Annotated in this window: 51 protein-coding genes, 5 tRNA genes, 1 pseudogene and 1 riboswitch (1 of these 58 cut by a window edge); of the genes and pseudogenes, 22 read left to right on the top strand and 35 right to left on the bottom strand. The window is 61.0% G+C overall.

The window, feature by feature from the left end:
- Positions 1-304 precede the first annotated feature (304 nt).
- Positions 305-381, bottom strand: a tRNA-Arg gene (locus ACZYR5_RS15355).
- A gap of 125 nt (positions 382-506) precedes the next feature.
- Positions 507-1109, bottom strand: a complete 603-nt coding sequence (phnN, locus tag ACZYR5_RS15360) for a phosphonate metabolism protein/1,5-bisphosphokinase (PRPP-forming) PhnN (protein WP_489089981.1) — start codon at positions 1107-1109, stop codon at positions 507-509.
- 324 nt (positions 1110-1433) lie between these two features.
- Between phnN and ACZYR5_RS15365 the strand changes: the two genes are divergently transcribed.
- Entirely contained in the window at positions 1434-1760 is a 327-nt protein-coding gene (locus ACZYR5_RS15365) for an Arc family DNA-binding protein (protein ID WP_105755798.1), read from the top strand.
- Between the two features lie 110 nt (positions 1761-1870).
- Here the strand turns inward: ACZYR5_RS15365 and mgtE are convergent, their stop codons facing one another.
- From mgtE to ltaE, 8 genes are all read right to left on the bottom strand, one after another.
- Positions 1871-3313, bottom strand: coding sequence for a magnesium transporter (mgtE, locus tag ACZYR5_RS15370; protein ID WP_489089982.1), 1443 nt, complete (start codon positions 3311-3313; stop codon positions 1871-1873).
- Between the two features lie 378 nt (positions 3314-3691).
- Positions 3692-3768, bottom strand: a tRNA-Arg gene (locus ACZYR5_RS15375).
- 72 nt (positions 3769-3840) lie between these two features.
- Positions 3841-3917 (bottom strand) — tRNA-Arg (locus ACZYR5_RS15380).
- Positions 3918-4024: 107 nt separating this feature from the next.
- Positions 4025-4115, bottom strand: a tRNA-Ser gene (locus ACZYR5_RS15385).
- A 62-nt stretch (positions 4116-4177) separates the two neighbouring features.
- Entirely contained in the window at positions 4178-4366 is a 189-nt protein-coding gene (gene csrA, locus ACZYR5_RS15390; RefSeq protein WP_002554426.1) for a carbon storage regulator CsrA, read from the bottom strand.
- 185 nt (positions 4367-4551) lie between these two features.
- A complete protein-coding gene (locus ACZYR5_RS15395; RefSeq protein WP_489089983.1) occupies positions 4552-5793 on the bottom strand; it encodes an aspartate kinase in 1242 nt (413 codons plus the stop codon).
- A 90-nt stretch (positions 5794-5883) separates the two neighbouring features.
- Entirely contained in the window at positions 5884-8502 is a 2619-nt protein-coding gene (gene alaS, locus ACZYR5_RS15400) for an alanine--tRNA ligase (protein ID WP_489089984.1), read from the bottom strand.
- A gap of 146 nt (positions 8503-8648) precedes the next feature.
- Positions 8649-9653: a low-specificity L-threonine aldolase gene (gene ltaE, locus ACZYR5_RS15405; protein WP_489089985.1), complete on the bottom strand. Its 1005-nt coding sequence runs from the start codon at positions 9651-9653 to the stop codon at positions 8649-8651.
- Positions 9654-9828: 175 nt separating this feature from the next.
- A riboswitch (FMN riboswitch) is annotated at positions 9829-10000 on the top strand.
- Positions 10001-10118: 118 nt separating this feature from the next.
- Between ltaE and ACZYR5_RS15410 the strand changes: the two genes are divergently transcribed.
- Complete coding sequence (locus ACZYR5_RS15410; protein ID WP_489089986.1) at positions 10119-10628, top strand: 6,7-dimethyl-8-ribityllumazine synthase; 510 nt, start codon at positions 10119-10121, stop codon at positions 10626-10628.
- A 106-nt stretch (positions 10629-10734) separates the two neighbouring features.
- Here ACZYR5_RS15410 and astE read toward each other — a convergent pair whose 3' ends face one another.
- From astE to ACZYR5_RS15445, 7 genes are all read right to left on the bottom strand, one after another.
- Positions 10735-11745, bottom strand: a complete 1011-nt coding sequence (gene astE / locus ACZYR5_RS15415) for a succinylglutamate desuccinylase (RefSeq protein WP_489089987.1) — start codon at positions 11743-11745, stop codon at positions 10735-10737.
- An 11-nt stretch (positions 11746-11756) separates the two neighbouring features.
- Positions 11757-12044, bottom strand: a complete 288-nt coding sequence (locus ACZYR5_RS15420; protein ID WP_105755795.1) for a topoisomerase II — start codon at positions 12042-12044, stop codon at positions 11757-11759.
- 61 nt (positions 12045-12105) lie between these two features.
- Positions 12106-13452 (bottom strand): N-succinylarginine dihydrolase, encoded by a 1347-nt coding sequence (astB, locus tag ACZYR5_RS15425; RefSeq protein WP_489089988.1) that lies wholly within the window; start codon positions 13450-13452, stop codon positions 12106-12108.
- A gap of 121 nt (positions 13453-13573) precedes the next feature.
- Positions 13574-15043, bottom strand: a complete 1470-nt coding sequence (gene astD, locus ACZYR5_RS15430; RefSeq protein WP_489090385.1) for a succinylglutamate-semialdehyde dehydrogenase — start codon at positions 15041-15043, stop codon at positions 13574-13576.
- Positions 15040-16065, bottom strand: coding sequence for an arginine N-succinyltransferase (gene astA, locus ACZYR5_RS15435; protein WP_489089989.1), 1026 nt, complete (start codon positions 16063-16065; stop codon positions 15040-15042). The genes astD and astA overlap by 4 nt, the downstream gene beginning before the upstream one ends.
- A gap of 77 nt (positions 16066-16142) precedes the next feature.
- On the bottom strand, positions 16143-17162 hold the full coding sequence (gene aruF, locus ACZYR5_RS15440) for an arginine/ornithine succinyltransferase subunit alpha (protein WP_027621241.1): 1020 nt from the start codon (positions 17160-17162) through the stop codon (positions 16143-16145).
- Positions 17163-17299: 137 nt separating this feature from the next.
- Positions 17300-18520, bottom strand: coding sequence for an aspartate aminotransferase family protein (locus ACZYR5_RS15445; RefSeq protein ID WP_489089990.1), 1221 nt, complete (start codon positions 18518-18520; stop codon positions 17300-17302).
- Positions 18521-18828: 308 nt separating this feature from the next.
- Between ACZYR5_RS15445 and ACZYR5_RS15450 the strand changes: the two genes are divergently transcribed.
- Entirely contained in the window at positions 18829-23856 is a 5028-nt protein-coding gene (locus ACZYR5_RS15450) for a dermonecrotic toxin domain-containing protein (protein ID WP_489089991.1), read from the top strand.
- A gap of 14 nt (positions 23857-23870) precedes the next feature.
- Here the strand turns inward: ACZYR5_RS15450 and argR are convergent, their stop codons facing one another.
- The 7 genes from argR to acs form a co-directional block, all read right to left on the bottom strand.
- On the bottom strand, positions 23871-24851 hold the full coding sequence (argR, locus tag ACZYR5_RS15455; protein ID WP_489089992.1) for a transcriptional regulator ArgR: 981 nt from the start codon (positions 24849-24851) through the stop codon (positions 23871-23873).
- A 229-nt stretch (positions 24852-25080) separates the two neighbouring features.
- Positions 25081-25845 (bottom strand): ABC transporter ATP-binding protein, encoded by a 765-nt coding sequence (locus ACZYR5_RS15460; RefSeq protein ID WP_027621237.1) that lies wholly within the window; start codon positions 25843-25845, stop codon positions 25081-25083.
- Between the two features lie 23 nt (positions 25846-25868).
- Positions 25869-26981, bottom strand: a complete 1113-nt coding sequence (locus tag ACZYR5_RS15465) for a M14 family metallopeptidase (RefSeq protein ID WP_489089993.1) — start codon at positions 26979-26981, stop codon at positions 25869-25871.
- 1 nt (position 26982) lies between these two features.
- A complete protein-coding gene (locus ACZYR5_RS15470) occupies positions 26983-27681 on the bottom strand; it encodes an ABC transporter permease (protein ID WP_027621235.1) in 699 nt (232 codons plus the stop codon).
- Positions 27678-28367 (bottom strand): ABC transporter permease, encoded by a 690-nt coding sequence (locus ACZYR5_RS15475; RefSeq protein WP_027621234.1) that lies wholly within the window; start codon positions 28365-28367, stop codon positions 27678-27680. The genes ACZYR5_RS15470 and ACZYR5_RS15475 overlap by 4 nt, the downstream gene beginning before the upstream one ends.
- A gap of 89 nt (positions 28368-28456) precedes the next feature.
- Entirely contained in the window at positions 28457-29230 is a 774-nt protein-coding gene (locus tag ACZYR5_RS15480) for an ABC transporter substrate-binding protein (protein ID WP_489089994.1), read from the bottom strand.
- 569 nt (positions 29231-29799) lie between these two features.
- On the bottom strand, positions 29800-31755 hold the full coding sequence (gene acs / locus ACZYR5_RS15485) for an acetate--CoA ligase (protein ID WP_489089995.1): 1956 nt from the start codon (positions 31753-31755) through the stop codon (positions 29800-29802).
- Between the two features lie 372 nt (positions 31756-32127).
- Here acs and ACZYR5_RS15490 point away from each other — a divergent pair, with 372 nt between their 5' ends.
- Complete coding sequence (locus ACZYR5_RS15490; protein WP_489089996.1) at positions 32128-32391, top strand: DUF2790 domain-containing protein; 264 nt, start codon at positions 32128-32130, stop codon at positions 32389-32391.
- A 253-nt stretch (positions 32392-32644) separates the two neighbouring features.
- On the top strand, positions 32645-32785 hold the full coding sequence (locus ACZYR5_RS15495; protein WP_489089997.1) for a hypothetical protein: 141 nt from the start codon (positions 32645-32647) through the stop codon (positions 32783-32785).
- A gap of 206 nt (positions 32786-32991) precedes the next feature.
- Here ACZYR5_RS15495 and ACZYR5_RS15500 read toward each other — a convergent pair whose 3' ends face one another.
- Both ACZYR5_RS15500 and ACZYR5_RS15505 read right to left on the bottom strand, forming a co-directional pair.
- Entirely contained in the window at positions 32992-34377 is a 1386-nt protein-coding gene (locus tag ACZYR5_RS15500) for a sensor histidine kinase (RefSeq protein WP_489089998.1), read from the bottom strand.
- A complete protein-coding gene (locus ACZYR5_RS15505; RefSeq protein ID WP_489089999.1) occupies positions 34370-35041 on the bottom strand; it encodes a response regulator in 672 nt (223 codons plus the stop codon). Before ACZYR5_RS15505 ends, ACZYR5_RS15500 begins: the two co-directional genes overlap by 8 nt.
- Before the next feature lie 232 nt (positions 35042-35273).
- Here ACZYR5_RS15505 and ACZYR5_RS15510 point away from each other — a divergent pair, with 232 nt between their 5' ends.
- From ACZYR5_RS15510 to ACZYR5_RS15530, 5 genes are read left to right on the top strand one after another with little or no spacing between them, the layout of a single operon-like run.
- Positions 35274-36566 carry an OprD family porin gene (locus ACZYR5_RS15510; RefSeq protein WP_489090000.1) on the top strand — a complete coding sequence of 431 codons (1293 nt, stop codon included), beginning with the start codon at positions 35274-35276 and terminating at the stop codon, positions 36564-36566.
- A 41-nt stretch (positions 36567-36607) separates the two neighbouring features.
- A complete protein-coding gene (locus tag ACZYR5_RS15515; RefSeq protein WP_489090001.1) occupies positions 36608-37597 on the top strand; it encodes a Bug family tripartite tricarboxylate transporter substrate binding protein in 990 nt (329 codons plus the stop codon).
- Positions 37598-37655: 58 nt separating this feature from the next.
- Positions 37656-38114, top strand: coding sequence for a tripartite tricarboxylate transporter TctB family protein (locus ACZYR5_RS15520; RefSeq protein WP_489090002.1), 459 nt, complete (start codon positions 37656-37658; stop codon positions 38112-38114).
- Between the two features lies 1 nt (position 38115).
- Positions 38116-39630, top strand: coding sequence for a tripartite tricarboxylate transporter permease (locus ACZYR5_RS15525; RefSeq protein WP_489090003.1), 1515 nt, complete (start codon positions 38116-38118; stop codon positions 39628-39630).
- Positions 39623-40660, top strand: coding sequence for an AbrB family transcriptional regulator (locus tag ACZYR5_RS15530; protein WP_489090004.1), 1038 nt, complete (start codon positions 39623-39625; stop codon positions 40658-40660). Before ACZYR5_RS15525 ends, ACZYR5_RS15530 begins: the two co-directional genes overlap by 8 nt.
- A gap of 11 nt (positions 40661-40671) precedes the next feature.
- Here the strand turns inward: ACZYR5_RS15530 and ung are convergent, their stop codons facing one another.
- Positions 40672-41367: a uracil-DNA glycosylase gene (gene ung, locus ACZYR5_RS15535; RefSeq protein WP_489090005.1), complete on the bottom strand. Its 696-nt coding sequence runs from the start codon at positions 41365-41367 to the stop codon at positions 40672-40674.
- 132 nt (positions 41368-41499) lie between these two features.
- Between ung and ACZYR5_RS15540 the strand changes: the two genes are divergently transcribed.
- Entirely contained in the window at positions 41500-42612 is a 1113-nt protein-coding gene (locus ACZYR5_RS15540) for an enoyl-CoA hydratase/isomerase family protein (protein WP_489090006.1), read from the top strand.
- A gap of 45 nt (positions 42613-42657) precedes the next feature.
- Here ACZYR5_RS15540 and ACZYR5_RS15545 read toward each other — a convergent pair whose 3' ends face one another.
- The gene (locus tag ACZYR5_RS15545) at positions 42658-43095 is read right to left on the bottom strand and encodes a hypothetical protein (protein ID WP_489090007.1); all 438 of its coding nucleotides are present in this window, start codon (positions 43093-43095) and stop codon (positions 42658-42660) included.
- 246 nt (positions 43096-43341) lie between these two features.
- Between ACZYR5_RS15545 and ACZYR5_RS15550 the strand changes: the two genes are divergently transcribed.
- From ACZYR5_RS15550 to ACZYR5_RS15580, 7 genes are all read left to right on the top strand, one after another.
- On the top strand, positions 43342-44829 hold the full coding sequence (locus tag ACZYR5_RS15550; protein ID WP_489090008.1) for a sensor domain-containing diguanylate cyclase: 1488 nt from the start codon (positions 43342-43344) through the stop codon (positions 44827-44829).
- The gene (locus tag ACZYR5_RS15555) at positions 44822-45040 is read left to right on the top strand and encodes a cysteine-rich CWC family protein (RefSeq protein WP_489090009.1); all 219 of its coding nucleotides are present in this window, start codon (positions 44822-44824) and stop codon (positions 45038-45040) included. The genes ACZYR5_RS15550 and ACZYR5_RS15555 overlap by 8 nt, the downstream gene beginning before the upstream one ends.
- A 32-nt stretch (positions 45041-45072) precedes the next feature.
- A complete protein-coding gene (locus tag ACZYR5_RS15560; protein WP_489090010.1) occupies positions 45073-45765 on the top strand; it encodes a pseudouridine synthase in 693 nt (230 codons plus the stop codon).
- A 311-nt stretch (positions 45766-46076) separates the two neighbouring features.
- Positions 46077-46961: an alpha/beta fold hydrolase gene (locus ACZYR5_RS15565; RefSeq protein WP_489090011.1), complete on the top strand. Its 885-nt coding sequence runs from the start codon at positions 46077-46079 to the stop codon at positions 46959-46961.
- A gap of 150 nt (positions 46962-47111) precedes the next feature.
- Positions 47112-47185 (top strand) — tRNA-Gly (locus tag ACZYR5_RS15570).
- A 280-nt stretch (positions 47186-47465) separates the two neighbouring features.
- Positions 47466-47648, top strand: coding sequence for a type II toxin-antitoxin system HicA family toxin (locus ACZYR5_RS15575; protein ID WP_081786434.1), 183 nt, complete (start codon positions 47466-47468; stop codon positions 47646-47648).
- A gap of 32 nt (positions 47649-47680) precedes the next feature.
- Positions 47681-48088 (top strand): type II toxin-antitoxin system HicB family antitoxin, encoded by a 408-nt coding sequence (locus ACZYR5_RS15580; protein ID WP_489090012.1) that lies wholly within the window; start codon positions 47681-47683, stop codon positions 48086-48088.
- Between the two features lie 6 nt (positions 48089-48094).
- Here the strand turns inward: ACZYR5_RS15580 and tam are convergent, their stop codons facing one another.
- Positions 48095-48865, bottom strand: a complete 771-nt coding sequence (gene tam / locus ACZYR5_RS15585) for a trans-aconitate 2-methyltransferase (RefSeq protein ID WP_489090013.1) — start codon at positions 48863-48865, stop codon at positions 48095-48097.
- 338 nt (positions 48866-49203) lie between these two features.
- Between tam and ACZYR5_RS15590 the strand changes: the two genes are divergently transcribed.
- A complete protein-coding gene (locus tag ACZYR5_RS15590) occupies positions 49204-49614 on the top strand; it encodes a low affinity iron permease family protein (protein WP_489090014.1) in 411 nt (136 codons plus the stop codon).
- Between the two features lie 6 nt (positions 49615-49620).
- Here the strand turns inward: ACZYR5_RS15590 and ACZYR5_RS15595 are convergent, their stop codons facing one another.
- The 3 genes and pseudogenes from ACZYR5_RS15595 to ACZYR5_RS15605 all read right to left on the bottom strand — a co-directional run bounded on the left by ACZYR5_RS15595 (position 49621) and on the right by ACZYR5_RS15605 (position 52356).
- A complete protein-coding gene (locus ACZYR5_RS15595; RefSeq protein ID WP_489090015.1) occupies positions 49621-50124 on the bottom strand; it encodes a DUF4142 domain-containing protein in 504 nt (167 codons plus the stop codon).
- 116 nt (positions 50125-50240) lie between these two features.
- Positions 50241-51584 carry a sensor domain-containing protein gene (locus tag ACZYR5_RS15600; RefSeq protein ID WP_489090016.1) on the bottom strand — a complete coding sequence of 448 codons (1344 nt, stop codon included), beginning with the start codon at positions 51582-51584 and terminating at the stop codon, positions 50241-50243.
- Positions 51585-51692: 108 nt separating this feature from the next.
- Positions 51693-52356, bottom strand: a pseudogene (locus tag ACZYR5_RS15605) (LysE family translocator).
- A 214-nt stretch (positions 52357-52570) separates the two neighbouring features.
- On the opposite strand from ACZYR5_RS15605, the gene ACZYR5_RS15610 reads away from it, so the two are divergent.
- Entirely contained in the window at positions 52571-52810 is a 240-nt protein-coding gene (locus ACZYR5_RS15610; protein ID WP_489090017.1) for a CopG family ribbon-helix-helix protein, read from the top strand.
- Positions 52800-53084 (top strand): type II toxin-antitoxin system RelE/ParE family toxin, encoded by a 285-nt coding sequence (locus tag ACZYR5_RS15615; protein WP_489090018.1) that lies wholly within the window; start codon positions 52800-52802, stop codon positions 53082-53084. The genes ACZYR5_RS15610 and ACZYR5_RS15615 overlap by 11 nt, the downstream gene beginning before the upstream one ends.
- Positions 53085-53086: 2 nt before the next feature.
- On the opposite strand, the gene ACZYR5_RS15620 is transcribed toward ACZYR5_RS15615, so the two are convergent.
- Complete coding sequence (locus ACZYR5_RS15620) at positions 53087-53827, bottom strand: PA3715 family protein (protein WP_489090019.1); 741 nt, start codon at positions 53825-53827, stop codon at positions 53087-53089.
- Positions 53828-53860: 33 nt separating this feature from the next.
- Positions 53861-54772: a LysR family transcriptional regulator gene (locus tag ACZYR5_RS15625; RefSeq protein WP_489090020.1), complete on the bottom strand. Its 912-nt coding sequence runs from the start codon at positions 54770-54772 to the stop codon at positions 53861-53863.
- Positions 54773-54850: 78 nt separating this feature from the next.
- Here ACZYR5_RS15625 and ACZYR5_RS15630 point away from each other — a divergent pair, with 78 nt between their 5' ends.
- Positions 54851-55339, top strand: a complete 489-nt coding sequence (locus ACZYR5_RS15630; protein WP_489090021.1) for a DMT family transporter — start codon at positions 54851-54853, stop codon at positions 55337-55339.
- Positions 55340-55347: 8 nt separating this feature from the next.
- Here ACZYR5_RS15630 and yiaY read toward each other — a convergent pair whose 3' ends face one another.
- Positions 55348-56416, bottom strand: partial view of an L-threonine dehydrogenase gene (gene yiaY / locus ACZYR5_RS15635; RefSeq protein WP_489090022.1) — the 3' portion only. Its footprint extends 80 nt past the window's final position; only the last 1069 of its 1149 coding nucleotides appear in the window; its start codon lies beyond the right edge, outside the window — the gene reads right to left on this strand; it ends in the stop codon at positions 55348-55350.

Here is a 56416-nt window from a genome sequence, read left to right on the forward strand (position 1 = left end):
CGATGACCTGAAACACTGACTGCCGAAAACTGCGTAACTCGTTGTTTACCAAGGAGTTTTCCGTTTCGACTGCGCCGGAAGTGGGGCGAATTATAGACAGATAAAAACTCGCGTCAACCACTAATTTAGTTTTTCTATCATTCCCCGGAAAACACGCCCTCTTCTATATAGAGGAGATAGCGTGCCCGCACAGAAGCCGGACGAACCCTGGCTGGGAAAAACAAAAAGCCCCGCGAGGAACAACCTCAGCGGGGCTTTTACCGCACCAGTGGCACATACCGACTGGAAGCATTCAATAATATAGTGGTGTCCCAGGGCAGGTTCGAACTGCCAACCTTCCCCTTAGGAGGGGGATGCTCTATCCAATTGAGCTACTGAGACACAAACCATCACACCAGAACGCGGCGCGATGGACGGCGAGCATGTTAAACGGCAGGCCCGCGTTTGTCATGTCGTCTGTAGTGTTAATTGAGTGTAGGCAAACGCCCCCTCCCGGCGCCCCGTCCTCATGCGGGCTGCGACAAGTCACCGATACCTTCTTGGCGCAACAACTCCATCAACCGCGCCACCGTCGAAGACAAATCACTCGAGTTATCCAGCAGGAACACGCCATCCGCCCTGGCCGCCCGCTCGCCGGGCGCGAACAAGGTGTTGCGCGCGAGCCGCGCGTCTATTTCCTCGACACTCTCGCGCCCTCTACGCTCGAGCCGCTTACGCAAAACATCAGGACTGACGGTAAGAAGGATAGGAAGCAACGTTGGATAGCGCCGCCGCGCGAGCGGCAGATAGGCCCTAGAGCCATTGACCAGCACATGCCGCCCTTCCGCCAGCCACTGATCAATCTGCACCGGGATACCGTACTCCAGGCCATTGGCGCTCCAACTCAATGCAAACCCGCCCTGACGCCGCAATTCACCAAACTCCTCAATGCTTACGCCACGAGCCGCCTCGCCCACTGATTCCGCCGAGCGTGTAATCACTCGGCGCGCAATCACACAATCGAGTTGCGCCAGGGAATCGCGGGCAGCATCGATCAAGCTGTCCTTGCCGGAACCCGATGGTCCCATCAGATACACAAGCCGGCCAACGCCCCAAAACCCGCTTGTCATAGTGCACCCCCTAGTAAATCGGCCATTTGCCACTACTCTATTCAAGGAGGGGACGCCATCCCCAGCCAGGCGAAAAGGTACATCCAGGTGGTCAGGGCGGATAACAGTTTTCAAACCAGTCCGCATTTCTGATAATTGGTGCTGGCATAACGCCTGCCCCAGGCTCAATATTTGTCACAGAATTGGCGCCAAGGATCCGGCATTTATGAGGCATGATGCGGGCCTTGATCAATTCAGGTTGAACATTTGGCTGTCTGGCTTGTCCTAACTGACATCCTGCGGCCAATTCCGAGAACCGCTCCCCTGAACTAACCGGTTAACTATATGCGCCCATTGAAACAGGCAATTTATTCCAGCCGTACGGCTGACAAGTTCGTCGTGCGCCTGCCAGACGGAATGCGTGAACGCATCGCCGAGGTGGCACGCAACCATCACCGCAGCATGAACTCCGAGATCATCGCTCGACTGGAGCAGAGCCTTATTCAAGAAGGTGCACTGGGCGAAGAGCTGAGTATGCGCCTGGACAGCCCCGAGCTGTCACTGCACGAGCGCGAGCTACTGCAGCGCTTCCGCCAACTGTCCCATCGCCAGCAAAACGCTTTGGTATCGCTTATCGCGCATGATGCAGAAATGGCCGCAAGCCCTACCTGATTTCACCCCGAAAGCTCAAGCCAGCCTCGCGCTGGCTTTTTTTTGCCTGGAAATTCGCAGATACGCACCGATGGAAAAACGACTCGCCTTTGCAGGACGAGTCGCAGGAATCAGAGCAGGAAGATGGTGGCAAGACCAAGGAAGATAAAGAAGCCGCCACTGTCGGTCATGGCCGTGATCATCACACTTGCCCCCATTGCCGGGTCGCGCCCGACACGCGCCAGGGTCATCGGTATAAGGACCCCCATCAGCGCAGCCAGAAGCAGGTTCAGTGTCATCGCCGCCGTCATCACTACGCCGAGCGACCAACTGCCATAGAGCAGATAAGCCACGACGCCAATCACCCCACCCCAGACCAGGCCGTTGATCAAGCCGACAGCCAACTCCTTGCGCATCAGGCGCGAGGTGTTACCGGTACTGACCTGATCGAGGGCCATCGCTCGCACGATCATGGTGATCGTCTGGTTACCCGAGTTACCACCAATGCCGGCAACGATCGGCATCAACGCCGCCAGCGCCACCAGTTTTTCGATAGAGCCCTCGAACAAACCAATCACCCGCGAAGCGACGAAGGCAGTGATCAGGTTGATCGCCAGCCACGCCCAACGGTTGCGCAGCGACTTCCAGACCGAAGCGAAGATATCTTCCTCTTCACGCAGACCGGCCATGTTGAGGACTTCGCTTTCGCTCTCCTCACGAATCAGGTCAACCATCTCGTCAATGGTCAAACGACCGATGAGCTTGTCGTTCTTGTCGACCACCGGCGCCGAGATCAAGTCATAACGCTCGAACGCCTGCGCGGCATCATAGGCGTCTTCATCCGGATGGAAACTCACCGGATCGCTGGCCATGACCTCCGACACCTGCTTGTCAGGGTCGTTGACCAGCAGACGCTTGATCGGCAGCACGCCCTTGAGGACACCGTCGTAATCGACCACGAACAACTTGTCGGTATGCCCGGGCAGCTCTTTGAGGCGACGCAGGTAACGCAGGACCACTTCCAGGCTGACATCCTCGCGGATCGTCACCATCTCGAAGTCCATCAACGCACCGACCTGCTCCTCGTCATAGGACAGTGCGGAGCGCACGCGCTCACGCTGCTGGCCGTCGAGGGTTTCCATCAGCTCGTGGACGACGTCTCGCGGCAGCTCAGGGGCCAGGTCAGCAAGTTCGTCGGCGTCCATCTCCTTGGCGGCCGCCAGGAGCTCGTGATCGTCCATGTCGGCGATCAGGGTTTCTCGGACCGAGTCGGACACTTCCAGCAGAATATCGCCGTCACGCTCGGCCTTGACCAACTGCCAGACCGTCAGACGATCGTCGAGGGGCAGCGCTTCAAGGATGTAGGCAACGTCGGCGGAGTGCAGGTCATCGAGCTTGCGCTGCAACTCGACGAGGTTCTGCCGGTGAACCAGGTTCTCGACCCGATCCTGATGAGGACCTTCCTGGCGGTGGGTCAGGTCTTCGAAGACGCGCTGGCGCTGCAGCAGCTCGACCACCTGGGCCAGGCGATCCTGCAGGCTTTCTTGAGTTTTCTTTACTTCTACTTCAGTCATAGGCGAACTCCACTCCCAGCAGCGGGGCACGCCGGAAGGATCAATCAGTCAATTCATGATTGGTAAAACGGGGTACTGAACAACTACTGGGTAAGTCCATGGAGGTATTCCACAAGCCCCGGCGGGGCTGACGGGCGCAATCATACACCGCTTGGGGCTTCGGGACGTTAAAAAATCCAGCCCAGAACAAGCGCTTGCGAGACAAAGCTAAGCATGGCCCACATCTATGAAACTGCGACGACTGATCGCGAAAAGAAAACACACTGCGGGGCAAAAATGAGACCCCTGGCCCGAGTACGAAGCACGGCAGGAGAGGAAAGGAAAAAGCCAAATCCCAGACAGCAAAAAGCCCGCGATGAACGCAGGCTTTTTGGTGTTTGGTGCACTCGACAGGATTCGAACCTGTGACCGCTCGGTTCGTAGCCGAGTACTCTATCCAGCTGAGCTACGAGTGCAGTTTGTGCTTTTAAACCAGATCACAACTGATTGAAACAAGGTTGACCGCATGACTGCAAACAACCTTTAAATGGTGCACTCGACAGGATTCGAACCTGTGACCGCTCGGTTCGTAGCCGAGTACTCTATCCAGCTGAGCTACGAGTGCATTTGGTGCTGCGCATTATAGTCCGTCGAATCTTTTTTCCAAGCACTTTTTCTAGTAATTTCAACAACTTACCGAAGAAGCCTGATTACAACGTGCTAAACAAATAATGGCGGAGAACGGGGGATTCGAACCCCCGACACCCTTTTGAGGTGTACTCCCTTAGCAGGGGAGCGCCTTCGGCCACTCGGCCAGCTCTCCGCAACACGGGGCGTATCTTAACCAACCTTTTCCCCGTTTGCAAACATAAAAAACGATAAAAATTAATGGCTTGGTTCTTCGTCCTTCTCTTTCTTTATACGCAGGTAGATTTCCTCACGGTGAACAGCCACCTCTTTGGGTGCGTTAACGCCAATACGCACCTGATTTCCTTTGACGCCGAGCACGGTCACGGTGATTTCGCCATCACCGATAATCAGGCTTTCCGCACACCGACGAGTCAGAATCAGCATACCTTTCTCCTCACGCATTTCAGTTCAGGGACAACAGTCTGCAAAAAAAAAGCGCTCAAGCCGCAACCAGGACGGTCACCGCTCTACACGCCTAAGTATTGACCAGCGCACGAAAAAGAACAGCCTTGCGCGCGCCACTCAAAAAAACAAAAGGCGCGGTCAGACCGCGCCCCTGCTGCATTACATCACTCGCCCTGGCGAACCGGAGCATCCAGCTCGAACGCGGTGTGCAGTGCGCGCACAGCCAGTTCCAGGTACTTCTCCTCGATCACTACCGAGACCTTGATCTCCGAGGTCGAAATCATCTGGATATTGATGGTTTCCTTGGCCAACGCTTCGAACATGCGGCTGGCAACGCCCGCGTGGGAACGCATGCCAACGCCGACGATCGAGACCTTGGCGATCTTGGTGTCGCCCACCACTTCACGGGCACCGATCTCGCGCGCAGTGTTTTCCAGCACGGTCTGGGCCGCCTGATAGTCGTTGCGATGCACCGTGAAGGTGAAGTCGGTGGTGTTATCGTGCGCAACGTTCTGCACGATCATGTCGACTTCGATGTTCGCGGCACTGATAGGGCCGAGAATCTTGAACGCCACGCCCGGGGTGTCTGGCACGCCACGGATGGTCAGCTTGGCTTCATCGCGGTTGAAAGCGATGCCGGAAATGATCGGCTGTTCCATGGATTCCTCTTCATCAATAGTAATGAGGGTGCCTGGACCCTCCTTGAAGCTGTGCAGTACGCGCAGCGGGACGTTGTACTTGCCGGCGAACTCGACCGCACGGATCTGCAATACCTTGGAACCGAGGCTGGCCATTTCCAGCATCTCTTCGAAGGTGATCTTGTCCAGGCGCTGGGCCACGGACACCACGCGCGGATCGGTGGTGTAGACACCGTCCACATCGGTATAGATCTGGCACTCATCGGCCTTCAGGGCCGCTGCCAGCGCCACGCCGGTGGTGTCGGAGCCGCCACGACCGAGGGTGGTGATACTGCCGTGCTCGTCGACGCCCTGGAAACCGGCGACAACCACCACGCGACCAGCCTTCAGGTCGCCGCGAATCTTCTGATCATCGATCTGCAGAATCCGCGCTTTATTGTGCGCGCTGTCCGTCAGGATTCGTACCTGGTTACCGGTGTACGATACCGCCGGCACGCCACGCTTGATCAGCGCCATGGCCAGCAACGCGATCGTCACCTGCTCGCCGGTGGACACGATCACATCCAGTTCACGCGGGACTGGCTGATCATCACCACTGATTTGTTTGGCCAGAGCGATCAGACGGTTGGTTTCGCCGCTCATAGCCGACAGCACAACCACCAGGTCATCGCCGGCATCGCGGAATTTCTTAACCTTGTCGGCGACCTGCTCGATTCTCTCGACAGTACCGACCGAGGTGCCTCCAAATTTCTGTACGATCAAAGCCATTTCAAAGCCGCCTCTGCCCATGAAGGGCGCCCATTAGTCACTCAAACAGCAGCCGGCCCCGCCACTAGACGACGAGCCCGGCACACAGCCTTAAATACCCTGTTCGACAAACGGCACGGTCAGGGCCAGGGCCGCGTCCAGTGCGCCAGCGTCAGTACCACCGCCTTGCGCCATGTCCGGACGACCACCGCCCTTCCCGCCCACTGCCGCAGCGGCTTGCTTCATCAAATCACCGGCTTTGAGTTGGCCAGTCAGGTCTTTGGTCACGCCTGCAACCAGCACGACCTTTTCCTCATGGACACTGCCGAGCAGGATCACTGCGCGGCCGAGTTTGTTTTTCAGTTGATCGACCAGCGCCAGCAGCGCCTTGCCATCCTGACCGTCGAGACGCACAGCCAGTACTTTCACGCCCTTGACGTCCTGGGCCTGCGCCGACAGGTCGTCACCCGCCGCACTGGCGGCCTTGGCTTGCAACTGCTCGAGTTGCTTTTCCAGCAGACGGTTGCGCTCGAGCACAGCCGACAGCTTGTCGATCAGGTTGTCGCGGCTGCCCTTGACCAGGCTGGCCGCTTCCTTGAGTTGCTCTTCGGCACCATTGAGGTAGGCCAGTGCCGCGGCACCGGTCAACGCTTCGATACGACGCACGCCCGATGCCACGCCGCCTTCGCTGATGATTTTCAGCAGGCCGATGTCGCCGGTACGGTTGGCGTGGATACCGCCACACAGCTCGACGGAGAAGTCGCCGCCCATGCTCAGTACGCGCACGTCGTCGCCGTACTTCTCGCCGAACAGCGCCATGGCGCCTTTGCGCTTGGCGGTCTCGATGTCGGTTTCTTCGGTCTCGACCGCGGAGTTCTTGCGAATCTCGGCGTTGACGATGTCTTCCAGGGCCTTGATCTGCTCCGGCTTGATGGCTTCGAAGTGGCTGAAGTCAAAGCGCAGGCGCTGACTGTCGACCAGGGAACCCTTCTGCTGAACGTGCTCGCCCAGCACCTGACGCAGGGCTGCGTGCAGCAAGTGAGTAGCCGAGTGGTTCAGCGAGGTCGCGTGACGCACGTCGGCATCCACATGAGTCTCGACCGGTGCACCGACGATCAGGCTGCCGGACGCCAGCACGCCGTGATGCAGGAACGCACCGCCGGTCTTGGTGGTGTCGCGCACGTCGAAACGCGCAGTGCCAGCCTGCAGGTAACCGCAGTCGCCGACCTGACCACCGGATTCGGCGTAGAACGGCGTCTTGTTCAGGACAATCACGCCCTCGTCGCCTTCATTCAACACATCAACCGACTGGCCATTCTTGTACAGCGCGACGATTTTTGCCGAGCCGCTGGTATCGGTGTAGCCGGTGAACTCAGTGGCCACGTCAACCTTGACCAGGGTGTTGTAGTCCAGGCCGAAGGAGCTGGCCGAACGGGCACGTTCGCGCTGGGCTTCCATTTCGCGCTCGAAGCCCGCTTCGTCGATGGTCAGCTCACGCTCACGAGCGATGTCGGCCGTCAGGTCCATCGGGAAGCCGTAGGTGTCGTACAGCTTGAACACGACATCACCCGGCACCACGGTGCCTTTGAGTTCCGCCAGGTCCTGCTCGAGAATTTTCAGGCCGTGCTCCAGGGTCTTGGAGAACTGCTCTTCCTCGGCCTTGAGCACGCGCTCGATGTTCGACTGCTGCTGCTTGAGTTCCGGGAAGGCTTCGCCCATCTCGGCGACCAGCGCAGCCACGATCTTGTAGAAGAAGCTGCCAGTGGCACCCAGCTTGTTGCCGTGACGGCAGGCGCGTCGAATGATCCGGCGCAACACATAGCCACGGCCTTCGTTGGACGGCAATACGCCATCAGCAATCAGGAAACCGCAGGAACGGATGTGGTCGGACACCACCTTGAGCGACGACTGGTCGCCGTTGCTGCAACCGATGGCGGCCGCCGAAGCGCTCAACAGGTTCTTGAACAGGTCGATGTCGTAGTTCGAATTCACGTGCTGCATCACCGCACTGATCCGCTCCAGGCCCATGCCGGTATCGACCGACGGTGCTGGCAACGGATGCAACACGCCATCGGCGGTGCGGTTGAACTGCATGAAGACGTTGTTCCAGATCTCGATGTAACGGTCGCCATCTTCTTCCGGCGAGCCCGGTGGGCCGCCCCAGATGTGGTCGCCGTGGTCGTAGAAGATCTCGGTGCAAGGACCGCACGGGCCGGTATCGCCCATGGTCCAGAAGTTGTCGGAGGCGTATGGCGCGCCCTTGTTGTCGCCGATGCGGATCATGCGCTCGACCGGCACGCCGATCTGCTGGGTCCAGATGTCGTAGGCCTCATCGTCCGAGGCATAGACCGTGACCCAGAGTTTTTCCTTGGGCAACTGCAGTACGCCGGTGAGGAAGGTCCAGGCGTAGGTGATGGCGTCACGCTTGAAGTAGTCGCCGAAGCTGAAGTTACCCAGCATTTCGAAGAAGGTGTGGTGACGGGCGGTATAGCCGACGTTTTCCAGGTCGCTGTTCTTGCCGCCTGCGCGCACGCACTTCTGGCTGCTGGTGGCGCGGGTGTAGGCGCGCTTTTCCTGGCCCAGGAAGCAATCCTTGAACTGGTTCATCCCCGCGTTGGTGAACAGCAGGGTTGGGTCGTTGCCCGGAATCAAAGAGCTGGAGGCTACACGGGTGTGGCCTTGCTCTTCGAAGAAGCGAAGGAAGGCTTCACGGATTTCTGCGCTTTTCATTAGGTTCTTCCACGGAGGCTGCGGCCAAAGGCCTGTGCGATTCGTCAACGGACGAAGCGACGGCAAAGGGCCGCATTATATCGGCCCTGCGCGCGGGGTACAGCGTGTTTATACGATAGAAACAGCCAATTGGACGGCCAGCAATGTCATTTACCGGAAAACTCGACGAATGTCGCGATCACCTGGTCGATTTGCGCCTGGCTGACATCCATGTGCGTGACCATGCGCAGACGGGAAGAAGCGCTGAGCCGAATCCCACGTTCAGCGGCAAACGTCTTGATCGCGTCGGCTTTGTCGCCGATGTTCAGGTAAACCATGTTGGTCTGCACCGGTTCGACCTCGAAGCCCGCCGCCTGCAGGCCTGCTGCCAGGCGCTGAGCATTCGAATGGTCGTCAGCCAGGCGCTGCACATGGTTATCCAGGGCATACAGCCCCGCCGCCGCGAGAATCCCGGCCTGGCGCATGCCGCCGCCGACCATCTTGCGCAGGCGCCGCGCCTTGCCGATCAACTCTGCTGAACCGCAAAGCACCGAGCCCACCGGGGCACCGAGACCTTTGGACAGGCAGACCGACACCGAATCGAAGTGCTGGGTAATTTCCCGGGCATCCACGCCCAGCTTGACCGCGGCGTTGTACAAGCGCGCGCCATCCAGGTGCAACTGCAGGCCATGCTCGCGAGTGAAACGGCGTGCTCGTGCCAGGTATTCCAGCGGTAGCACCTTGCCTTGCATGGTGTTTTCAAGCGCCAGCAAGCGCGTGCGGGCGAAGTGGAAATCGTCGGGCTTGATGGCCGCCGCCACCTGGGTCAGGTCCAGCGAGCCATCGGCCTGGACTTCCAGTGGCTGCGGCTGGATCGAACCGAGCACGGCAGCGCCACCGCCTTCGTATTTGTAGGTGTGAGCCTGCTGGCCAACGATGTACTCGTCGCCGCGCTCGCAATGGGCCATCAGGCCCAACAGGTTGCTCATGGTGCCGGTGGGCACGAACAATGCAGCAGCAAAGCCCAGGCGCTCGGCCAGTACCGCTTCCAGACGGTTGACCGTCGGATCCTCGCCATACACATCGTCGCCAGTGGCCGCCCCGGCCATTACGTCAAGCATCCCTGCGGTAGGTTGGGTAACGGTGTCACTGCGCAGATCGATAACAGTCATGAAGCTGGCCTCGGTAAGCAGGGGAAATCCCTTTCAAGAGTGAATTACTGCGGTCATGCCGAGGAATTATCAACCCTCGCTGAATGAAAAGTTCGATAACAATCATCAGATAGCAGCGATGCGCAGGTCAGAAATATGTGTTAAAAACGCTGCGCCGCCAGAAAATCTGACGGCAATACGTTCTCAGGGCGGGGTGCAACTCCCCACCGGCGGTAATTACGCGCAATGCGTATAGCCCGCGAGCGCTTGGCGTCCCGCCAGCCTTTGGCAGTCGGTGATGACAAGGTCAGCAGACCCGGTGTGATTCCGGGGCCGACGGTCATAGTCCGGATGAAGAGAGAACGGGATCAACGCCAAAGGGCCGTCCAGGGTCAACGAGCAGCTTGTGCTCGGGACCGCTACGTACCCTTGAATCCCTTTCGATTCATAACGCCCTGTTTTTCACACAAACAGGAGTCAGAACAGATGCAACCCACCGCAATCGATAGCAAGAGCAAACACCATCAAGGCGAGCGCGTAGCGTTCATCCAGGCGTGCTGGCACAAGGAAATCGTTGATCAGAGCCGTGAAGGCTTCGTCAGCGAGATGATTGCCCAAGGCTATCAGGCGTCGGACATCGACTTTTTTGAAGTCGGCGGCGCTTTCGAAATTCCGCTGCACGCCAAGTTGCTGGCGAAAACCGGCGGCTATGCCGGCATCGTCGCCGCGGGCCTGGTGGTGGATGGCGGCATCTACCGTCACGAGTTCGTCGCCCAATCGGTGATCAGCGGACTGATGCAGGTGCAACTGGAGACTGAAGTACCGGTGTTCTCCGTCGTGCTGACCCCCCATCACTTCCATGCCGGCGAAGAGCACCAGAAGTTCTTCTTCGAGCATTTTGTGCACAAGGGTCAGGAAGCGGCGAAGACCTGTGCCGACACGCTGCATAAACTGCGGGCGTTGCACCGGAGTGAGCCGCGGGCCGTGGCGGTGTAATAGGCGTTAGTTGCCCGCGCGAGGTGCACATTCAGGATTGATGTTGAATGTGCCATCGCTATCGCGGGCAAGCCCGCTCCTACAGGTTTATCAATTCCATCCAGGGTCAGGCGAGGTTGTGGTCGCCAGTGGGGACGATCAGGATCCCGGCGCGCAGGCCATTTTTCACCTTGGGATTGGGGAAAATGATGCGCGCACCCTGCTCTTCGATGATCCAGCGCGTTTGCGCGATGTCTTCAGCCAGCACATAGCCCATATCCAGCTCACTGAAATTCTCGATATCGGCCGGCAGGTTCAATTTGAAGTTGTCGCTGTGCTTGATGATTTCCCGCGCCACGCTGAACAGCTGCAAGCCATCCAGCCCCTCTTGCGCCATCGGCGGTTCGGATCCTTCAATGATCTGCTTCAGGCGGGTTTCCAGGCGCGACACATTGACCCCGTCGTTCTGCCCAAAAGGTCGAGCCTTGCCCAACTCCAGGGTGAAGGCCTCGGCGTCGAGCTTGTCGTAGGTGTACGAGCTGAACACGATCGACGGCTTGTTCTGCAACAGCACCGCCTCCATGCCCGCTGCACGCAGGCGCGCCAGTTCGTGACGCGAGTGCTGGCGACCTTCTTTCCACGGGTACAGGGCGAACTGCTCGATCTTCGAGCCGCGAATCGCGGTGTGCAAGTCGTAGTGCAGGCGCTGGCGATCCGGCAGGCTGAAGAAACTCGCCGCCAGGCGTTCCAGTTCACAGGCGCGCAGCGCTTCGGAACCACTGCTCAGTTCATGTCGGCCGTTGAACAACCGATTGACGTCCTGCTCGACAAAACGCTCGCCGCGGCGCATGGCCTCAGGGTTGCCGAACAGGAACAGAATGCGTGCTCGAGGCTTCAAGTCGCCTCGAGCGATGTCATGCAGCAACCGATCGAGAAGTTCGATCGGCGCCGTTTCGTTGCCATGGATCCCGGCTGACAGCAGCAGGTCCAGGCCATTGTCGCGGGCTTCCGGTGGCCGCACTTCCAGCGCACCTTCACTCAGCCAGCGCATCCGCACGCCTTCGACAGTCAGTTGAGTCTTCTCCGCCGGTTCGCGGCCGGCGAGGGTCAGTTCAAGCAGTTTGCCGAGGGCGAGCATAGAGCGTTTCCTTAATGGTCGTGATTGCAGTCCGGGCCATGCACGTGGTCGTCGTCACCGAGGTCAGCCGGCTCCATCTCCAGTTGCAGACTTACCAGATTAGTCGCCAATGGGCGCAACAGCAGGTTGGCGTATTCGGCATCGCCTTCTTCGACGTCCACGCCGATCAGCAATTGGCCACGGCCGTCGTGCTGGATCCACAATTCCTTGCCCTGCCAGATCACGGCAACGCGGGTGCAGGAGGTTTCCAGTTGAGTGCCATCGGTGTCTTCAAGGATCAGCTGCAGGGTATCGCTCATGTTTACGCTCTCATCTGGAAATAAAGCTGCAGGCCCGCTCATCAGGGGCGGACCTGGGCTTTCAATTGATCTGGAATGGATAAACCGCGCCCAGTTTAAGGATTTGCGTCAGTTCATCCAGTGCCGTCCGGCACTCAAGCAACAACTGCGGATCCGCCAGGTCGCTTTCGGCCATGCGGTCACGGTAGTGCTTTTCGACCCATTGGGTCAGCGTGCCATACAACGGCGCGGTCATGATAACCCCTGGGTTGACCGCCGCCAGTTCAGTTTCATTCAGCGCCACGCGCAAACGCAGGCAAGCCGGGCCACCACCGTTCTGCATGCTCTGCTTGAGGTCGAAGACTTTGACCTCGCGAATCAGTCCGCCGGAGCTGGTCAGGGTCTGCAGGTACTGCCAGACGCGCGGGTTGTTCTGGCATTCCTGCGGCACGATCAGCAGCATCGAACCGTCGGCCTTCGACAGCAGCTGGCTATTGAACAGGTAGGAACGCACCGCGTCCTCCACCGAAACCTGCGAACGCGGCACGCAGATCGCCTTGAACTGCCCGCCACGCTTGGCCAGCTTGCTCGACAGCTCGGCGAGCATCTGTTCGGTGTCGAGGAACGCATCCTCGTGATAGAACAGCGCCTCACCGTTACCGACCGCGATCACGTCGTTGTGGAACACGCCCTGGTCGATCACTGACGGATTCTGCTGAGCATAGACCACACCGTCATCACTCAGGCCGTGCAAGCGTGCGACCGCCTGGGAAGCTTCCAGGGTCTGGCGCGCCGGGTACTTTTGCGGTGCCGGATAGCGGGTATCGAAGGCGCTGCGCCCGAACACGAAAAACTCGACACCGGCCTCGCCGTATTCACGGCAGAAACGGGTGTGGTTGGCCGCGCCTTCGTCACCGAACTGCGCTACCGCCGGCAGCGCCGCGTGGTGGGCGAAGTGTTTCTGGTCGGCGAACATCGCCCCCAGCACGCGGCTGGTGGTCGGGTGCTCGATGCTGCGGTGATATTTGCAATTGAGGTTGGCGGCGGTGAAATGCACGCGACCGTCGGCGGTGTCCGCACTCGGGCTGACCGTGGCCGCGTTGGCCACCCACATGCTCGACGCCGAACAACTGGCAACCAGCAGCGGCATCGCTTGCTTGGCCGCCTGCTCGATGACCTGTGCATCAGTGCCGCTGAAACCGAGCTTGCGCAAGGCGCCCACGTCCGGACGTTCCTGCGGCGCGAGTACGCCTTGCTGGAAGCCCATTTCCATCAGCGCTTTCATTTTCGCCAGGCCCTGCAGCGCCGCTTCCTTGGGATTGGAAGCCTGCTGACTGTTGCTCTGGGACGCGACGTTGCCGTAGGACAGGCCGCCGTAGTTGTGGGTCGGCCCCACTAGACCGTCAAAATTGACTTCATAGGATTTCATTAGCGAGGCTCCACGAGAATCTGGTTTTTATAGGCTTCAATAACAAGGCATTGGCGACCGCGGGGCGGCTGTTCGCTGGCAAGCCAGCTCCTACAGAGAGCCAGCTTGCCAGTGATGGGCATCAGGCCATTTTCACGCCGGGCGTCAGGGCGGCCGGCATCACCAGGCTCGGTGTTTCCAGCGAGGCCACCGGGTAGGCGCAATAGTCCGCCGCGTAGTAAGCGCTGGCACGGTGGTTACCCGAGGCGCCGACACCACCGAACGGCGCGCTGCTGGCGGCGCCGGTCAGTTGCTTGTTCCAGTTGACGATACCGGCGCGGCTTTCCAGCCAGAACTGCTGGTAGCGCGCTTCGGAGTCCGACAGCAAGCCGGCGGCCAGGCCGTATTGGGTGTTGTTGGCTTCGGCGATCGCTGCTTCGAAATCCGCGTAGCGAATCACCTGCAGCAAAGGCCCGAACAGCTCTTCGTCGGGACGCTCGGCCACTGCCGTCACGTCAACAATGCCCGGCGTCAGCAAGGCGGCCGTCGGCTGTGGCTGAGTCATCGCCAGCAGGCTGACTGCGCCATTGGCCAGCAACTGTGCCTGGGCATCCATCAGTGCCTTGGCGGCCCCGAGGGAAACCACCGAGCCCATGAACGGCGCCGGTTGCTGGTCGAATGCACCGACCTCAATGGTCGCGCTGACGGCTACCAGGCGTGCCAACAGGCTGTCGCCCCAGGCGCCTTGCGGCACCAGCAGGCGGCGTGCGCAGGTGCAGCGCTGACCGGCGGAAATGAACGCCGACTGGATAATGGTGTAGACCGCCGCGTCGAGGTCGGCAACCTGATCCACCACCAGCGGGTTGTTGCCCCCCATTTCCAGGGCGAGGATCTTGTCCGGCCGCCCGGAGAACTGCGCATGCAGATGATTGCCAGTACGGCTGGAGCCGGTGAAGAACAGGCCGTCGATGCCCGGATTGGCGGCCAGGGCGATGCCGGTTTCCCGCGCGCCTTGCACCAGGTTCAGTACACCGGCTGGCAGGCCGGCTTCGATCCAGCACTTGACAGTCAGCTCGGCAACTTTCGGGGTCAGCTCACTCGGCTTGAACAGCACGCTGTTACCGGCCAACAGGGCTGGCACGATGTGCCCGTTGGGCAGGTGACCCGGGAAGTTATAGGGACCGAATACTGCGACCACACCGTGAGGCTTGTGTCGCAGCACGGCGGTGGCGTCGCCCAGCGGGCCGCTCTTCTCGCCGGTACGCTCGCGGTAGCTTTGCACCGAGATCGCGATCTTGTTGACCATGCTGGTCACTTCAGTCGCGGCTTCCCACAATGGCTTGCCGGTTTCCTCACCAATGCAGTGGGCCAATTCTTCCGCGTGTTGCTTCAGGCTGGCGGCAAAGGCCTCGAGCACGCTGATGCGCTCTTCCAGGGTGCGACGAGCCCAGGCCGGAAATGCCTGACGGGCCGCCTGCACGGCGCTTTCAACCTGAGCGGCGGTGGCGCCCTGCCCTGACCACAGCACTTGCTGGGTGACCGGGTTCAGCGATTCAAAGGCTTCGCCCTGACCGGCCAGCCACTCACCTGCGATGTAAAGCGAATTCATTATTTCGACTCCCGGGCAGCAGACAATGGTACGGCGCGTACCTGATCGCCGGCATTGAGTTGAAGGCGCTTGGCGGTCAGCGGATCGACCACCAGGGTACCGGCGGCAAAGCGCGCCGGCGCGGCAGTGATGCGGCAGTCTTCGCGCTTGCGGTTGTGAATCAGGAACGGCGTGGCGTCGTCACCCGGGGTGCCAATGGCCAGCACCAGCGCCTGGCTGTCGCGCACCGCACGGATCTTCGTGGTCTCGCACTCCACGGCTGGACCGGCGTCGAAAATGTCGACGTAGCCCTGATAGCTGAAGCCCTCGCTCTTGAGCATGGCCAGCGCCGGTTCGGTGTCCGGGTGAACCTGGCCGATGACGTTGCGCGCGTCTTCGGACAGGAAGCAGGTGTAGAGCGGGAATTTTGGCATCAGCTCGGCAATGAACGCCTTGTTGCCTACGCCCGTCAGGTAGTCCGCCTGGCTGAACTCCATCTTGAAGAAGTGTCGGCCCAGGCTTTCCCAGAACGGCGAGCGACCCGCGGTATCGGAGACGCCGCGCATCTCGGCGATGATCTTGTTGCCGAACAGTTGCGGGAATTCGGCGATGAACAGCATCCGCGCCTTGGCCAGCATTCGGCCGTTGAGGCCGGTGCGGTAATCGGCGTGCAGGAACAGCGAGCACAACTCGGAATTGCCGGTCAGGTCGTTGGCCAGGAACAGCGTCGGGATTTCCCGATAGATGTTCAGCTCCTGCGATGCGCTGACCGTCAGGCCGACCCGGAAGTTGTACCAGGGCTCACGCAGGCCGACCGCGCCGGCAATCGCCGAGATACCCACCACCCGGCCGTTGTCGTCTTCGAGCACGAACAGGTAATCGGCGTCGGCACGCCCCGCTTCGCCAGTGAAGGTTTTTTCCGCCCAGCCTACCCGGTGCGCCAGGCGCTCTTCGTTGGCCGGCAAGGTGGTCAGGCCGGTGCCGGTACTGCGGGCCAGGTCGATCAGAGCGGGTAAGTCGCTGCTGCGTACGGGACGAACGATCATGCTATCTCCTCAAACGGGCGGTCGATCACGACCTCCCGTAAAACTCGCTGCTCGGTGTGCCTTGCGGCGTTCAAGCGTTAAACCGCTACCAGGCGCACGCTCGCGCCCTCGCCGACGCCCAGGGCTTCGGCAGCTTCCAGGTCCAGTACCACCGGCTTGCCTGGCGCGTAGTCCAGCTCAAGCATGACCGCGCGGTAATCCTGCAACTGCGCATTGGCCACCAGGTACTGGCGGCCGGCGCCCTTGACCGGCTCGCCGATCTTCACCGGCACCACGCGGCTCTGGGCGATCGAGCGGATGCCCGAGACCCGGGCATGCAGGGTTGGGCCACCGTCGAAGATGTCGATGTAGTGATCAGTCTCGAAACCTTCACGCATCAGGATGTCGAAGGTGATCTGCGCACGCGGGTGCACCTGACCCATGGCTTCTTGCGCGGAGTCCGGCAGCAGCGGCACGTAGATCGGGTAATGCGGCATCAGCTCGGCCAGGAAGGTACGGCTCTTGAGCCCGCACAGGCGCTCGGCCTCGGCGTAGTTGAGGTCAAAGAAATTGCGGCCGATGGCGTCCCAGAACGGCGAGTCGCCATGCTCGTCGCTGTAGCCGACGATCTCGGTCACCACCGAATCGGCGAAGCGTTCCGGATGGCTCGCGACGAACAGCAGGCGCCCGCGGGAGTTGAGCTCCGACCAGGCCGAGCCCACCAGTTCCGGCAGCACGTAGAAGCTGGTCAGCAGGCTGTTACCGGTCAGGTCGTGGCACTGCGAGAGCACGTGGATCTTGTTGTGAATCTTCAGCTCGCGGGACGCGTGCACGAAGGTTTCATTGCGAAAGCTGTAGAAAGGCTCGGAGTAACCGGCCGAGGCGACAATGGCCGAGCAGCCCACCAGCTTGCCGGTGGCCGTGTCTTCGAGGACGAAGAAATAGCTCTCTTCGCCGTTGAAACTGACTTCGGCAGCGAAGGACGCTTCGCTCGCGGCAATCTTGTCGCTCAGGCGTTCAACGTCATCCGGCAGGGAAGTGACACCAATCGGGCTGTCCGCAGCCAGGCGTTGTACCTCGCCCAGATCAGCCATTTGCGCGGGGCGCATCACCAGCATGGTGTCACTCCTTTTTTTATAAACTCTTTGAGGAAAATCGCCGGCTGCCCTGGGCTGTGCGGGGTGAGCCTGCACAGAGAAGCCATCCGGCGTGGAAATTTGCATCGACGCCCGACCTGCGGGCGCCGAAAGGTCTATCAGGCTTGCGTCAACTTGGCCACGGCACGTTCGAAGCGGTCCAGGCCGGCGTCGATGTCGGCGTCTTCCACCACCAGGCTCGGGGCGAAACGAATCACGTCAGGGCCGGCCTGCAGAATCATCAGGCCCTCTTTCTCGGCAGCGTTGAAGATGTCCTTGGCCTTGCCTTTCCAGGCATCGCTCAGGACACAACCCAGCAGCAGGCCGAGACCGCGCACCTGGGTGAACAGGCCGTATTGCTCGCCGATCTGTTGCAGGCGTGCCTTGAACTTGTCGTGCTTGGCATTGACGCCGTTCAGCACTTCAGGGGTATTGATCACGTCGATCACCGCCTCGGCCACTGCGCACGCCAGCGGGTTGCCGCCGTAGGTGGTGCCGTGAGTGCCGACGACCAGGTGTTTGGCCAGGTCTTCGGTGGTCAGCATGGCGGCGATCGGGAAACCGCCGCCCAGGCTCTTGGCGCTGGTCAGGATGTCCGGCGTCACACCGTAATGCTGATAGGCGAACAGCTTGCCGCTGCGGCCCATGCCGGTCTGCACTTCGTCGAACACCAGCAGCGCGTTGTGCGCATCGCACAGCTCGCGGGCACCTTGCAGGTAGGCCAGTTCGGCCGGCAGCACACCGCCCTCACCCTGGATCGGCTCCAGCACCACCGCGCAGGTCTTGTCGGAAATGGCGGCTTTCAGCGCGGCCAGGTCGTTGTAAGGGACGTGGGTGATGCCAGTGATTTTCGGACCGAATCCGTCGGAGTACTTGGACTGGCCACCGACGTTGACGGTGAACAGGGTACGACCGTGGAAGCTGTTCAGGGCCGCGATGATTTCGTACTTCTCGGCACCGAAACGATCGTGAGCGACGCGACGGGCCAGCTTGAACGCGGCCTCGTTGGCCTCGGCGCCAGAGTTGCAGAAGAACACGCGCTCGGCGAAGGTCGCGTCGATCAGCTTGTGGGCCAGGCGCAGGGCCGGCTCATTGGTGAACACGTTGGACACGTGCCACAGCTTGCTCGCCTGTTCGGTCAAGGCACCGACCAGCGCCGGATGGGCGTGGCCCAGTACGTTAACGGCAATCCCGCCGGCAAAGTCGATCAGCTCGCGACCCGACTGGTCCCAAACGCGGGAACCGGCACCACGCACCGGAATGAAAGCGGCAGGCGCATAGTTGGGAACCATTACCTGGTCAAAATCGGCGCGTTCTACCGCAGCGTGCTCAACGGACATCGGAGTCTCCTGATGAGGAACACCCGCCTGAAACTGGCGAGCGATGGGGGGATTGTAAGGACAGTTTCGAGCTTGGCCTTGCCGCCAAGCGACAACTTCTTATAGCGCAAAACCCTGATTTTCCCGGGTTTACGGCAATGCGACATATAGGGTCGCAAAGGCGCAGTTTAAACTGCCTGCGGCGGTTTTGCGGCAGGCACACCGGAAACCGATGCATGGCAGTTTGACAACGGCGGTAATTATGCAACGCCCAAGGTATTCGGTCCCGGGTTTTGCTGAGCGCCCTTCAACAATCTGCAGAACCCACCATGGATCAGCACACCGACCCAACCCGTCACACGCCCTTCAGGCCTGACAGCCACTATCAACACCTGGCAAGCGTCGTCCCCTCCTGGCTGCCCCAGGCCAGTAGCGACAAACGCGCAACCTTGCGTCGGACTCGACCCAGCCAGCCCACCGGTTTCACCCTGCTCGCCAAGGCCCGACACCAGCAAATGAATGCGCTCAACGCCCAGCACTGGACGGCGCAGCACCTGGTCGAGCAGGCCTTGTCGGGCGTGCAGGACGCCAACCGTTTCGCCACGCCGATCCTGCAAGCGGAGATCCTCAAGCGCTTTGGCCTCGAGCTGGATGTCAGCCAGACCTACATGCGCCTGTACATCCCCGCGCACATACCCTGGTTGCGCCTGAAATCGGGGGCAGCGCGCACCTGGACCGTGTCGTTGCTGGCCGCAGCGCTGCATAACTTCGAGGAAAGTGAAATGGGCGACGATGCGTTCGAACCCGCCTCGACCTACCTCCAGCCGCCCACTGCCGACGGCCAGTTCACCCCCTTGTCGCAGATCCTGCAGCGCATGCCCATCGCTTCCTTCACCCGAATGTGTCGCGAGCTGGACCTCGGCGCGCGCTACATGGCCCATCTGCAAGAGCAGCTGGCGATCAATGACCCGTCGCGCGCGACCGCCCTGCGGTCCCAGGTCCAGGCCTGCCAGAAAGCCGCATTCGCCGCCAGCCTGCACATGGCGAGCCTGCAAGGACTGATTGATCCGGGCCTGGGGGTGTTGATCAATGGCGTCGCCGACGGCCTGCCGCATCTGCGCCTGCATGGCCAGGAATGGCGCTGTCACGACCTGACGATCATGGGCGCGCGCCTGACCGGGATCGCCCTGTTCGCCCCCGACCTGGAGCAGGCCAGCGCAGCCGTGAAGGTCGTGGCTTACATCCCGGACGACCCGCACCACCCGATCAAGCAATACCCGAGCGCCGCGGCCTTTGCCCAGGAACTGGTCGAGCGCCTGCGCAATCCCGACTACCAGCAGTTCTTCAGCCGTTTCATCAACTATGAGGATCGCGGACATTTCTTCGGCCAGCTGAACAACCGTCTCGGCAAGATCACCTGGCAACCGGTGCCGGCTGCCGACCCACGACCGACCTGGCGATATGCGCCAACCGAGCGTCCCGACCTGCAACTGGCATCCACACCGATCAATGGCGCGCTGTGGAACCACCTTTACCAGCGCGCCTTCGACAAGATCCTCAACGACGCCCAGGTGATCGCCGTGTCCACCGCGCGCGTCGACCAGAAGGCGCGCTGGGCACTGTGGGATTCGTTCGTCGAAATCGCCTCGACGCTGCTCGAGATCGCCGCCTTTGTCGTCGCGCCCTTTATCCCGTTGGCCGGCGAGCTGATGCTGGCCTACATGGCGTACCAACTCCTCGACGACACCTTCGAGGCCGTCATCGACTGGGCCGAGGGCAAGTCCCTGGAAGCCTTCGAGCATTTCATGGCGGTGATCGAATCTGTGGTGCAGGCAGGCACTTTCGCGGTGGGCGGGACTCTCGTCGCAAGTGAATTGCGCGCAGCACTGCCCGCCTCGACCCTGGACTTTTTTGATCGCTTCAATCTGGTGAAAACACCGAGCGAGCAAAGCCGTTACTGGGAGCCGGACCTCGGTGCCTACGAACATCCGGACGCCGTGGCGCAAGACTCACAGCCCGACGCTCGAGGGTTGCATGAGCAGCAGGGAAAAAAACTCCTGGTGCTCAACGACAAACCCTACGCCGTCAGCGAAAACCCGCTGAGCAAAGAACTCGCTATCGACCACCCCACTCGCGCCGACGCCTACAAACCCCGGCTCGAACACAGGGGTAGCGGGGCCTGGAAAACCGAACTCGACCAGCCGCTGTCCTGGGATCGAGCGACCCTGCTGCGCCGCCTTCACCCCGACATGGAACGCTTCCCGGCACAGACACGCGAACGCATGCTGGAGATCAGTGGCTGCAACGAAGTCACCCTGCGCCAGATCCACGTTGAAGGCGAACAGACGCCAGCGCTTTTGGCCGACACCCTCCAACGCTTCAAGATCGACCAGGATATTCAGCGCTTCATCGATCAGCTCAGCAGCAACGATCCGGCTCAGTACCGCGCAGCCGAACCTGGCACCCAACTGCAGCTACTGCAGCGCCACGGCAACTGGCCTGCGGAAAAAGGCCTGCGCCTGATCGACGGCACAGGACAAACGCTGTGGCAGAGCCCCGATCCTGCGCTGCCCATGACCGAGCTCGACACCCGCCATCTGCATGAAGGCGACCTGCTGCAGTCCGTGCTGCTGACGCTCACCGACGAACAGATTCGCACCCTGACCGGTGAAGAGTTCGGCGCCGCTCACTCGACCCTCGAGCTGCGTGCACAGCGGCTTCGGCGCACCCTGGCCGACCTCGCCACGCGCCAGCGACAAAGCCTGTTTGCCGATCGCTATCGCACACTCGAGCGCGGTGCGAGCGCCCTGCAACAGCAACTGATCGATGCCCAAGCCGGCCTGCCGAAGACGCTGGCACAAGCCCTGCTCGACACCGCCAGCGACCTCGAACGGCAACAATTGCAACGCGGGACGGTGTCCGAGCGCCTGGCTGAGCTGAGCCAGGAAGCGGCCCTGCAAACCCGCGTCACCCGCGCCTACGAAGGCCTTGATCTGCGCTCCACCGCTGACAACCTGGACACCGATCGCCTGGTCCTGCATACCCTGGAGCAACTGCCCGGCTGGTCGGGACAATTGCGCCTGGAGGTGCGCCAGTACACCGATCAGGGCCCCCTGCTCGACAGCATCGGCGAACCGGACGCGCCCTTGCGCAAGGTCCTGGTCCTGACCGCACAGGGCGGCTACCAGGCCTTTGACGCCGAAGGCCTGCAACTGCAGGGCGAAGACTCGCTGTACACCAGCCTGCTGCACGCGCTGCCCGACAGCGAGCGCAGAGCGCTGGACATGCACATCGACGAAACCGCAAAGCTCAGGCAACGGATCCGCGACCACGCCCTGGACCGCCGCACATTGCGCTCGTTGCTGGCGCAGCAGCCGATGCTCAAGCCCAGCTACGACCCCAGCGTCATGCGCCTGCTCGGAGGCACCGACGGTTATCACCTCTTGCGCCCCGAAACCCCCACCCTGCAAGCGCACGCCCACCACCTCTTGCCCGACTTGCCAGCAGAGCAATTGCAGGCCTTCGTCGAACATCTGCAACGCCAGCCTGGCGGCCCACGCGCGGAGTTGACCCGGCTGTTCGCCGAGCACGCGCAGATCAACGCCACGCTCAATGCCTGGTTTGACGAGATTCCGTTGTTTGATCCCCGCACCAGGATCCGCCTCAGCCCCGAGCAGTTCAGCGCGCAGAAACACAATCGCCGGCAGTGGCGCAACGAGATCCTGCATTGCTGGCGGCGGCAGACAGCCCTGGTCGACTCAGTGGATGCCGGGATTGAAATCAGCTTCGCGCAGCCGATCATCGGCGACCTGCCGCGCCTGGACCTCAGATTCGAACGCGTCGGATCATTGACCATCGACGGCCATGCCAGCACCCGCGGTGTGAACGAATTCCTGCAGAGCTTCCACGGGCTGCGCCGCCTCGCGTTGCGCAACCTCGAACTGGGGCGAGTCCCCGAAGCCATCAACCAGTCGCCTCAACTTGATGAACTGATCCTCAGCGACTGCGCAATCAGCCTGACCCCGGACGGCCTGGCAACACTGCAGGCGCAGACACAACTGAGTGTGCTGGACCTGTACAAAAATCCGCTGGGGCTGACGCCCAGTGTCGAGCGCATGCCGCAGCTGAACTACCTGGACCTGTCGGAAACCGCTATCAATCACTTTCCGGACGGCTTGCTGACCCGCCCTCAGTTGCGCACCGCCCTGCTCAACAACAACCAGATCCAGTCATTGCCGAGCGCGCTTTATTCCCTGCCGGACAACGTGGCCGAAGGCTTTGACCTGGCCGGCAACCCGCTTGGCGCGGCAGATCACGAGCGGATCAAGCAGCACTTCGCCAACACCCGACAGGACTTCGGCGTGCTCGCCGACTCCGCCGACATTGTGCGCGTGCAAGCGCTTTACCCGCAGATGGATCAGGAAATGGCCAGCGAACTGCTCTATCTGCTGCCCGGCTCGCTGCATGATGGCAGCGTCGAAATCACCCGCCGGGAAAACGAATTGCGCAGCCTGACCGAGGCACTTGCGCGCTGGGCCGACGATCTGCCCCAGGTTCATCCGCTCACTGGCGAGCCCTTCACCGCTGCACAGTTGCTGGTTGAACAAGCGGCGCGCGAGACGTTCAGCAATCAACTGGAGCTGTGCTGGCGCCGGGAAACCGAACTCGATGACTTCGATGAGGCGCTGCTGCCTACTTATGAATTGAACCTGTCGAGTGAGGTGAGCGGTGAACTGCCGGCGATCGATGCCGACTTCTCCCACGTCTCCCATCTGTACATGAAAGGCCACTTTGCCGGGGCGTCCGGTGTCGGCCGATTTGTCGAATACTTCCCCAACCTCAAGGGGCTGACGCTCTACGAATACCGACTCGGCCACATACCCGAGGCGATCTTCAGGATGCGTGAGCTGACCTACCTGGCGCTGAGTGATTGCGAGATTGTCCTGACACCTCAATCCGCTCTCGAACTGGCGGAAATGGCCCACCTGGATGCCCTCGACTTGAGTGGCAACCCTTTGGGACGGGCGCCGGACATCAGCCAGATGAGCGAGCTGTCGGTGCTGATGCTGGACAACACCGGCATCACCGAGCTGCCACCGGGCCTGTTGCAATTGCAGAATCTGGACCTGGCCGACCTGAGCGACAACGCCATCAGCCATGTCCCCAGCGATATTCTCGAACTGACAGCGGAGTTCGCCGGGAAAATCAGCCTGCGGGGCAACCCGCTGTCGGCAGAGGCGGTGCAACAACTGATCGCCTACTTCCGGCAAAACCGCATCGATTTTGGTGTCGAGGCGGTGATCAATGGCGCCGAGCTCGAGGTATCGTCCTCAGAGGGTTCAGAGGTCGACGAGTAAGGAGCGAAAGGGCCTCAGCCGCGCTCTGCCGGCACCGATGACAACTCGAATGGGCTGCTGCTGCGCCGCTGGTTGCGATCTTCCCGCGGCGTGGCACCGAAGAAGTTGCGATAGGCGCTGGAGAAATGCGGCCCCGAGGAGAAGCCGCAGGACAGGCCGATCTGGATGATCGACTTGCTGGTCTGCATCAGCATCTGCCGCGCCTTGTTCAGGCGCAGCTCCAGGTAGTACTGGCTCGGCACACGATTGAGGTATTGCTTGAAAATCCGCTCCAACTGCCGACGGGATACGCACACATGCTGGGCGATTTCGTCGGTGGTCAACGGCTCTTCGATATTGGCTTCCATCAGCAACACCGCCTGGGTCAGCTTGGGATGGCTGGAGCCCAGGCGGTTCTGCAATGGGATGCGCTGGCGCTCGCCACCTTCGCGAATGCGCTCCACCACCAACTCTTCCGACACCGCGCCGGCCAGCTCTGCGCCGTGGTCACGGGCCAGCACCGCCAGCAGCAGATCCAGCACCGACATGCCGCCGCAGGCGGTCAGGCGATCACGGTCCCAATCGAACAGATGGCTGGTGGCAATGGCTTTGGGGAAGCGCTCGGCGAAATCATCCTGCCAGCGCCAATGCACCGCAGCACGATAGCCGTCGAGCAAGCCCAACTGCGCCAGCGGGTAGACACCCGCCGACAGACCGCCAATCACACACCCGGCACGCACCAACTGCTTGAGCGCGCTGCTCAAGGGTGGCGCCATGGCGGCGGGAGGCTCATCCGCCAACAGGAACAGCTTCTGGAAGTTCTCCAGCTTGCCGGCCCAGGCCTCGCCCGGCAATTGCCAGGCGCCTTCGGCTGGTGGCTCGGCCTGCAGGAACGTCAGCTCATAGACAACTTCCGGATGCACGCGCTGGGCAACACGCAAGGCCTCCTCGGCCAGCGCCAGCGTCAAGGCTTTAGTGCTGGGCCAAATCAGGAAACCAATTCGATGGGCAGTCATGGCGGGCAATCCGAAACGAACAACGGTGATGAAGGCATGGGCCAATGCTAGCCCGTAAATGAACGCAAATCCCGAAATCGTAAGCGAGACGATCGTAGGAGCTGGCTTGCCAGCGAAGGCGGCATGTCTGACCCACCGTTTTCGCTGGCAAGCCAGCTCCTACGAGGATGAGGAGCCGGATTTCAGGTTGCGAAGCATGCACTATTTAGGTGCACAACGGCAGCCTTGATTACTTCAAGCTGCCCGAAAGGAACTGCTGCAAGCGCTCGGATTGCGGATTGACCAGCACTTCACGCGGGTTGCCACTTTCCTCGACCAGGCCTTTGTGCAGGAACACCAACTGGTTCGACACTTCACGGGCAAAGCCCATTTCGTGGGTCACCACGACCATGGTCCGGCCTTCCTGGGCCAGGGACTGCATGACCTTGAGCACATCACCCACCAGTTCCGGGTCAAGGGCCGAAGTCGGCTCGTCGAAGAGCATCACTTCAGGCTCCATCGCCAGCGCCCGGGCAATCGCCACGCGCTGTTGCTCGCCGCCGGACATGTGCCCAGGGTAAGCATCCTTGCGATGGGCGACGCCGACCTTGGCCAGGTACATCTCGGCCTTCTCGCGGGCATCGGCCTTGGACATGCCAAGCACATGCACCGGCGCTTCCATGATGTTTTCCATCGCGGTCATGTGCGACCACAGATTGAAATGCTGGAACACCATAGAAAGGCGCGAACGCATGCGTTGCAGCTGTTTCGGGTCGGCGGCCTTCATTGCGCCGTCCTTGTTCGCCACCAGCTTCAACTCTTCGTTGTTGAGCAGGATCTTGCCGGCGTGCGGCTGCTCCAGCAGGTTGATGCAACGCAGGAAGGTACTTTTGCCGGAGCCACTGGAGCCGATGATGCTGATCACATCGCCTGCCGCTGCCTTCAGGGACACACCCTTGAGCACTTCGTGACTGCCATAGCGTTTATGCAGGTCTTGGACTTCAAGTTTGTACATGCTGTCGGTTCTCACAAAAACAGTCAGTCGTTGAGCAAGCGCCCGTGACGCAGCGCTTCGCGCCCCGCCACCTTGGCCAGCCAGAAACCGGGTTGGGCATACCGCAGCCGTTCCACGGCAAACAGCACACCGGCCGTACCAGCACACACGGTGCTGACCCGATCAGCCAATGGATCAATCACTTCAAAAATCTCGTCACCGGCTTCGACCCATTCGCCTGGCTTACGCAAGAAGCTGATCACACCCGGATGGGGCGCAAACAGCAACTCGGTGCCCTCGAACGGCAAGCCTTCGCAGGCCTCGCGCTCCGGCGCCGGCCACTGGCCGCTGATCAATCCCTGTTCGGCGAGGAACGCCAGGATGCCCTCGGCATACGCTTCGGCTTGCGGGCGACCGGTGTCAGCCTGACCACCCAGTTCAATGGTGGTCGCCAGGCACGCCAGCGGGATCTGCGCCTCGGGGAACTGCCGCGACAGACGCAACCAAGGCAGCGAGCAGGCCTCGTCAAAGGAGCTGCCGCCGGAATCTTCGGCCAGCAAACCGACGCGCACATCCAGGTGCGCCGCCAGCGAACGCCACTGCGGCCAATGCTGCGGCAAGGCGTACATGTGCAGCGCAGCTTCGGCGTCGCAATGCAGGTCCAGCACCACGTCAGCGGTACAGGCGTGACCGAGGAGGATGCGCTGCATGCCCTGCAACTGGCTGCTGGCCGGCGGCAAAGTCGCGAGCACATCGCGCATGGCCTGGCGGATCAACTGGATATTGGCGTGAGGATCATCCCCCAGGCGCCCTTCCAGCGTTGCCGCCACCGGCGCGCTCAATTCAACGAAATCACGGTTGAAATTCTTCCCGCTGCCCGCCTCGAAACGCCCCTGGTGACTGCCTTGCAGCAGTTGTCCCAGACCCAGCGGATTGGCCACCGGCACCAGTTCGATCACCCCGTTCAGGGCGCCCTGGGCTTCCAGTTCGGCCAGGCGCTTTTTCAGCTCCCAGGCGGTGCGCATGCCCGGCAACTCGTCGGCGTGCAGGCTGGCCTGGATATAGGCCTTGCGCTCGCCACTGCCGAAACGGAATACCGAAACCTGCCGTTCGCTGCCCAGGTGATTCCACGGCAACGGATGATCGATACGTTCCATATCAGTGCTTCCGCGGAGCCAGGTAGCCCAGCCAGCGGCGCTCGGCCATCTTGAACAGGCGCACGAGGATGAAGGTCAGGCACAGGTAGAACACACCGGCGGTGATGTAGGCCTCGAACGGCAGGTAGTACTGGGCGTTCACGGTCCGCGCGGCACCGGTAATGTCGATCAGGGTCACGATGGAGGCCAGACTGGTGGTCTGCAGCATCATGATCACTTCGTTGCTGTACTGCGGCAGCGCCCGGCGCAGGGCCGATGGCAGCAGGATGCGCTTGTACATCTTGAAGCGCGACATGCCCACGGCCTTGGCCGCTTCGATTTCGCCATTGGGCGTGGCCCGCAGGCTACCGGCGATGATTTCGGCGGTGTAGGCACTGGTGTTGATGGCAAACGCCAGGCACGCACAGAAAGTGGCGCTGGACAGCCACGGCCAGAGGAAGCTTTCGCGCACTGCCTCGAACTGGGCCAGACCGTAGTAGATCAGGAACAGTTGCACCAGCATCGGCGTGCCGCGGATCACGTAGGTGTAGAGCCAGGCGGCGCCGTTGACGATCGAGTTCTTCGACACGCGCATCAAGCCCAGGGGCAAGGCACACAGCAGGCCGAAGAACAGCGACAACGCGAGCAGTTTCAGAGTGGTCAGCAGACCGCCGAGGTACAGCGGCAGTGCCTCCCAGATGACGTTGTAGTCGAAGATCATAGATCAGCCGCCCTTACGCCTACCGAGTAGCGCTTCTCAAGGTGACGCAATGCCAGCAAGGAGACACTGGTGATCACCAGGTACATCGCCGCCACTGCAAGGAAGAAGGTGAAAGGCTCGCGAGTGGCGTCTGCCGCCTGCTTGGCCTTGAACATCATGTCTTGCAGGCCGACCACCGAAATCAGTGCGGTCGCCTTGGTCAACACCAGCCAGTTGTTGGTGAAGCCGGGAATCGCCAGGCGAATCATCTGCGGCACCATCACCCGGAAGAACACCTGGAAGCTGCTCATGCCGTACGCCATACCGGCTTCGGCCTGGCCTTTGGGAATTGCCATGAAGGCACCGCGGAAGGTTTCCGACAGGTAGGCGCCGAAGATGAAGCCCAGGGTGCCGATACCGGCCGCCAGTGGATTCAGGTCGATGTAGTCGTCGTAGCCGAGCAGTGGCGCCACCCGGTTGAGCAGGTCCTGGCCGCCGTAGAAAATCAGCAGGATCAGCACCAGATCGGGAATCCCGCGGATCACCGTGGAATACAGGTCGCCCAGCCAGGCCAGCCAGCGAATCGGCGACAGGCGCAAGGCGACCCCGATCAGACCCAGAACAATGGCCAAGGCCATGGACGACAAGGCGAGTTGCAGCGTCAGCCATGCGCCATCGAGGATGACAGCCCCGTAGCCTTTCAACATGATTCAGGTCCTCGAAAATTGGGATGAAAAAATGGCGCAAACCGCAGAGATCCTGTTGCTTGCGCCATTTCGGACTTACGCTGCGACGCTTACTTGCCGTAAATGTCGAAGTCGAAGTACTTGTCCTGGATTTGCTTGTACTTGCCGTTCTCGCGAATGGCGGTGATCGCGGTGTTGATCTGTTCTTTCAGCGCGTCACCCTTACGGACTGCGATGCCCACGCCGTCACCGAAGTATTTGACGTCGGTGAACGCCGGGCCGACAAACGCGAAGCCCTTGCCGGCGTCGGTTTTCAGGAAGCCGTCATTCAACAGGGTAGCGTCTGCCACGGTGCCGTCGAGGCGACCGGCAGCCACGTCCAGGTAGATTTCGTTCTGCGAGCCGTACGGCTTGATTTCAGCACCCAGCGGGGCCAGGACTTCACGGGCGAAACGCTCGTGGATCGAGCCACGCTGCACACCAATGTTCTTGCCCTTGAGCTCGGCCAGGCCGTCGCTGACCTGAGTGCCGTCCTTCATCACCAGGCGAGCCGGGGTGTTGTAGTACTTGTTGGTGAAGTCCACGGACTTCTTGCGATCATCGGTGATCGACATCGACGACAGGATGGCGTCGATCTTGCGCACCTTGAGTGCCGGGATCAGGCCGTCGAATTCCTGCTCGACCCAAACGCACTTGACCTTCATCTCTTCGCACAGGGCGTTGCCGATGTCGTAGTCGAAACCAACGATGCTGCCGTCCGGCGCCTTGGACGCGAATGGAGGGTATGCCGCCTCGATACCAATTTTCAGAGGCTTTTGATCGGCGAAGGTTGGCATGGACAGCACGGACAGTGCCAGGGCGCCAAGCAGCACGAGTTTCTTCATCTTGGGACTCCATCGGTAAAGGGCGAAAACGGCAGAGTGAGCATCAGCCCAATATGCGAATGGGTTAAACGAAAATAGCGTTGCTGCGTCCTGCATGCCCGGCGCTGAATTCAACACGGACAACGACGAGCGAGTGATCGGCATTCTAACGACAGGCCCGAAGCCGATATTTCTTCAATGCGACAACTAGTTACAGATGCACCGAGAAAGCCGCGAGAGCACATTGACAGCCCTTGAAATTCATGCAAGAGCAAAAGACGTAGAACCGATCTATGCTGCAAATAGCGGGCCTATTATTGGCAAACCCTTCTAATCCGGCAAGCGCAGCGTAATGTCATATTTTTCATACGGGCTTTTAAGGCCTTGAAACGGGGCCTGACGTTTCCCATCGCCCCGAAACAGCGCGCACGGTTACACAATTTTGCCCCACGGTAACGCCGGGAAACGCCCTACACCCAGATCGATATTTATTCGCCCGGCACTGGGTGCATGCGGTGATCTTTTCCAGAAGCAAAAAAAGCCCCGCCAGGTACCGGACCGGGCGGGGCTCGAAGGCTCAAGAGCGAGGCTTACGCGACGTTCATGGTCTTGTGGGTGTCGATCAGGTGTTGCACCACGCCCGGATCGGCTAGGGTGGAAATGTCACCCAGTCCGTCGTACTCGGCGGTAGCAATCTTGCGCAGGATGCGCCGCATGATTTTCCCCGAGCGGGTTTTCGGCAGGCCCGGCGCCCATTGGATGACGTCCGGCGAGGCAATCGGGCCGATCTCCTTGCGCACCCAGTTTTTCAGTTCCAGGCGCAGGGCTTCGCTCGGCTCTTCGCCACCGTTGAGGGTGACGTAGACGTAGATGCCCTGCCCCTTGATGTCGTGTGGCACACCGACCACCGCGGCCTCGGCGACTTTCGGGTGGGCAACCATCGCGCTCTCGATCTCGGCGGTGCCCATGCGGTGTCCGGAAACGTTGAGTACGTCATCCACACGCCCGGTGATCCACCAGTAGCCGTCTTCATCGCGACGCGCGCCGTCACCGGTGAAGTACATGCCACGGAAGGTCTTGAAGTAGGTGTCGACGAAGCGGTCATGGTCGCCGTACAGGGTACGCGCCTGGCCTGGCCACGAATCGAGAATCACCAGGTTGCCTTCGGCAGCGCCCTCGATGATGTTGCCCAGGTTGTCCACCAACGCCGGCACTACACCGAAGAACGGCCGCGCCGCCGAGCCTGGCTTGAGGGCGTGGGCCCCTGGCAGCGGGCTCATCAGGGTGGCGCCGGTTTCGGTCTGCCACCAGGTGTCGACGATCGGGCAACGGGATTGACCGACGTTCTTGTAGTACCAGTCCCAGGCTTCCGGGTTGATCGGCTCGCCCACCGAACCCAGCAGGCGCAGGCTGCTGCCGTCGGCGCCTTCGCAGGCAGCGGTGCCCGCCGCCATCATGGCGCGGATCGCGGTCGGCGCAGTGTAGAGGATGTTGACCTTGTGCTTGTCGACGATCTTCGCCACCCGAGTGATGTCCGGGTAGTTCGGCACGCCCTCGAACAACAGGGTGGTCGCGCCGTTGGCCAGAGGGCCGTAGACAATATAGGTGTGGCCGGTGACCCAGCCGACGTCGGCGGTGCACCAGTAGATTTCACCCGGACGATAATCGAACACGCGCTCGTGGGTCAGCGATGCATAAAGCAGGTAGCCGCCCGTGGTGTGCTGCACGCCCTTGGGCTTGCCGGTGGAACCGGAGGTGTAAAGGATGAACAGCGCTTCTTCTGCGCCCATTTCTTTCGGCGCGCAGACGGTGCCGGCGACTTTCATCAGGTCTTCGAACCAGATGTCGCGATGCTGGTTCCACTTGATGTCGCCACCGGTGCGCTTGCACACGATGACTTTCTGGATGCTGCTGGTTTCCGGGTTGGTCAGGGCGTCGTCGACGTTGGCCTTGAGCGGAATCTTCTTGCCGGCGCGCAGGCCTTCGTCCGCGGTGATCACCACTTTCGATTTGCAGTCGATGATCCGCCCGGCCAGGGCTTCCGGCGAGAAGCCGCCGAACACTACCGAGTGAATCGCGCCGATCCGGGTGCACGCCAGCATGGCGACCACGGCTTCGGGGATCATTGGCATATAGATGGTCACCACGTCGCCGCGGTGCACGTCTTGCCCACGCAAGGCGTTGGCGAACTTGCAGACTTGTTCGTGCAGTTCGCGGTAGGTGATGTTGCGGCTCTCGGAAGGATCGTCACCTTCCCAGATGATTGCGATCTGGTCGCCACGCTCGGCCAGATGACGGTCGAGGCAGTTGTAGGACACGTTCAGAGTGCCGTCGGCGAACCACTTGATGTCGACATGGTGGTCGTCGAAAGAGGTCTGTTTCACCGTGGTGAAAGGTTTGATCCAGTCGAGGCGCTTGGCCTGCTCGCGCCAGAAGCCGTCAGGGTTGACGACCGACTGCTGGTACATGGCCTTGTAGGTCGCCTCGTCAGTCAGCGTGTTGGCCGCAACCTCGGGACGAACGGGATACAGAGAAGCCGCACTCATCTTTCTTTACCTCGGTGAAATAGTTGTTTTTGTATGACCCCGTTGTAGCCCGAGGCGGACCTATAGAACCATTCGACGATGGTAGTAACAAGCCCCTACAAATTGCCCTGACTTCTGCCGACGGCTTGGCACGTACGTTCCAAACGAACCTGAAAAACGAGGATTGTTACAAGATCTGTCAACAGTGTTTATCAAAAGCGCGGCTATATGAATTCTGCTCCCCCCCTTAAAATCTGCCTCGCCAACCAGGCATTGTGATTAACCCAGTTGCAGCCCCCACGAAGGCAGTTGATCTCAACTCTGTAATCAAGTTGTACACGCAGCCCCACAAAGGCTGCGTGACCCCACTCGACCTCAGGAAGGTAAATTCGAATGAAAGCTTTATTGGTTCTGGCCCTCGGCAGTCTGTGCGCAACCGCCATGGCGAACGAGGTCCCGACTGATGTCGCCAGCAATACGGTACCGGTAGAGGAATACACTTACTCGACTCACCTGGATATCGCCAAAGTTATATCCATGAGCGAAATTCCAAGTGTTTGCGAAGTTGTGCCAGCGCGCATGGAATATGAAGACTCGAACGGTCAACGGCATATTCTGCGTTATAGCGTAATGGGTAATGGCTGCTCTAACGGCTAATTCGCAACCGCCGATCAGGGTTCTTTTGACTATCGGCCGCAAGAAATCTTTCTTGCGGCGAAGAGCCCACCTCAGCCCTCCACGAGACGGCAATCACCCCGCAAAACACTCTGTACTGCCCGGCGCGTTGCATGCGTTACACATATCGACTTATTCGATTTTTTTTAGCATTTATTTGCGCTTTTTAATCGAATTTGTCCGAGTAGTATGGATTCCAACACCACTGCACACCACTCATACCGGAGTCGCCACCATGAAAAGCCAACTGATCCTCGCCCTGACCTTCTCTGTTCTGGCCGCCAACACCTTCGCTGCCGATGGTTATGACCGCACCGGCTCCGCGACCCTCGCCGCCGATGGCTTCGACCGCACCGGTTCGGCCAACCTCAGCTAACTGCTGAGTGCTCCGTCTCAGTTGGGCCTCGACCGCTGTTCAGTCAGGAATATGGGGACACTGTAGGAGCGAGCTTGCTCGCGAAAAACGTCAACGAAAACGCGGACATTCTGAATGAACGCGGCGCCCTGAAGTTTTTCGTCGGAACGCCGCCCGGAGCACGCTCGCTCCTACAAAGAACGGGCCTCGGCCGGGCTTAGTTGTTTTTAACCGGCGATAAAGCTCACCCGCACCTTCAGCCCCGCCTGCGCACCATCGTGCAAGGTGATCTGGGCCAGGTGTGCGCGGCAGATTTCGCCGACGATCGCCAACCCCAGGCCAGAGCCCGCGACCTGCTGGTTGCGGCGATAGAAGCGCTCGAACACCCGCTCACGCTCCGCCACCGGGATTCCCGGCCCGTCATCCTCGACCTCAAGCACGGCCGGCGCACTGACCCGCAAGATCACATTGCCGCCCGACGGCGTATGGGCCAGGGCGTTGTCCACCAGATTGCTCAGTAACTCGTTGAGTAATGTCGGTTCGCCACGCAGCCACACCGGCTCGTCAGCCTCCAACGCCAGTGCGACACCCCGTGCATGGGCCAGGGGCGCCATGGCCATGCCCAGCTCGCGGGCCAATTGGCTTAGGTCGAGCAACTGCGCGCCCCCCTCGGCAATCGCCCGCGCACCGTTCTCGACCCGCGCCAGCGAGAGCAATTGGTTGGCCAGGTGGGTCAGGCGATCAGTGCCTTGCGCGGCGCTCTCCAGGGTCTCGCGCCAGGTCGGTGGATCCTGGGCGCGCAAGCCCAGCTCGAGACGCGCCTTGAGCGCCGCCAACGGTGTGCGCAATTCATGGGCGGCGTCGGCAATGAACTGCGCCTGGCGCTCGAACTGCCCACGCAAACGCTCGGTGAAATGGTTGAGCGCGCGCACCAGCGGCCACAATTCCCGCTGCACCTCCACCAGCGGCAACGGCCGCAGGTCATCCGGCTGACGCTCTTCCACGGCGGTGCGCAAGCGCTCCAGCGGACGCAGCGCCGCGCTGACGGCAAACCACACCAGCAACAAGGCGCCGCCGGCAAGCATGCCCAGACGCAACAGGGTGTCGGCCATCAGGCTGCGGGCCATGCTGACCCGCGCTTCATCCGTCTCCGCCACCCGAATCTCGGCCATGCCGTTCATGTTCGGCTCGCTGACCGCCTTGAGCAGGCTGACCACTCGCACGTTCTGCCCCAGGTAGGTGGCGTTGTAGAAACGCGCCAATGCCGGGTAGTCATCGGTGCGCGGCGTGCCCGGCGGCGGTCCGGGCAGGTTCTCGTAGCCGGAAATCAGCTTCTGCTGGATATCGTTGACCTGGTAGTAAATGCGCCCGGCGCTGTCGTAGGCGAAAGTGTCCAGCGCCACGTAAGGCACATCGGCGCTGAGACTGCCGTCGCGCTGGGACAGGCCGGCGGCGATGGTCCGCGCCGACGCCAGCAAGGTCCGGTCATAGGCGGTGTCGGCAGCTTCGCGACCGTTCCAGTAAGCGCTCAGACCACTGGCGATCATCAACACCACCAGCAGCAGCGCGAGGTTGCCGAGCAGCCCCCAACGCAAGCTTCTGGGCTTATGCATCGCGGCTTTCCAGCAGGTAGCCCAGGCCCCTGAAGGTGACGATGGCCACGGCATGGCCGTCGAGTTTCTTGCGCAGGCGGTGCACATAGATCTCGATGGCGTCGGGGCTTGCCTCTTCATCCAGGCCAAACACCTGGGAGGCCAGTTGTTCCTTGCTCATCACCCGCCCGGGACGGGCGATCAACGCCTCCAGCACGGCCTGCTCACGGGAGGTCAGGGTGAGCAGTTCGCCCGCGAGGCTGAACCGCCGGGTATCCAGGTCATACACCAGCACCCCGCAGCGCTGCTGGCGTTCGCCGCCCAGCACACTGCGCCGGAGCAAGGCCTTGACCCGGGCCTCGAGCTCGCTCAGTTCGAAAGGTTTGGCCAGGTAATCGTCGGCGCCCAGGTTGAGCCCGTGCACCCGATCCTTGACGTCGCTGCGGGCAGTCAGCATCAGCACCGGCAGGTTCTTGCCGCGACTGCGCAAGCGCGCCAGCACGTCGAAACCGTCCATGCGCGGCAGGCCGACATCGAGGATCGCCACCGCATAGTCTTCGCTGGCCAGGGCCAGGTCGGCCGCCACGCCATCGTGCAACACATCCACGGTCAGACCGGTGCTCTTGAGCGCCTGGGCGACACTTTCGGCCAACTGCAGATGGTCTTCGACGAGCAGGACACGCATGGATTTTTACCTCATGTAGGGAGGGTCGACGCCCTTCTTTGGCGCGGAGTGTACAGCCGCACTCGCCGCTGTGAAGCCCGAAAACCGTGAAAGTCTGCTGAAAGGTTAGCGAAAGGTTGGCTGGTTAGAGTCCCGCCACGGACAGTCTCGACTGCCGTGTTTTGAGAGTAGTGAACGAAAAACGCCCCGATGCGTTTTCGACCAATAAGAACAATAAACGGAGTGCTTCACGATGCTGTCCATGCAGCCTCAGGCTTTCACGCCTATGGGTTTTCCCCGCCTTGCAACCACCGCCCTCGCCAGTGCCGCCGCCCTTGCCGGCTTCGTCCCTGTCAGCCAGGCCGCCTTCTTCGAAGACAGCAGCGCAACCGTCGAAACGCGCAACATGTACTTCAACCGTGACTTTCGCAGTGGCACCAGCGCCCAGCAATCCAAGCGCGATGAATGGGCCCAGGGGTTCATGCTCAATGTCGAGTCGGGTTATACCGATGGCACCGTAGGATTTGGCGTCGACGCCCTGGGCATGCTCGGCATCAAGCTCGACTCCAGCCCCGACCGCACTGGCACCGGCTTGCTGCCAACCCACGACGATGGCCGCGCAGCCGATGAATACTCCAAGCTCGGCCTGACCGGCAAAGTGAAGATCTCCGCCACCGAACTGAAGATCGGCAGCCTGATTCCCGAACTGCCGATTCTCAAGGCCAACGACGGGCGGATCCTGCCGCAGACCTTTGAAGGTGGCTTGCTCACCTCCAAAGAGTTCAAGAACCTGACCTTCACCGGCGGTCGCCTGGATAAAGCCAAGGACCGTGACAGCACCGACTTCGAAGACGTCGCGCTGAACAACAAGAACAGCCGCTTCGCCGGCACGGTTGCGGGCAGCCATTTCGACTTCGGCGGCGTCGACTACAAGTTCACCGACAAGATCACCGCCAGCTACCACTTCGCGCAACTCGGCGAAGTCTACAACCAACACTTCCTCGGTTTGCTCGCCTCTCAACCGTTGGGCCCCGGAACATTCGCCAGCGACTTGCGCCTGGCGGTCAGCGATGACTCCGGACAAGCGCGCGGTGGCAAGATCGACAACACCTCGCTCAACGGCTTGCTCAGCTATTCATTGAGCGGGCACAAATTCAGCGCTGGCTACCAGCATATGTCTGGCGACAGTGCCTTCCCCTATGTCGACGGTTCCGACCCGTACCTGGTCAACTTCGTACAGATCAACGACTTCGCCGGCGCCGAAGAACGCTCCTGGCAAGCCCGTTACGATTACGACTTTGCCAAGCTTGGCGTGCCTGGCCTGAGCTTCATGAGCCGCTACATCAGTGGCGATAACATCAAGCTCAACAACGGTGAAACCGGCAAGGAATGGGAACGCAACACCGAGATCAAGTACGTCGTGCAAAGTGGCGCCCTCAAGGACGTTGCCCTGCGCCTGCGCAATGCCACCTACCGCTCCAACTATTCCGCCCGCGACGCCGATGAAGTGCGTGTGCTGGTGAGCTACAGCGTTGCCCTCTGGTAATTGAATTCACCCCATAACAACAACTCCTGTGGAGACAACCGATGAATCTTTCACTGCGTAACGTTGCACTGGCCGCCAGTTGCCTGCTGTTCACCGCGCCCTTGCTGGCCGCCGAAAGCGAAGAACCGAAACGCCCCGAATGCATCGCCCCGGCCTCGCCCGGCGGTGGTTTCGACCTGACCTGCAAGCTGGTGCAAAGCGCGCTGGTCAACGAAAAACTGCTGACCAAACCGATGCGCGTGACCTACATGCCCGGCGGCGTCGGTGCGGTGGCCTACAACGCCGTGGTCGCCCAGCGTCCGGCGGATGCCGGGACGCTGGTGGCCTGGTCCAGTGGTTCGCTGCTGAACCTGGCCCAGGGCAAATTCGGCCGCTTCGACGAGAACGCCGTGCGCTGGCTGGCGGCTGTCGGCACCAGCTATGGCGCCATCGCCGTGAAGAAAGATTCGCCCTACAAGAACCTCGACGACCTGGTACAGGCGCTGAAGAAAGATCCGAGCAAGGTGGTGATCGGTTCCGGTGGCACCGTGGGCAGCCAGGACTGGATGCAAACCGCACTGATCGCCAAGGCCGCCGGGATCAACCCGCGTGACTTGCGTTACGTGGCCCTTGAAGGCGGCGGTGAAATCGCCACCGCCCTGCTCGGCGGTCACATTCAGGTCGGCAGCACCGACATTTCCGACTCCATGCCACACATCCAGAGCGGCGACATGCGCCTGCTGGCGGTGTTCGCCAACGAGCGCCTGGACGAGCCGGAAATGAAGGACATCCCGACTGCCAAAGAGCAAGGCTACGACATCGTCTGGCCGGTGGTGCGCGGTTTCTACCTCGGGCCAAAGGTCAGCGATGCGGAATACGCCTGGTGGAAAAACGCCTTCGACACCCTGCTGGCTTCCGAAGACTTCGCCAAGCTGCGCGACCAGCGCGAACTGTTCCCGTTCGCCATGACCGGGCCTGAGTTGGACACCTACGTGAAGAAACAGGTCGCGGACTACAAGACCCTCGCCAAAGAGTTCGGCCTTATCCAGTAATCGCCCCCGTCGCGTGGCCACGCCCTTGCGCATCAAGGACGTGGCCCAGGAGTCTGTCATGCTCTTACAACGTATCTTTGCCGCGGCCTTGCTGCTGGCTTGTGCTGGCCTGGCGCTGATGGCCTGGCCCTATCAAGCATCGTTTTCCTACGAACCGGTCGGACCTCGGGCCTACCCGCTGCTGATGCTCGGGCTGATGAGTCTGGCGCTGCTGTACATGTTGTTCCGCCCGCAACCGACCAAACACAGCGAAGAAGAACCGCCGCTGGACCGCGAGACCCTGATCAAGATTGCGATCTGCGTGGGCCTGCTGCTGGTCTTCGCCGGCACCTTCGAACCCCTGGGTTTCATCCTCAGCAGCATCCTGATCGGCGTACCGATGGCACGTCTGTACGGCGGTCGCTGGCTGCCCTCGGCAGTGATTGTCAGCTTGATGAGCGTCGGCCTGTATCTGCTGTTCGATAAGGCCATGGACGTCCCTCTGCCCCTCGGTCTGCTCGACGTTCTGGAGAACTGATATGGAAACGTTTGCCTATTTGGGCCAGGGTTTCGGCGTCGCGCTGAGCCCCTACAACCTGGTGACCGCGCTGTGCGGCACCCTGATCGGCACCGTGGTCGGCCTGCTGCCGGGCCTGGGTCCGATCAATGGCGTGGCGCTGCTGATCCCGATCGCCTTCGCCCTCGGTTTGCCACCGGAATCGGCCCTGATTCTGCTGGCCGCGGTGTACCTGGGCTGCGAGTACGGCGGGCGCATCAGCTCGATCCTGCTCAACATCCCCGGCGAAGCCTCCACCGTAATGACCACCCTCGACGGCTACCCGATGGCCCGTAAAGGCCTGGCTGGCGTAGCGCTGTCGCTGTCGGCCTGGAGCTCGTTCATCGGTGCGTTTATCGCCACCTGCGGCATGGTCCTGTTCGCCCCGCTGCTGGCGAAATGGGCGATTGCCTTCGGCCCGGCGGAATATTTCGTGCTGATGGTGTTCGCCATCGTCTGCCTCGGCGGCATGGCCGGTGACAAGCCACTGAAGACTTTTGTCGCGGCGCTGATCGGCCTGTTCCTGTCGGCGGTCGGTATCGACGCCAACAGCGGTGTCTATCGCTTCACCGGCGACAACATCCACCTCACCGACGGCATTCAGTTCGTGGTGCTGGTACTGGGCCTGTTCTCGATCAGCGAAATCCTGCTGTTGCTGGAAAAAACCCACCGTGGCCAGGAAGCCGTGAAAGCCACCGGGCGCATGCTGTTCAACGTCAAGGAAGCCGGTGCGGTGTTCGCCGTGAACGTGCGCTGCGGCCTGCTCGGTTTCATCATGGGCGTACTGCCGGGTGCCGGCGCGACATTGGCCTCGGCCGTGGCCTACATGACCGAAAAACGCATGGCCGGCGCCAGCGGCAAGTTCGGCCAGGGCGACATGCGTGGCCTGGCTGCACCGGAAACCGCCATTGGCGCATCGGCCTGCGGCGCCCTGGTGCCGATGCTGACCCTCGGCGTGCCAGGTTCGGGCACCACGGCGGTGATGATCGGCGCGCTGTCGCTGTACAACATCACCCCGGGCCCGCTGTTGTTCCAACAGCAACCGGACATCGTCTGGGGCCTGATCGCCTCGTTGTTCATCGCCAACATCATGCTGGTGATCCTCAACATCCCGATGATCCGCCTGTTCACCCGCATCCTCGCCGTGCCGAACTGGGCGCTGGTGCCGGTGATCGCGATCATCACCGCGATTGGCGTCTACGCCGTGCACGCCACCACCTTCGATCTGTTCCTGATGATCGGCATCGGCATCTTCGGCTACATCCTGCGCAAGCTCGACTTCCCGCTGTCGCCGGTCCTGCTGGGGTTCATCCTCGGCGGCCTGATGGAGCAGAACCTGCGCCGCGCGCTGTCGATTTCCAACGGTGCGCTGGAGATTCTGTGGTCGAGCCCGATCACCTTCGGGGTGTGGGTGCTGACTGCACTGATGCTGCTGCTCCCGCTGCTGCGCATCTGGCGCAAACGTTCCCTGCAGCGCCGCGCCATTGCCGATGTCTGATGTCGGTCTGAAAGCCTGGTGGGGAACTCCGCTGGTCGGTCTGCTGGGGGGTTATCTCGCCAGCCAGATCGGCTGGCCGCTGCCATGGATGGTCGGCTCGTTGCTGGCGATCATCCTCGTGCGCTGCCTGACGCCCTGGCAACTGGCGGAAATCCCCGGCGGGCGTAAATGCGGTCAGTGGATCGTCGGCATCGGTATCGGCCTGCACTTCACCCCGGTGGTGATGGAGCAGGTCATGAGTCATTTTGGCCTGATCTTTTTCGGGGCGCTGGTCACCAGCTTGTCGGCAGTTGTCGGCGTCTGGTTGATGCGCCGCACCGGCGAGGATCGGGCCACTGCGTTTTTCTCGAGCATGCCCGGTGGCTCCGGCGAAATGGTCAACCTCGGCGCACGCAATGGCGCGGTGCTCAGTCGCGTGGCGGCCGGGCAAAGCCTGCGGGTATTGGTGGTGGTGCTGTGCGTACCGGCCGCCTTCAAATACCTGTTGGGCGAAGGCGTGCCGCTGATGCATCCGGCGACTGTCGACTGGCGTTGGCTGGCGTTGTTGTTTCCGGCGGGGGCCATGTGTGCCTGGCTGTGGCAGCGCTTGCGCCAACCCAACCCCTGGCTGTTCGGCCCCTTGCTGGTGAGCGCTGCGGTGAGCATTGGCTGGGACCTGCATATCGGTTTGCCCGATGGCGGCAGTCAGATTGGCCAGTGGTTGATTGGCAGCGGACTGGGCTGCCACTTCAATCGAGAGTTTTTCCGTCGCGCGCCGTCATTCATGGGCCGCACCCTGGTCGGCACGGCGCTGACCATGCTGATCGCCAGCCTCGCCGCCCTTGGCCTGAGCGCTGCGACCCACCTGGATCTGCGCTCGCTGACGTTGGGCATGATGCCCGGCGGCATCGCCGAAATGAGCCTGACCGCCGAAACCCTGCAACTCTCGGTACCGCTGGTGACGGCGATGCAGGTCATGCGCCTGCTGTTTGTGCTGTTCCTCGCCGAGCCCTTGTTCCGACACTGGGACCGGCAGCCGGACAGCCTCTGAGATAACGCCGCTCAGGCCACGGGTGGCAAGCGCCACTCGATCGGCGTCTCGCCATTTTGCTCGAGGTACTTGTTGGTGCGACTGAAGTGGCCACACCCGAGAAAGCCGCGATAGGCGGACAGCGGGGATGGATGCACGGAAGTCAGCACCAGGTGCTTGGTGGCGTCGATCAGCTTCTGCTTGCTCTGGGCGTGTGCGCCCCACAGCAGGAACACCAGGTGCGGTTGGTGCTCGCTGACCAGCGAGATGATCCGGTCAGTGAAGAACTGCCAGCCCTTGCCGGCATGGGCATTGGCGTTGGCGCGCTCGACGGTCATGGTGGTGTTGAGCATCAATACGCCCTGATCGGCCCAGCTCTGCAGGTAGCCGTGGCTGGGAATGTCGATGTTCAGGTCACGTTTGAGCTCTTTATAGATGTTCACCAGCGATGGCGGCGCCGGCACGCCCGGCTGCACCGAGAAGCACAGGCCGTGGGCCTGGCCCGGGCCGTGGTAAGGGTCCTGGCCCAGGATCACCACTTTGACCTTGTCCAGCGGGGTCGAATTCAGCGCATTGAAAATCATCGGGCCCGGTGGATAGATCTCCTTGCCCGCCGCGCGCTCCTGTTGCAGAAAAGTGCGCAACTCTGCCATGTACGGCTGGTCGAATTCGGCACGCAGTGCCTCCTTCCAGCTCGGTTCGAGTTTGATACGGTCGTCAGCAGTCATGGTTACATCCGGCAAAAACAATGGGGCGAACCCTAGGAAAGCCCATCACGCTTGTCAATTGCCCTGACGCGGATCCGGCACTTTCCTGCACAGCGATCATACTGAACGCTCAATTCACCGATCGAGGTCATGATGAATCTGCACTTCGAAGAACTCACCGGCACCGATGGTGCGCGCCTGGGCATCGCCAGCCTGGATGCCGAGAAATCCCTCAACGCACTGTCGCTGGCGATGATCCGCGCCTTGGGCGATCAGCTGGATGTCTGGGCCAAAGACCCGCAGATCGTCTGCGTGCTGCTGCGCGGCAACGGCGCCAAAGCCTTCTGCGCCGGCGGCGAGGTGCGCAGCCTGGTGCAGGCCTGTCGCGCTCATCCAGGCGAAGTCCCACCCCTGGCCGGACAATTCTTTGCTGCGGAATACCGTCTGGATTTTCGCCTGCACACCTACCCCAAGCCGCTGATCTGCTGGGGCCACGGCTATGTGCTGGGCGGCGGCATGGGCCTGCTGCAGGGCGCGGGCATTCGCATCGTCACGCCGAGCAGCCGCCTGGCCATGCCGGAAATCAGCATCGGGTTGTACCCGGATGTCGGCGCGAGCTGGTTCCTCTCGCGCCTGCCCGGCAAGCTCGGGCTGTTCCTCGGCTTGAGCGGCGCGCACATGAATGCGCGCGATGCGATCGACCTGGACCTGGCCGACCGCTTCCTGCTGGACGAGCAACAGGAGCCCTTGATCGAAGGCCTGCTGCAGCTCAACTGGCAGGAGCAGACAGCGATGCAGCTCAACAGCCTGCTCAAGGCCCTGCAACAGGAGGCCGTTGGCCAACTGCCCGAGGCGCAGTGGTTGCCAAGACGCCAGCAGATCGACGAATTGCTGGACGTCAGCGACGTGCGTTGCGCCTGGAAAGCCATCAGCCAGTTACGCGATCACCACGACCCGCTGCTGGCCCGCGCGGCCAAGACCCTCGGCGATGGGTGTCCGCTGACAGCCCATCTGGTGTGGGAACAGATCCGCCGTGCCCGTCATCTTTCGTTGGCCGAAGTCTTCCAGATGGAATACACCCTGAGCCTTAACTGCTGCCGGCATCCGGAATTCAGTGAGGGTGTCAGGGCGCGCCTGATCGACAAGGACAACCAGCCACACTGGCACTGGCCGGACATCAACACGATCCCGCAGGCGGTGGTCGAGGCGCACTTCCACAAGGTTTGGGAGGGTCGCCACCCACTGGCGGATTTGTCGGACTACTGAAATGAACAAGCGGCGCGAAAGGCGCCGCTTGAAGATGGGCTGGGCTTAACGGTTGTGCCCACCGCGGTCGCCATGCCCATCATGATCGCCATGCCGACCGTCACCACGGTTGTGCCCGCCGCGGTTCTCCCAGCGCTGATTGCTCTGTCCGTAGTTGTTGCCCCAGCCCCGGTTGCGCTGATCATCCCAGCCTCGGCCCGGCGCCGGACGGTAAGCATGGGGTTGCGCCTGGTAGTAGCGCGGTGACGGTTGATAATAGCGCGGCCCCGATGGGTAATAACGGGGGGATGGGTAGTAGCGCGGCGGCTGTGAATAGTAGCTGCGCGGATAGGAATAATAGGAACGGTCGCCGTAGTAATAGGCCGGTGCCGGCGACGAATAGACCTCTGAACTGTAATAGCTGGAACCCCCTCCGTCGTAGTAGGGAACACAGGCGGCAAGACTCAACGTCATCGAACTGATCAAAGCTAGTCGGTGATACATGGCGGCCTCCTGGACCGCGAGAGAGCCACACCAGCGACGCGGGTGGGCGTCAGACAATTCATCTGCCTGACGAAATATCTGACATCAAAATCGGAAACTGGTGCGCAACGTTAACAGTTTGATACATGTCATCCGTCGTTTGCCCTGAGCAAGCCCGGTCCGATGTGGATTTGGTCGTAAATGCCCGCGTTATTTTCTCGCGGTGCCACTAGAATGCCTCTGATTACATCTGCCAACGGATTCGCCATGCCGCTTCGCTCTGCGCTGTTTTCGCAACGCTCGTTGGTCCTGACCCTGATTGCCTTGCTGGGCGCCGGCTTCCTCGCCACTTCCCTGCTCAGCTACTACGCCTCGCGCGCCTCGATCCGCGACAATATCGTCAACACCGAATTGCCCCTGACCTCCGATACGGTGTACTCGGAGATCCAGAAAGACCTGGTCCGCCCGATCCTGATTTCCTCGATGATGTCCCGCGATACCTTCCTGCGCGACTGGGTAGTGGCCGGTGAACAGGATTCCGGGCAAATGACCCGCTACCTCAACGAGGTCATGACCCACTACGGCGCCTACACCGCGTTCTTCGTCTCCAACAACAGCCTGACCTATTACCAGGCCAAGGGCGTATTGAAGAAAGTCAGCACCACCGAGCCGCGCGACGTCTGGTACTTCCGCGTCCGCGACATGGGCACGCCCTACGAAATCAATGTCGACGTCGACATGGCCAACCAGGACAGCCTGACCTTCTTCATCAATTACAAGGTCTACGACTACCAAAACAATTTCATCGGCGCGGCAGGCGTGGGTCTGACCGTCGATGCGGTGATCAAGTTGATCGATACCTACCAGCAGCGATATCAGCGCAGCGTGTACTTCGTCGATACCGAAGGCCGCATTGTGTTGACCGGTGCCGACGGCGGCCCGCAAGGCGCACGGGTGGGACAGGCGTTGAGCGAGCTCGACAGCATGAAAGACCTGATGGCCAAATTGCCCAAACCCCACAGCGGCAGCTACGAATACATGACCCAGGGCCAGGGGCATTTCCTCAATGTACGCTTCATCCCGGAACTGAACTGGTACCTGTTCGTCGACAAGCGCGAAGGCAGCGCCTTGCATGAGGTTCGCCAGTCGCTGTACCTGAATCTGTTGATCTGCCTGATCGTCACCCTGATTGTCCTGGCGCTGGTGATCCGCGTGATCAAGCGCTTCCAGAACCGCATCGAAGCCCAGGCTACCCTCGACAGCCTGACCGGCCTGCCCAACCGTCGCGGCTTCGACCTGTTGGCCGCCCAGGCGATGCAGGAGGCGCAGCGCGAACCCAAGCCGCTGACCGCCATGCTGCTCGACCTCGATCACTTCAAGCGACTGAACGATACTCACGGCCATCTCGCCGGCGACCTGGTACTGGCCGGGTTCGCCCGCGACCTGGAAAGCTGCCTGCGCCAGTCCGACATCGTCTGTCGCTGGGGCGGTGAAGAATTCATCGTGTTGCTCAAGGACACCGACGCCCACGCGGGTCTGAAAATCGCCGAGAAAGTTCGGCATTTGATCGAACAACAGCGCTACAGCTATCAAGGAAATGCCTTACGGATTACCGTAAGCATCGGCCTGACTGCTCTGCAGCCCGAAGACACCCTGCACAACCTGCTGTCACGGGCTGACCAGGCGATGTACCGGGCCAAACAAAGTGGCCGTAACCGCACCTGCTCAGAGATGCCGCACACCAGTTATGCCTAGACCCGACCTCTGCCCTGCCTGTGGCGCCCGCAACGATTGCAGCCTGGCCGATCCGCAAACCGCCGATCGCGCCTGCTGGTGCTTCGCGGTGACCATTGATCCGGCAGTACTCGCCGCCCTGCCCGCTGAACTGCGCAACCAGGCGTGCCTGTGCCCCGCCTGTGCCCGGATCGACGCGCAACTTCAGGCAACTCGTGCGCCCATCGAGTAAGATGCGCGCCCACTTGCCACCTGCCGACTCCCATGCGCGTTGACCGCTTCCTCAGCAACCTGCCCTGTTTCAACCGCAAACAGGTGCGCCTGCTGCTGGTCGAGCGGCGGATCAAGGTCGATGGGCAAATCGTCAGCGACCCGCATTTCGAGGTCCGCGAATTCAGTCGTGTCGAGTGCGACGAGCAGGTGCTGAAGGTCGGCAAGCCGGCGCGTTTTTTCATGCTGCACAAACCCATGGGCTGCGTCAGCGCCACACGCGACCCGCAACACCCCACCGTCCTCGACCTGATCCATGAGCCCGACAAGGACGACCTGCACATCGCCGGCCGCCTGGATTTCAACACCACCGGGCTGATGCTGATCACCAACGATGGCAGCTGGTCGCGACGCCTGACTCAGCCGCAGACCAAGCTGCCGAAGCTCTATTACGTCGAAACCGAACAGCCGATTACCGACGAGTACATACGCACCTTTGCCAAGGGACTGTATTTCGCCTTCGAGGACCTCACCACCCAGCCCGCCGAGCTGACGCTGCTGACCTCCCACAGCGCGCGACTGGCCATCGTCGAAGGCCGCTATCACCAGGTCAAGCGCATGTTCGGCCACTTCGATAACAAGGTGCTGCGCCTGCATCGCGAACAGATGGGCCCCCTGCTGCTGGACAGCACCCTGCAACCCGGTGAATACCGCCCCCTCAGCGCCGCCGAGGTCGCGCTGTTCTGAACGGATGACCGCCCGGCAGACTTTGTCGAACAATTCGCCAACGGCACTTGCGCGATAGACGTCGCCCTGCTTGAATCAAACCGTCGGCCGAAATGTGACCGACAGGTCACACCGTACATCCAAGCAACTTTTTGTCGGTCGAGAGCCTCAAGGCTCCAACTCCCCCGACAGACTGCCCGCCTATAACAATACCCGTCGACCAGACCTCAGCGGATCGACATGGGCCATTTCCTTCCAGGCGTATGCCTACCTGTCATAAAGCCCGTGCACACTCAGTTGCGCGCCTACACGCTTGCCAGGAGTCTTACGACATGAGGCCAGAAATCGCTGTGCTGGACATACAAGGTCAGTATCGGGTTTACACGGAGTTCTATCGCGCAGGTGCCGCAGAGAAGACCATTATTCTGGTCAACGGCTCGATGGCCACCACTGCGTCGTTTGCCCAGACGGTGAAAAACCTTCACCCGCAGTTCAATGTGGTGCTCTACGATCAGCCCTACGCGGGCAAGTCAAAAGCCCACAATCAACACCAGAAAATGCTCACCAAGGAAGTCGAAGGACAGATCCTTCTGGAGCTGATCGATCACTTCGCCGCCGAGCATGTGCTGTCGTTCTCGTGGGGCGGCGCCGCAACCCTGATCGCCTTGTCCCACCGCCCGCGACGGATCGAAAAGGCGGTGATCAGTTCGTTCTCGCCGGTGATCAACGAACCGATGCGCGATTATCTGGAGCGCGGTGTCGACTACCTCGGTAACCTCGACCGCGACCGTGTCGGTCATCTGGTCAACGACACCATCGGCAAACACCTGCCGTCGTTGTTCAAGCGCTTCAACCATCGGCATGTCAGCAGCCTGGCCGAGCACGAATACGGGCAGATGCACTTTCACATCAACCAGGTGCTCAACAGCGACCGCCTGTGCTACCTGAAGGCGGCCAAACAAATCGATGTGCCGGTGCTGTTCCTCAACGGCGAATGGGACGAGTACACCAGTGCCGACGATGCCAGAATATTTGGCAACCACGTGCAATACAGCAGCTTCAGCACCATCGAAGCCACCGGGCACTTCCTCGACATGGAGCATAAAGCTGCCTGCCGGGACAGCCGCCAGGCACTGCTGGGTTTCCTGAAACCGGCGCAGTATGAAAGCCGAACGCGTTCCCACTTCACCCAGGACCACCATGCACTGGCTATCTGAAATATCGTCTTTGCCAGCAGCCTCCTCGCCTTAGGGAAAAGCAGTTCCCTAAGCCGAGGAGGCTGCCCGGCAAAAACGGCGTAAACGCAGATCAGGCAAAGAAAAACTTCAAATCCATCGCTACATCTGGTACAAAGTCAGCCGCTCTGAGCGGGTGTCGTATAATGGCATTACTCCAGCTTCCCAAGCTGATAACGAGGGTTCGATTCCCTTCACCCGCTCCACATCATTTCAATCGTTTGTCCAGGCCATGCCTGACAGGGGATGACAAAAAACCGGTCCAAGCGACCGGTTTTTTTATGCCTGCGATTCCCTTCGCCATCCTGGTTGCCCTTCGCGTATCACCCCGCAATACACCCGGCCCCCATGTGAAAACAGCAATCGCGCAGGCTTCCTACACTGCTCCCTACCACTTATCAATTACCTCGCCAAAATGGTGGTTATGGTGTTGATAAAAAACCAACAGTAGGTACAGTAACCACCTACACAGCACAGGGACGTGATGTGAATAGTCGATATTTGATCAGCCAGATTGTCGCAGACGGCTGGTATCTGGTTCGGGTCCGCGGCAGCCATCACCACTACAAGCATCCAACAAAGCCTGGATTGGTGACGGTCCCCCATCCGAAAAAAGACCTGCTGACCAAGACTGCCGTAAGCATCCTGCAACAAGCCTTGCTGAATTGAGTCGACACACCCGCTATTAGAGGACGATGAACATGCTTTACCCGATTGCAATTTCCAAGGGCGACAACGAGCACGCCTGGGGCGTGGAAGTACCGGACATTCCCGGTTGTTTCTCCGCAGGCGATGACCTCGACGACGCCATTGCCATGGCACGCGAAGCCATCGAGGGGCACTTCGAGATACTCGCCGACGACGGCGCGGCCATTCCCCATGCCAACAAAATCACCGTGCACGCCGCCAATCCGGCCTACAGCGACGTGACCTGGGCGCTGGTGGATATCGATATCACCCGTTACCTGGGCAAGGCGCAGAAGCTCAACATCACCTTGCCTGGCTACCTGCTGACGCGCATCGACGAATACGTGCTGAATCACCCGGAAGAAAAAAGCCGCTCCGGCTTTCTGGCCTCGGCGGCATTGAAGGTGCTGCAGCAGCGCTGATTGCCTTCAGCGAGTCGCGACGATGAACACCCGCGGGAACGGCAACAGCACCGTGCCGTCGTCCATCACTGGAAAGTAAGGTTTGAGAGCTTCCAGGTACTGCGCCAGGTATTGAGCTTTTTCTGTTTCGCTCAAAGGCTCGAGGAACGGTCGCAGGCCACTGCCCTTGAACCATTCAACTACCGCCGCCGGCCCACCCTTGAGAGGGTGATGGTAGGTGGTCCGCCACACATCCACCCGCGAGCTGCAGCCGCACAGCATCCGGTAGTAGCTCGTGGCGTCAGCGAGGGCGGTGCGCTGTCCGGCAATGTGCGCCAGCTTGTCGGCCCACGGCCCTTGGGCGGCCACTTCACGCATCATGCGGTGCGGCGGTTGTTCCAGATTGTCGGGCATCTGGATGGCCAGGCTGCCACCCGGGGCCAGCTTGCCAACCAGCGCAGGCAACAGCGTGGCGTGGTCGGGCAGCCACTGGAACACGGCGTTGGCGAAGATCACATCGAAGGGACCTGCTTCGCTCCAGTTGGCGATATCGGCCTGATCAAAACGCACCTGCGGCAGGCGTTTGCGCGCCGCCTCAAGCATGTCGCCGGAGCTGTCCAGGCCGCGCACCATAGCGCCGGGAAATCGCTCGACCAGCAACTGCGTCGAATTTCCCGGACCACATCCGACGTCAATCACCGAGCGCGCGTCGACAGCTGGAATCGCCGCCAGCAAATCTCGCGAAGGGCGTGTGCGCTCATCCTCGAAGGTCACATACTGCTTTGCAGACCAGCTCATCGCATACTCCTGTTACGGGTCAGGGCACAGCGACACGTCAGACTCGGCGTTTCGCCCGTGGGGCGTCAGTAAGCGACGCGCCGGCCAATGCCGTCAACTCTCCGGGTGCGGAAAAGTTAGCGTTACAGCTGGCACAACGAAAACGTGAATCGCCGGGGGGAGCACATTCACTCCCCCCAAACGATGTCCAACTTTGCCCCCTGGAACCGCTTCGCTCCTGCTTGGCGTGGGCGCTTTTTTAGCAGCTGATGGCTGTCTGCCTGCTGAATAATTTCAAGGAAATTCCCCCTCCCCGCCGTGGTCTGAACTCCAGGCATATCCCAATAAGGAACACGGCAATGAAATTCGCGAAGGTGTCTCAGAAGCTGGCGTTGTGGGCAGGCAGTCCGAGAACGTTTTTGCTGGCGATTGTGCTGATTGTCGGCTGGGCGCTCACCGGGCCGCTGTTTGATTACAACGACACCTGGCAATTGATCGTCAATACCTCAACCACCATCATCACCTTCCTGATGGTGTTCCTGATCCAGAACACGCAGAACCGCGACACCGACATCCTGCACTTGAAGATCGATGAGTTGCTGCGGGTGACCAAGGATGCGCAGAACGCCATGCTCGGGCTCGAAGCCCTCGATCTGAAAGAGCTGGAGGCCTTGAGAAAGCGCTACCGCAGCATCGGAGAAGGGCAATCCATTGCGCTGGAAGAAGAAAAACCTGCTGCCGCCGGGCAGCAGGATTTGAACCAATGCTGATTTGACTCAGCGACTCGCCAGCAACGCCTTGGCCATATGCAGGTGTTGCTCGAGCTTGGGCAGGGTTTCTTCGGCAAACGCCTTGAGCTCCGGCACGTCAGTGGTCCTTGCCTCCTCCTGCAGTTGCTCGATGGCCTGCTCGGTGGTTTGCACCTGGCTGGCCGCGTAGGCCGAGTCGAATGACTCGCCTTCCTTGACCTCGGGCATCAAGGTTTTGGCCTTGTCCATCACCTCTTCGCGAGGGGCAATGGGCAGGTCGAGTTTTTTCGCGATTTTCGCCAGGTGCTGATTGGCCGTGGTGCGATCGTTGATGACCACGATGGTGAAGTCCTTGACCTCTTTGGACTCTGATTTCTGATGCGCCAGGCGGCTGGCTTCGATGTCCGCCATGCCCTGGGCTGATGCCTCGTTGATGAATTCGGCCGGTGACTGGGCCCATGCGCTGCCGGCACCCAGGCTCAGCACAGCGGCAAAACTGCAGGTCGATAATCGGCTGGCCATGGGTTTCATGGTTTCGCCCTCCTTGAACAGACAATAAGAAACGTCAGGGCTCCCCCGACACTCTTTGGAAGGCAAAACGGCGCAAAGGTTTAAAAAAAGCCATCCAGCCCACGACGAGCGGCCCCTCAGGCCGGGTCCAGCCGATCGCTCAGGCGCTTGGCGGCGTACATGGCTTCATCCGCATGCTTGAACAGCTGATGCTCCTCACGGCCATGTTCGGGATACAGGGCCACACCGATGCTGGGCAGGATATTCAGGCTATGACTGTCGAGCCGCATCGGCTGGCCCAGTACCTGACGAATCTTGCCGGCCACCCGCGATGCGTCCTCGGCGGCCTGGATACTGTCGAGCAGCACCACAAACTCGTCGCCACCAATGCGCGCCACGGTGTCCGTCTCGCGCACACAACCTTGCAAGCGGTTCGCCACGGCCTGCAAGAGCATGTCGCCGACGCCGTGGCCGTAGGTGTCGTTAACCTGTTTGAAATGGTCCAGATCGACGTAGAGCAGCGCCATGCGACCGCAGTCCGACTCAGCCTTGTGCAGGGCCTTGGCCAGACGCTCGCGCAACAGCTCACGATTGGGCAGGCGGGTCAGGTAGTCGTGCTGCGCCATGTACTGCAGGCGATGATGCAGCTGCTTGCGCTCGATCGCGGCCGCCACCTGGGCACACACGTACTGCAGCAGCTCCTTGTCGCGTTCGGTGTAACGCTCGCCACCGGGCATGCTCTTGACGATCAACGCGCCGATGGTGCCCTTTTTCGAATTCAGCGGCACCCCCAGCCAGCACGGCGAATCCTGTTGATCAATAGCACCGCTGAAACCGGGCAGTGAGAAGGGTTGATCGGGCGTCAGCAACACCGGCTGGCCACTGCGAATCACTTCGGCACACAAGCGCCCGGTCACGCTGAGCTCGGGTTCACGTTCGTGTTCGTCGACATGGTAGGGAAAATCCAGCTGCGCGCAGTGCTCGTCATAGAGCGCTACCGAGAAATTCAGTGCCGGCAGCCACTCACCGATCAACTGATGAATGCGCTTGAACAACGCCAGCAGATCCTCGGTGGCATGGGCCGCCTCGGAGATCGCATACAGCGCCGCCTGCCGTGATTCGGCCTGTTTGCGCTCGGTGATGTCGCGGGCGACGGCGATACGCAATTGATCGACTTCCGACCAGCGCGCCGACCAGAGGATATGCACCACCTGGCCATCTTTGCGCAGGTAGCGGTTTTCGAAGTTGGGATTGGGCTGGCCGCTCATGATTGCCCGAGCTGCATCGAGGGTGCGTTGGCGATCAGCGGGGTGGACCATTTCAATCATCGGCTGGCCGATCAGCTCATCCGGGGTGTAGCCGAATACCTGTTCGCAGGCGGCGCTGACAAATACAAAGCGTCCCTGACTGTCGACGGCACAGACGACGTCGAGCAGCAGATCGATATAGCTGGCCAGTGGCGCGGAATTTGAGCGGGTCATCGAGGATGGATACTGTCCAAAAATGCAGCCGTGAGTATCTCTCCAGGACCTGACCACTCCCCTCCCAGGCGGTGGTCGTACATAGTCGGCGCAACCTTGCGCCCAACTTCAACTCTTGTTGGCCAGCAACCCCGGCACCGCGTGCAGCAAGGCGTTGATGGCGAAACCGATGAACATTACCCCGCAAATCCGGGTAATTGCCAGCTCATGACGCTGATACAGCGTGCGCACCCGACGAGCGCCTACAATACCGATCAGAATAGCGTATGCCAAAACGCCACCAATGAAACTCAGAAAAATCAGTGCCGGCAACATCGACCACTGCAACAACTCGGCACGGCTGGACAGTAAGGCGGTGAAAGTTGCCACCGCCACCGGGTACGCCTTGGGGTTGGTCAAGCCGAACATGATGCCGTGCCAGAACGGTTGCCGAGCCGCCCCTTGCGGCGCATCGCTACTGGAGCGACGCGCGCGGATCGCTACTGGAGCGACGCGCGCGGATCGCCCGTATGCCCAGCCAGAACAGGTACAAGCCACTGAGCACCCCGAGCACGTCGAAGGCACTACTGCCGATCTCCCGCGCGCCGACGATGGCGATCAGCGCCGTGCTGCACCAGACCACATCTCCCAGCAGGTGTCCGCAGAGAAATCCGGCGCCAGCCCGTCGCCCCCGAGCGGCACCGATGCCGAACACCGCGAGCACGCCGGGGCCGGGAGTGATCCCGTAGATAAAGCCCGAGGCGAGTACGGCCAATAACAGGGATGCGGTCATGCGGGAGAACTCCGGGTCTGGTTGCGCTTGAGTCGGCGTTGGATCGCGAGATGTTTCAGAGCAGGGCAGACAGGATACGGATGATGGATTCCGAGCACATCCCAACCGGTGATTTATTGAATCAATTGATCCGAGCGCGCCTGACCAGTGGCATTAAATCCGCCCTCACTACAATGTAGTATGTTGTATTACAAACCACTACATCGAGCCTGCCATGTCCGTCATGTCTTTGCGCCTGCCAGACGAAATCGCCGACACCCTCGCCAACCTGGCCAAGGCAACAGGTCGCAGCAAATCCTTTCTTGCGGTCGACGCATTGCGTGAGTACCTGGCCCGCGAAGCCTGGCAGATAGAGGAACTCCAGCACGCCCTGAACGAGGCGGATGCCGGTGACTTCGCCAGTGACGAAGAAGTCACCGCCCTCGCCCGCAAGTGGGCGAACAATGCGGGTTGAGTGGCTGAAAACAGCGCTCAAAAACATCGATGACGAAGCCGCCCACATTGCCCTGGAAAATCCACAGGCAGCGACGGACTTCGTGACCACCATTCTTTCCAGCGTCGAGCAATTATCCCGGTTCCCGGCCATGGGTCGTGAGGGAAGACTGCCTGGAACCCGGGAGTGGGTGGTACCTGGCCACCCCTACCTCATTCCTTACCGTGTTCGCCAAGGCCGATTGCAAGTGCTGCGAGTCTTTCACACCCGTCGCCTGCCGCCCGGCTCCTGGTAACCTCACACTCCCCGCATATCCTCCGGCACCACATACTGCCGACCGTCGTAGCGCAAAGTCGTCAGCACCGTTTTACCCACGCTGTCGGTGGACTCGCAGTCGGTCTTGCCCAAGGTGTTCTGCGTACCGGTGGTTACCGAACGGACGATCAGATCAGCAAAGCCGTGGCTGCTGGTTTTAGCCAGGTCGAGGGTGCGCTGGGTGCGGCTGAATTCACCGACGCAGTTGGTATCCCATTCGCCATTGCTCGACTCGATCACCAGTTGTTCGAGGACCGGGCGCAGGGCATTACCTTCACGCACGTACAGCGACAGCACCGACTGTTCGAACGGATTGGCCCGCGAGGAACCGGTAAAACCGGCGCGCACGCCAAAAGCCCGCAGGTCGGAAGTCAGTTTATAGCGGGCGGTGTCGATGCTCAGACCATCGAAGCGCACGGCGTCAGAGCTGTACACCGAGGCCTGGGCGTAGCGGGCCAGGGGCTTGCCGTCGATGCTCGAGACCACCGCCAGTTTCAGGTCGTACATGCCGGTGCCTTCGGGGGCGTCGCTCAGGGTCGGGTCCGGCTCGATCTGCGACAGTACGGTGATGGTCTGGCCGTCGTAGGCCGGCCACTCCTTGCACGCCGAGTAGCCCGGCACCCCCTCGGGCAATGACGGTTGCTCGCAGCGGCCATAAGCCTGGGTCGCTCCCAGTGCGCCACTCATTGCCACGCATCCCAGCCAGCGGTATTTCAAGGTCATTCCATGTTCCTTGTGTCGATCGAATTCAGAAAGTCAGCCGTGCACTATCGCCTGTGCGATCTGCCGATTCAACCAGTTCAACGCCTGGTCGCCGCCCCGGCGCTCATGCCAGACCAGAACGAAGGTAAACGAGGGGATGTGAAACGGCGGCGGCAGGATCACCAACTGCGGATCGTCGATGCCGTTCAAACCACGAGCAGCGACGGTGAGGATCAGATCGGTGCCGCGGATCAACTGCGGGGCGACGTTCCAGTGCGGCAGGCTGACCGCGACGTGGCGACGTAGATTCAGGGTGGTCAGCGCACGCTCGATTTCCGGCGTGCCGCTGCCGCGCATCTCCAGCAACACATGAGGCCGGGTCAGGTAGGTGGGCAAGTCGAGTTCAGCGTTGGCGGGTAGACGTTGGCGATCTGCCAGACAGGCGAAGCGCTCTTCGAACAGTGGCAGGCTGCGCAACGCCGGGGACAGTTCGGGAAAGACGCCGGCGGCCAAATCGATATCACCGTTGAGCACCGCATCGAGCATGCCTTCGCGGCTGGCGTGGCTAATTTGCAGGTCGATGCCCGGAGCGTGCTGGCGCAATCGACGGATCAGGCCCGGCAGGACGATGGCGGCACCGTAGTCAGACATTGCCAGGCGAAATCGGCGTTTGGCCGATGCCGGATCAAAGGTGTTGGGTGCCAGGAGCGCTTGCACCTGTGCCAGCGCTTCGGTCAACGGCGCCGCCAGTTCCAGCGCACGCGGAGTGGCAACCAATCCGCTACCGGCACGGACCAGCAGTGGATCGCCGAGCACATCGCGCAGACGCGCCAGGGCATGGCTCACCGCCGGCTGGCTCAGATGCAGGCGCTCGGCGGCGCGGGTGACGTGCTGCTCACTGAGCAGGGCGTCGAGGATCACCAGCAAATTCAAGTCGATACGGCGCAGATCATTCATTGCATGCATGTTCTGGATAGCAAATCAGAATTTCAATCTGCGCGACGAATTATCTAGAGTCCAGTAAAACCTGATGGAGAACCAATCATGACGACCCTGCACTGGGCTGGATTTCTGATACTTGCGGTGATTGCCGGTGCCGTAGTGCCTTTCCAAAGCGCAATCAACGCCAACCTCAGCCGCGGCCTTGGCCATCCGTTATGGGCCACTCTCGCCTCATTGATGGTCAGCATCCTGGTGCTGCTGCCGGTGATCATTGCCCTGCGCTTGCCGCCGCCGTCGTTGAGTTTTATCAGCAAGGCACCGCTGTGGATGTGGGCCGGCGGCGCGTTCGGCGTGTGTTTTATCGCACTGGCCCTGATGCTGCTGCCCAAGCTGGGGGCCTCGGGTTTCATCGCCCTGGCGCTGACCGGGCAAGTGGTGGCCTCGCTGCTGCTCGACCATTTCGGCTGGTTCGGCCTGGCGCAGCAGCCCCTGAACCTGAGCAAGCTGCTGGGTGCCGTGCTGTTGATTGCCGGCGTGGGCCTGATTCATTTCAGCGCCACGCCGGGCCGGGCGCTGGTGACGCCCGGCTGAGGCAGGGTTCAGAACGCATTGCGGAAGATTGCTTCGATCTGGCGCTGATCAGCGGCACGCGGGTTGGTCAGGCCGCAGGCGTCTTTCAAGGCGTTGGCGGCGAGGATCGGAATGTCCTCCAGTTTGGCGCCGAGGTCGCCCAAGCCCGCGGGGATCTGCACATCCCTGGCCAGCGCCCGGATCGCCACAATGGCCGCCTCGGCGCCCTGCTCCGCATTCAAGCCCTGGATATCGCTGCCCATCGCCTGTGCCACCACGGCCAGGCGTTCGGCGCAGATCGTCGCGTTGAAGGTTTGCACGTGTGGCAGCAACACCGCGTTGCACACGCCGTGGGGCAAATCGTAGAAACCACCCAGTTGATGCGCCATGGCATGGACGAATCCCAGTGATGCGTTGTTGAACGCCATGCCGGCAAGGAACTGCGCGTAGGCCATGTTTTCCCGGGCGTTCATATCACTGCCGTCACGCACGGCCTGGCGCAGATTGAGGCTGATCAACTCGATGGCCTTGAGCGCGCAGGTGTCGGTAATCGGCGTCGCGGCGGTGGACACATAGGCTTCGATCGCGTGAGTCAGGGCGTCCATCCCGGTGGCGGCGGTCAGCCCCTTGGGCATGCCAACCATCAATGCCGGATCGTTGACCGACAGCAACGGCGTGACGTTACGGTCGACAATGGCCATTTTCACGTGGCGCGCTTCGTCGGTGATGATGCAGAAACGGGTCATCTCGCTGGCGGTGCCGGCGGTGGTGTTGATGGCGATCAGCGGCAGTTGCGGCTTGAGCGAGCGATCGACGCCTTCGTAGTCGGCGATCTTGCCGCCATTGGTGGCACACAGGGCAATGCCCTTGGCGCAGTCATGGGGCGAACCACCGCCAAGGGAAATCACACAGTCACAGGCGCTGCGCTGCAGCAGGGCCAGGCCGCTTTCGACGTTGGCGATGCTCGGGTTGGGTTTGGCGCCGTCGAAGATCACCGACTCGATGTCCTGCTGTGCGAGTTTCTCTGCGATCAGCGTCGCGACGCCAGCCTTGACCAGCCCGACGTCGGTGACGATCAAGGCCTTGCGAAAGCCGTAA

The organism is Pseudomonas sp. F007, assembly GCF_057814275.1.

Excerpts from the sequence above, each read along its gene's own strand:
- astA (WP_489089989.1), bottom strand. The coding sequence starts at position 16,065 with ATGATCGTTCGTCCCGTACGCAGCAGCGACTTACCCGCTCTGATCGAC.
- ACZYR5_RS15595 (WP_489090015.1), bottom strand. The coding sequence starts at position 50,124 with ATGAAACCCATGGCCAGCCGATTATCGACCTGCAGTTTTGCCGCTGTG.
- ung (WP_489090005.1), bottom strand. The coding sequence starts at position 41,367 with ATGACTGCTGACGACCGTATCAAACTCGAACCGAGCTGGAAGGAGGCA.
- mgtE (WP_489089982.1), bottom strand. The coding sequence starts at position 3,313 with ATGACTGAAGTAGAAGTAAAGAAAACTCAAGAAAGCCTGCAGGATCGC.
- ACZYR5_RS15520 (WP_489090002.1), top strand. The coding sequence starts at position 37,656 with ATGCTCTTACAACGTATCTTTGCCGCGGCCTTGCTGCTGGCTTGTGCT.
- ACZYR5_RS15395 (WP_489089983.1), bottom strand. The coding sequence starts at position 5,793 with ATGGCTTTGATCGTACAGAAATTTGGAGGCACCTCGGTCGGTACTGTC.
- astB (WP_489089988.1), bottom strand. The coding sequence starts at position 13,452 with ATGAAATCCTATGAAGTCAATTTTGACGGTCTAGTGGGGCCGACCCAC.
- csrA (WP_002554426.1), bottom strand. The coding sequence starts at position 4,366 with ATGCTGATTCTGACTCGTCGGTGTGCGGAAAGCCTGATTATCGGTGAT.
- astE (WP_489089987.1), bottom strand. The coding sequence starts at position 11,745 with ATGCTCGCCCTCGGCAAACTGCTTGAACTGACCCTCGCCGGCCGCGAA.
- ACZYR5_RS15625 (WP_489090020.1), bottom strand. The coding sequence starts at position 54,772 with ATGCATGCAATGAATGATCTGCGCCGTATCGACTTGAATTTGCTGGTG.
- ltaE (WP_489089985.1), bottom strand. The coding sequence starts at position 9,653 with ATGACTGTTATCGATCTGCGCAGTGACACCGTTACCCAACCTACCGCA.
- ACZYR5_RS15420 (WP_105755795.1), bottom strand. The coding sequence starts at position 12,044 with ATGAGCGATACCCTGCAGCTGATCCTTGAAGACACCGATGGCACTCAA.
- ACZYR5_RS15410 (WP_489089986.1), top strand. The coding sequence starts at position 10,119 with ATGCAACCCACCGCAATCGATAGCAAGAGCAAACACCATCAAGGCGAG.
- ACZYR5_RS15530 (WP_489090004.1), top strand. The coding sequence starts at position 39,623 with ATGTCTGATGTCGGTCTGAAAGCCTGGTGGGGAACTCCGCTGGTCGGT.
- ACZYR5_RS15540 (WP_489090006.1), top strand. The coding sequence starts at position 41,500 with ATGAATCTGCACTTCGAAGAACTCACCGGCACCGATGGTGCGCGCCTG.
- phnN (WP_489089981.1), bottom strand. The coding sequence starts at position 1,109 with ATGACAAGCGGGTTTTGGGGCGTTGGCCGGCTTGTGTATCTGATGGGA.
- argR (WP_489089992.1), bottom strand. The coding sequence starts at position 24,851 with ATGACTGCCCATCGAATTGGTTTCCTGATTTGGCCCAGCACTAAAGCC.
- ACZYR5_RS15500 (WP_489089998.1), bottom strand. The coding sequence starts at position 34,377 with ATGCATAAGCCCAGAAGCTTGCGTTGGGGGCTGCTCGGCAACCTCGCG.
- ACZYR5_RS15580 (WP_489090012.1), top strand. The coding sequence starts at position 47,681 with ATGCTTTACCCGATTGCAATTTCCAAGGGCGACAACGAGCACGCCTGG.
- ACZYR5_RS15480 (WP_489089994.1), bottom strand. The coding sequence starts at position 29,230 with ATGAAGAAACTCGTGCTGCTTGGCGCCCTGGCACTGTCCGTGCTGTCC.
- ACZYR5_RS15490 (WP_489089996.1), top strand. The coding sequence starts at position 32,128 with ATGAAAGCTTTATTGGTTCTGGCCCTCGGCAGTCTGTGCGCAACCGCC.
- ACZYR5_RS15450 (WP_489089991.1), top strand. The coding sequence starts at position 18,829 with ATGGATCAGCACACCGACCCAACCCGTCACACGCCCTTCAGGCCTGAC.
- ACZYR5_RS15445 (WP_489089990.1), bottom strand. The coding sequence starts at position 18,520 with ATGTCCGTTGAGCACGCTGCGGTAGAACGCGCCGATTTTGACCAGGTA.
- ACZYR5_RS15600 (WP_489090016.1), bottom strand. The coding sequence starts at position 51,584 with ATGACCCGCTCAAATTCCGCGCCACTGGCCAGCTATATCGATCTGCTG.
- alaS (WP_489089984.1), bottom strand. The coding sequence starts at position 8,502 with ATGAAAAGCGCAGAAATCCGTGAAGCCTTCCTTCGCTTCTTCGAAGAG.
- ACZYR5_RS15630 (WP_489090021.1), top strand. The coding sequence starts at position 54,851 with ATGACGACCCTGCACTGGGCTGGATTTCTGATACTTGCGGTGATTGCC.
- ACZYR5_RS15565 (WP_489090011.1), top strand. The coding sequence starts at position 46,077 with ATGAGGCCAGAAATCGCTGTGCTGGACATACAAGGTCAGTATCGGGTT.
- ACZYR5_RS15470 (WP_027621235.1), bottom strand. The coding sequence starts at position 27,681 with ATGATCTTCGACTACAACGTCATCTGGGAGGCACTGCCGCTGTACCTC.
- ACZYR5_RS15475 (WP_027621234.1), bottom strand. The coding sequence starts at position 28,367 with ATGTTGAAAGGCTACGGGGCTGTCATCCTCGATGGCGCATGGCTGACG.
- ACZYR5_RS15515 (WP_489090001.1), top strand. The coding sequence starts at position 36,608 with ATGAATCTTTCACTGCGTAACGTTGCACTGGCCGCCAGTTGCCTGCTG.
- ACZYR5_RS15550 (WP_489090008.1), top strand. The coding sequence starts at position 43,342 with ATGCCGCTTCGCTCTGCGCTGTTTTCGCAACGCTCGTTGGTCCTGACC.
- ACZYR5_RS15460 (WP_027621237.1), bottom strand. The coding sequence starts at position 25,845 with ATGTACAAACTTGAAGTCCAAGACCTGCATAAACGCTATGGCAGTCAC.
- ACZYR5_RS15610 (WP_489090017.1), top strand. The coding sequence starts at position 52,571 with ATGTCCGTCATGTCTTTGCGCCTGCCAGACGAAATCGCCGACACCCTC.
- ACZYR5_RS15545 (WP_489090007.1), bottom strand. The coding sequence starts at position 43,095 with ATGTATCACCGACTAGCTTTGATCAGTTCGATGACGTTGAGTCTTGCC.
- acs (WP_489089995.1), bottom strand. The coding sequence starts at position 31,755 with ATGAGTGCGGCTTCTCTGTATCCCGTTCGTCCCGAGGTTGCGGCCAAC.
- tam (WP_489090013.1), bottom strand. The coding sequence starts at position 48,865 with ATGAGCTGGTCTGCAAAGCAGTATGTGACCTTCGAGGATGAGCGCACA.
- ACZYR5_RS15590 (WP_489090014.1), top strand. The coding sequence starts at position 49,204 with ATGAAATTCGCGAAGGTGTCTCAGAAGCTGGCGTTGTGGGCAGGCAGT.
- ACZYR5_RS15620 (WP_489090019.1), bottom strand. The coding sequence starts at position 53,827 with ATGACCTTGAAATACCGCTGGCTGGGATGCGTGGCAATGAGTGGCGCA.
- ACZYR5_RS15510 (WP_489090000.1), top strand. The coding sequence starts at position 35,274 with ATGCTGTCCATGCAGCCTCAGGCTTTCACGCCTATGGGTTTTCCCCGC.
- aruF (WP_027621241.1), bottom strand. The coding sequence starts at position 17,162 with ATGCTGGTGATGCGCCCCGCGCAAATGGCTGATCTGGGCGAGGTACAA.
- ACZYR5_RS15525 (WP_489090003.1), top strand. The coding sequence starts at position 38,116 with ATGGAAACGTTTGCCTATTTGGGCCAGGGTTTCGGCGTCGCGCTGAGC.
- ACZYR5_RS15495 (WP_489089997.1), top strand. The coding sequence starts at position 32,645 with ATGAAAAGCCAACTGATCCTCGCCCTGACCTTCTCTGTTCTGGCCGCC.
- ACZYR5_RS15465 (WP_489089993.1), bottom strand. The coding sequence starts at position 26,981 with ATGGAACGTATCGATCATCCGTTGCCGTGGAATCACCTGGGCAGCGAA.
- ACZYR5_RS15555 (WP_489090009.1), top strand. The coding sequence starts at position 44,822 with ATGCCTAGACCCGACCTCTGCCCTGCCTGTGGCGCCCGCAACGATTGC.
- ACZYR5_RS15505 (WP_489089999.1), bottom strand. The coding sequence starts at position 35,041 with ATGCGTGTCCTGCTCGTCGAAGACCATCTGCAGTTGGCCGAAAGTGTC.
- ACZYR5_RS15560 (WP_489090010.1), top strand. The coding sequence starts at position 45,073 with ATGCGCGTTGACCGCTTCCTCAGCAACCTGCCCTGTTTCAACCGCAAA.
- ACZYR5_RS15615 (WP_489090018.1), top strand. The coding sequence starts at position 52,800 with ATGCGGGTTGAGTGGCTGAAAACAGCGCTCAAAAACATCGATGACGAA.
- ACZYR5_RS15365 (WP_105755798.1), top strand. The coding sequence starts at position 1,434 with ATGCGCCCATTGAAACAGGCAATTTATTCCAGCCGTACGGCTGACAAG.